51 protein-coding genes, 3 pseudogenes and 1 riboswitch (2 of these 55 cut by a window edge) are annotated in these 56,620 nt (G+C 70.2%); of the genes and pseudogenes, 25 read left to right on the top strand and 29 right to left on the bottom strand.

The window, feature by feature from the left end; translation table 11 throughout:
- On the bottom strand, window positions 1-398 hold the beginning of the coding sequence (locus ACIGQF_RS08665) for an aminotransferase (protein ID WP_399707217.1). The gene continues 733 nt to the left of window position 1, outside the view; 398 of the gene's 1,131 nt are visible here — the first part of the coding sequence; it begins with the start codon at window positions 396-398; its stop codon lies off the left edge, out of view.
- Window positions 395-652: a hypothetical protein gene (locus tag ACIGQF_RS08660; protein WP_399707215.1), complete on the bottom strand. Its 258-nt coding sequence runs from the start codon at window positions 650-652 to the stop codon at window positions 395-397. The genes ACIGQF_RS08665 and ACIGQF_RS08660 overlap by 4 nt, the downstream gene beginning before the upstream one ends.
- Before the next feature lie 259 nt (window positions 653-911).
- Between ACIGQF_RS08660 and ACIGQF_RS08655 the strand changes: the two genes are divergently transcribed.
- From ACIGQF_RS08655 to ACIGQF_RS08640, 4 genes are all read left to right on the top strand, one after another.
- Window positions 912-1,487: a helix-turn-helix domain-containing protein gene (locus ACIGQF_RS08655; RefSeq protein ID WP_399707213.1), complete on the top strand. Its 576-nt coding sequence runs from the start codon at window positions 912-914 to the stop codon at window positions 1,485-1,487.
- Between the two features lie 379 nt (window positions 1,488-1,866).
- On the top strand, window positions 1,867-2,862 hold the full coding sequence (locus ACIGQF_RS08650; protein ID WP_399707211.1) for a LacI family DNA-binding transcriptional regulator: 996 nt from the start codon (window positions 1,867-1,869) through the stop codon (window positions 2,860-2,862).
- Between the two features lie 195 nt (window positions 2,863-3,057).
- Entirely contained in the window at window positions 3,058-4,377 is a 1,320-nt protein-coding gene (gene hisD, locus ACIGQF_RS08645; protein WP_399707209.1) for a histidinol dehydrogenase, read from the top strand.
- Between the two features lie 42 nt (window positions 4,378-4,419).
- Entirely contained in the window at window positions 4,420-5,775 is a 1,356-nt protein-coding gene (locus ACIGQF_RS08640) for an MFS transporter (protein WP_399707207.1), read from the top strand.
- 84 nt (window positions 5,776-5,859) lie between these two features.
- Here ACIGQF_RS08640 and ACIGQF_RS08635 read toward each other — a convergent pair whose 3' ends face one another.
- The 5 genes from ACIGQF_RS08635 to ACIGQF_RS08615 all read right to left on the bottom strand — a co-directional run bounded on the left by ACIGQF_RS08635 (window position 5,860) and on the right by ACIGQF_RS08615 (window position 11,994).
- Entirely contained in the window at window positions 5,860-7,461 is a 1,602-nt protein-coding gene (locus ACIGQF_RS08635; protein WP_399707205.1) for a glycoside hydrolase family 13 protein, read from the bottom strand.
- 103 nt (window positions 7,462-7,564) lie between these two features.
- Window positions 7,565-8,458, bottom strand: coding sequence for a carbohydrate ABC transporter permease (locus ACIGQF_RS08630; protein ID WP_399707203.1), 894 nt, complete (start codon window positions 8,456-8,458; stop codon window positions 7,565-7,567).
- Window positions 8,459-8,470: 12 nt separating this feature from the next.
- Window positions 8,471-9,445, bottom strand: coding sequence for a carbohydrate ABC transporter permease (locus ACIGQF_RS08625; protein WP_399707201.1), 975 nt, complete (start codon window positions 9,443-9,445; stop codon window positions 8,471-8,473).
- Window positions 9,446-9,452: 7 nt separating this feature from the next.
- Entirely contained in the window at window positions 9,453-10,805 is a 1,353-nt protein-coding gene (locus tag ACIGQF_RS08620; protein WP_399707199.1) for an extracellular solute-binding protein, read from the bottom strand.
- Between the two features lie 169 nt (window positions 10,806-10,974).
- The gene (locus ACIGQF_RS08615) at window positions 10,975-11,994 is read right to left on the bottom strand and encodes a LacI family DNA-binding transcriptional regulator (RefSeq protein ID WP_399707198.1); all 1,020 of its coding nucleotides are present in this window, start codon (window positions 11,992-11,994) and stop codon (window positions 10,975-10,977) included.
- 367 nt (window positions 11,995-12,361) lie between these two features.
- On the opposite strand from ACIGQF_RS08615, the gene ACIGQF_RS08610 reads away from it, so the two are divergent.
- The 8 genes from ACIGQF_RS08610 to ACIGQF_RS08575 all read left to right on the top strand — a co-directional run bounded on the left by ACIGQF_RS08610 (window position 12,362) and on the right by ACIGQF_RS08575 (window position 23,030).
- On the top strand, window positions 12,362-16,021 hold the full coding sequence (locus tag ACIGQF_RS08610; RefSeq protein WP_399707196.1) for a discoidin domain-containing protein: 3,660 nt from the start codon (window positions 12,362-12,364) through the stop codon (window positions 16,019-16,021).
- 92 nt (window positions 16,022-16,113) lie between these two features.
- A complete protein-coding gene (locus tag ACIGQF_RS08605; RefSeq protein ID WP_399707194.1) occupies window positions 16,114-16,737 on the top strand; it encodes a hypothetical protein in 624 nt (207 codons plus the stop codon).
- A gap of 106 nt (window positions 16,738-16,843) precedes the next feature.
- Entirely contained in the window at window positions 16,844-17,620 is a 777-nt protein-coding gene (locus ACIGQF_RS08600) for a PIG-L family deacetylase (protein ID WP_399707192.1), read from the top strand.
- 104 nt (window positions 17,621-17,724) lie between these two features.
- Window positions 17,725-19,248, top strand: coding sequence for a GMC family oxidoreductase (locus ACIGQF_RS08595; RefSeq protein WP_399707190.1), 1,524 nt, complete (start codon window positions 17,725-17,727; stop codon window positions 19,246-19,248).
- A 143-nt stretch (window positions 19,249-19,391) separates the two neighbouring features.
- A complete protein-coding gene (locus ACIGQF_RS08590) occupies window positions 19,392-20,321 on the top strand; it encodes an ABC transporter ATP-binding protein (RefSeq protein WP_399707188.1) in 930 nt (309 codons plus the stop codon).
- Window positions 20,318-21,160 carry an ABC transporter permease gene (locus tag ACIGQF_RS08585; protein ID WP_399707186.1) on the top strand — a complete coding sequence of 281 codons (843 nt, stop codon included), beginning with the start codon at window positions 20,318-20,320 and terminating at the stop codon, window positions 21,158-21,160. Before ACIGQF_RS08590 ends, ACIGQF_RS08585 begins: the two co-directional genes overlap by 4 nt.
- A gap of 32 nt (window positions 21,161-21,192) precedes the next feature.
- Window positions 21,193-22,428, top strand: coding sequence for a sensor histidine kinase (locus tag ACIGQF_RS08580; protein ID WP_399707184.1), 1,236 nt, complete (start codon window positions 21,193-21,195; stop codon window positions 22,426-22,428).
- Window positions 22,425-23,030: a DNA-binding response regulator gene (locus ACIGQF_RS08575; RefSeq protein ID WP_399707182.1), complete on the top strand. Its 606-nt coding sequence runs from the start codon at window positions 22,425-22,427 to the stop codon at window positions 23,028-23,030. Before ACIGQF_RS08580 ends, ACIGQF_RS08575 begins: the two co-directional genes overlap by 4 nt.
- Window positions 23,031-23,046: 16 nt before the next feature.
- On the opposite strand, the gene ACIGQF_RS08570 is transcribed toward ACIGQF_RS08575, so the two are convergent.
- Complete coding sequence (locus ACIGQF_RS08570) at window positions 23,047-23,472, bottom strand: pyridoxamine 5'-phosphate oxidase family protein (protein ID WP_399707180.1); 426 nt, start codon at window positions 23,470-23,472, stop codon at window positions 23,047-23,049.
- A gap of 178 nt (window positions 23,473-23,650) precedes the next feature.
- Here ACIGQF_RS08570 and ACIGQF_RS08565 point away from each other — a divergent pair, with 178 nt between their 5' ends.
- On the top strand, window positions 23,651-24,037 hold the full coding sequence (locus tag ACIGQF_RS08565) for an FGGY-family carbohydrate kinase (protein ID WP_399707633.1): 387 nt from the start codon (window positions 23,651-23,653) through the stop codon (window positions 24,035-24,037).
- Window positions 24,038-24,080: 43 nt separating this feature from the next.
- On the opposite strand, the gene ACIGQF_RS08560 is transcribed toward ACIGQF_RS08565, so the two are convergent.
- Entirely contained in the window at window positions 24,081-25,592 is a 1,512-nt protein-coding gene (locus ACIGQF_RS08560; protein ID WP_399707178.1) for a cellulase family glycosylhydrolase, read from the bottom strand.
- A gap of 418 nt (window positions 25,593-26,010) precedes the next feature.
- Between ACIGQF_RS08560 and ACIGQF_RS08555 the strand changes: the two genes are divergently transcribed.
- Window positions 26,011-27,273, top strand: a complete 1,263-nt coding sequence (locus tag ACIGQF_RS08555; RefSeq protein ID WP_399707176.1) for an amidohydrolase family protein — start codon at window positions 26,011-26,013, stop codon at window positions 27,271-27,273.
- Between the two features lie 73 nt (window positions 27,274-27,346).
- Window positions 27,347-28,669: an amidohydrolase gene (locus ACIGQF_RS08550; protein ID WP_399707174.1), complete on the top strand. Its 1,323-nt coding sequence runs from the start codon at window positions 27,347-27,349 to the stop codon at window positions 28,667-28,669.
- A 24-nt stretch (window positions 28,670-28,693) separates the two neighbouring features.
- Here the strand turns inward: ACIGQF_RS08550 and ACIGQF_RS08545 are convergent, their stop codons facing one another.
- The 3 genes from ACIGQF_RS08545 to ACIGQF_RS08535 form a co-directional block, all read right to left on the bottom strand.
- Complete coding sequence (locus ACIGQF_RS08545; protein ID WP_399707172.1) at window positions 28,694-29,752, bottom strand: hypothetical protein; 1,059 nt, start codon at window positions 29,750-29,752, stop codon at window positions 28,694-28,696.
- A 27-nt stretch (window positions 29,753-29,779) separates the two neighbouring features.
- Entirely contained in the window at window positions 29,780-30,331 is a 552-nt protein-coding gene (locus tag ACIGQF_RS08540; RefSeq protein ID WP_399707171.1) for a hypothetical protein, read from the bottom strand.
- Window positions 30,332-30,517: 186 nt separating this feature from the next.
- Window positions 30,518-31,081 (bottom strand): hemerythrin domain-containing protein, encoded by a 564-nt coding sequence (locus tag ACIGQF_RS08535; protein WP_399707169.1) that lies wholly within the window; start codon window positions 31,079-31,081, stop codon window positions 30,518-30,520.
- Between the two features lie 437 nt (window positions 31,082-31,518).
- Between ACIGQF_RS08535 and ACIGQF_RS08530 the strand changes: the two genes are divergently transcribed.
- Together ACIGQF_RS08530 and ACIGQF_RS08525 are read left to right on the top strand one after the other, a co-directional pair.
- Complete coding sequence (locus ACIGQF_RS08530) at window positions 31,519-32,079, top strand: DinB family protein (protein WP_399707168.1); 561 nt, start codon at window positions 31,519-31,521, stop codon at window positions 32,077-32,079.
- Window positions 32,080-32,160: 81 nt separating this feature from the next.
- Window positions 32,161-32,622, top strand: a complete 462-nt coding sequence (locus tag ACIGQF_RS08525) for a GNAT family N-acetyltransferase (RefSeq protein WP_399707631.1) — start codon at window positions 32,161-32,163, stop codon at window positions 32,620-32,622.
- Window positions 32,623-32,728: 106 nt separating this feature from the next.
- On the opposite strand, the gene ACIGQF_RS08520 is transcribed toward ACIGQF_RS08525, so the two are convergent.
- The 3 genes and pseudogenes from ACIGQF_RS08520 to ACIGQF_RS08510 all read right to left on the bottom strand — a co-directional run.
- Entirely contained in the window at window positions 32,729-33,478 is a 750-nt protein-coding gene (locus ACIGQF_RS08520) for an SDR family oxidoreductase (RefSeq protein WP_399707166.1), read from the bottom strand.
- Window positions 33,479-33,484: 6 nt separating this feature from the next.
- Window positions 33,485-33,937, bottom strand: coding sequence for an Rrf2 family transcriptional regulator (locus tag ACIGQF_RS08515; RefSeq protein ID WP_399707164.1), 453 nt, complete (start codon window positions 33,935-33,937; stop codon window positions 33,485-33,487).
- Between the two features lie 140 nt (window positions 33,938-34,077).
- Window positions 34,078-34,254, bottom strand: a pseudogene (locus ACIGQF_RS08510) (GNAT family N-acetyltransferase); the annotation flags it as partial.
- Between ACIGQF_RS08510 and ACIGQF_RS08505 the strand changes: the two are divergent.
- Entirely contained in the window at window positions 34,237-34,584 is a 348-nt protein-coding gene (locus ACIGQF_RS08505; RefSeq protein ID WP_399707629.1) for a GNAT family N-acetyltransferase, read from the top strand. The pseudogene ACIGQF_RS08510 and the gene ACIGQF_RS08505 sit on opposite strands and share 18 nt — an antisense overlap.
- A gap of 103 nt (window positions 34,585-34,687) precedes the next feature.
- Here ACIGQF_RS08505 and ACIGQF_RS08500 read toward each other — a convergent pair whose 3' ends face one another.
- On the bottom strand, window positions 34,688-35,263 hold the full coding sequence (locus tag ACIGQF_RS08500) for a CGNR zinc finger domain-containing protein (protein WP_399707161.1): 576 nt from the start codon (window positions 35,261-35,263) through the stop codon (window positions 34,688-34,690).
- 103 nt (window positions 35,264-35,366) lie between these two features.
- Here ACIGQF_RS08500 and ACIGQF_RS08495 point away from each other — a divergent pair, with 103 nt between their 5' ends.
- The 4 genes from ACIGQF_RS08495 (at window position 35,367) to ACIGQF_RS08480 (ending at window position 39,288) form a co-directional block, all read left to right on the top strand.
- A complete protein-coding gene (locus tag ACIGQF_RS08495; protein WP_399707160.1) occupies window positions 35,367-36,539 on the top strand; it encodes an epoxide hydrolase family protein in 1,173 nt (390 codons plus the stop codon).
- A 128-nt stretch (window positions 36,540-36,667) separates the two neighbouring features.
- A complete protein-coding gene (locus tag ACIGQF_RS08490) occupies window positions 36,668-37,132 on the top strand; it encodes a GNAT family N-acetyltransferase (protein WP_399707158.1) in 465 nt (154 codons plus the stop codon).
- Between the two features lie 118 nt (window positions 37,133-37,250).
- Complete coding sequence (locus tag ACIGQF_RS08485) at window positions 37,251-38,756, top strand: hypothetical protein (protein ID WP_399707156.1); 1,506 nt, start codon at window positions 37,251-37,253, stop codon at window positions 38,754-38,756.
- Between the two features lie 100 nt (window positions 38,757-38,856).
- Entirely contained in the window at window positions 38,857-39,288 is a 432-nt protein-coding gene (locus tag ACIGQF_RS08480) for a GNAT family N-acetyltransferase (RefSeq protein ID WP_399707154.1), read from the top strand.
- 72 nt (window positions 39,289-39,360) lie between these two features.
- Here ACIGQF_RS08480 and ACIGQF_RS08475 read toward each other — a convergent pair whose 3' ends face one another.
- The gene (locus ACIGQF_RS08475) at window positions 39,361-40,299 is read right to left on the bottom strand and encodes an alpha/beta fold hydrolase (protein ID WP_399707153.1); all 939 of its coding nucleotides are present in this window, start codon (window positions 40,297-40,299) and stop codon (window positions 39,361-39,363) included.
- Between the two features lie 239 nt (window positions 40,300-40,538).
- Between ACIGQF_RS08475 and ACIGQF_RS08470 the strand changes: the two are divergent.
- Window positions 40,539-40,712, top strand: a pseudogene (locus tag ACIGQF_RS08470) (ArsR family transcriptional regulator); the annotation flags it as partial.
- A 51-nt stretch (window positions 40,713-40,763) separates the two neighbouring features.
- On the opposite strand, the gene ACIGQF_RS08465 reads toward ACIGQF_RS08470, so the two are convergent.
- The 10 genes from ACIGQF_RS08465 to ACIGQF_RS08420 form a co-directional block, all read right to left on the bottom strand.
- Window positions 40,764-40,919 (bottom strand): agmatine deiminase family protein, encoded by a 156-nt coding sequence (locus ACIGQF_RS08465; protein ID WP_399707627.1) that lies wholly within the window; start codon window positions 40,917-40,919, stop codon window positions 40,764-40,766.
- Between the two features lie 331 nt (window positions 40,920-41,250).
- Window positions 41,251-42,165, bottom strand: a complete 915-nt coding sequence (locus tag ACIGQF_RS08460; protein WP_399707151.1) for a LysR family transcriptional regulator — start codon at window positions 42,163-42,165, stop codon at window positions 41,251-41,253.
- Window positions 42,162-43,349, bottom strand: a complete 1,188-nt coding sequence (locus ACIGQF_RS08455; protein WP_399707149.1) for a glycine C-acetyltransferase — start codon at window positions 43,347-43,349, stop codon at window positions 42,162-42,164. Before ACIGQF_RS08455 ends, ACIGQF_RS08460 begins: the two co-directional genes overlap by 4 nt.
- Before the next feature lie 196 nt (window positions 43,350-43,545).
- Window positions 43,546-44,574: an L-threonine 3-dehydrogenase gene (gene tdh / locus ACIGQF_RS08450; RefSeq protein WP_399707147.1), complete on the bottom strand. Its 1,029-nt coding sequence runs from the start codon at window positions 44,572-44,574 to the stop codon at window positions 43,546-43,548.
- A 120-nt stretch (window positions 44,575-44,694) separates the two neighbouring features.
- On the bottom strand, window positions 44,695-45,819 hold the full coding sequence (locus ACIGQF_RS08445; protein WP_399707146.1) for a hypothetical protein: 1,125 nt from the start codon (window positions 45,817-45,819) through the stop codon (window positions 44,695-44,697).
- A gap of 55 nt (window positions 45,820-45,874) precedes the next feature.
- Window positions 45,875-46,435, bottom strand: a complete 561-nt coding sequence (locus ACIGQF_RS08440; protein WP_399707144.1) for a DinB family protein — start codon at window positions 46,433-46,435, stop codon at window positions 45,875-45,877.
- Window positions 46,436-46,526: 91 nt separating this feature from the next.
- A complete protein-coding gene (locus tag ACIGQF_RS08435; protein WP_399707142.1) occupies window positions 46,527-46,880 on the bottom strand; it encodes a hypothetical protein in 354 nt (117 codons plus the stop codon).
- A 178-nt stretch (window positions 46,881-47,058) separates the two neighbouring features.
- A complete protein-coding gene (gene meaB, locus ACIGQF_RS08430; protein WP_399707141.1) occupies window positions 47,059-48,045 on the bottom strand; it encodes a methylmalonyl Co-A mutase-associated GTPase MeaB in 987 nt (328 codons plus the stop codon).
- A 12-nt stretch (window positions 48,046-48,057) separates the two neighbouring features.
- Complete coding sequence (gene scpA, locus ACIGQF_RS08425; RefSeq protein WP_399707139.1) at window positions 48,058-50,238, bottom strand: methylmalonyl-CoA mutase; 2,181 nt, start codon at window positions 50,236-50,238, stop codon at window positions 48,058-48,060.
- Window positions 50,238-52,046 carry a methylmalonyl-CoA mutase family protein gene (locus ACIGQF_RS08420; RefSeq protein WP_399707137.1) on the bottom strand — a complete coding sequence of 603 codons (1,809 nt, stop codon included), beginning with the start codon at window positions 52,044-52,046 and terminating at the stop codon, window positions 50,238-50,240. Before ACIGQF_RS08420 ends, scpA begins: the two co-directional genes overlap by 1 nt.
- Window positions 52,047-52,219: 173 nt before the next feature.
- Between ACIGQF_RS08420 and ACIGQF_RS08415 the strand changes: the two are divergent.
- Window positions 52,220-52,374 (top strand): annotated as a pseudogene (locus ACIGQF_RS08415) (acyl-CoA dehydrogenase family protein); the annotation flags it as partial.
- Complete coding sequence (locus ACIGQF_RS08410) at window positions 52,371-53,468, top strand: enoyl-CoA hydratase/isomerase family protein (protein WP_399707135.1); 1,098 nt, start codon at window positions 52,371-52,373, stop codon at window positions 53,466-53,468. The pseudogene ACIGQF_RS08415 and the gene ACIGQF_RS08410, both read left to right, overlap by 4 nt.
- Window positions 53,469-53,571: 103 nt before the next feature.
- On the opposite strand, the gene metE is transcribed toward ACIGQF_RS08410, so the two are convergent.
- Both metE and aceB read right to left on the bottom strand, forming a co-directional pair.
- The gene (metE, locus tag ACIGQF_RS08405) at window positions 53,572-55,890 is read right to left on the bottom strand and encodes a 5-methyltetrahydropteroyltriglutamate--homocysteine S-methyltransferase (protein WP_399707133.1); all 2,319 of its coding nucleotides are present in this window, start codon (window positions 55,888-55,890) and stop codon (window positions 53,572-53,574) included.
- Window positions 55,891-56,053: 163 nt separating this feature from the next.
- Window positions 56,054-56,273: riboswitch (cobalamin riboswitch) on the bottom strand.
- A 286-nt stretch (window positions 56,274-56,559) separates the two neighbouring features.
- A protein-coding gene (aceB, locus tag ACIGQF_RS08400; protein WP_399707130.1) for a malate synthase A crosses the window boundary here: on the bottom strand, window positions 56,560-56,620 show its final stretch. 1,538 nt of this gene lie beyond the right edge of the window; 61 of the gene's 1,599 nt are visible here — the last part of the coding sequence; the start codon falls outside the window, past its right edge; the stop codon is at window positions 56,560-56,562.

Here is a 56,620-nt window from a genome sequence, read left to right as displayed (position 1 = left end):
CGCAGCGGCAGGTGGCCGACGCGGGCGCCGTAGCTGTCCGGGATGGAGTAGTGCTGCTGGTAGGTGGGGACCACGGCCACGACGTGATCGCCGGGGCCGACGAGGGTGGCGTGTATGAGCGCGTTGGCGCCGATGGCGCCGTGGGTGATCAGGACGTTGTCCGGGGCCTGGGCCGCGTACAGGTCCGCGACGAGGGCGCGGAGGCGCGGGCTGCCCGGGATCGGTCCGTAGGTGAGCGGGGTGGCTGCCAGTTCGGTCAGCACCTCCTCGCGTCGGCCGGACAGGTCCAGCAGCTCACCGGTGGTGAGGGAGCGGACGCAGGTCTCGGCCAGGTTGTACCGGCAGGTCTCCTCGTACTCGTTCATCCACTGCTCGACCGCGAACTCACGAATCTTCACCGCGACTGCTCCTCCGTCGTGTCGTTGTTGTTCCGGCAGGCGGCCCAGGCGACCGCCGCGTCCTCCATCCCCAGTCCGACGGACCGGAAGTACACCGGGCGGTCGCCACTCGGGCGCGATGCGCGGCCCGCAACGAGGCCGGCGAGGTCACCGCGTACGGAGCCGGAATCCCAGCCGGATGCGGTGGCCCGCACCAGCTCGGTGGCCACCTGCAGGCTCGTGCGGGCGTCCACGGAGATGTCGAGTTCCGGCACCGCGGCGGACGGGATCTCGCGCGCTCCGGGCGCGTTGGTGGAGAGGGAGGTGACGAGACCGTTCCCGGCTCCAGGGTTGGGGGTCCAGAACGTCCTCGGCTGGTGGGGACATCGGTGAGGGGGAGGGCTCCGAAGGCCTCGCGCAGTGCTGTGAGCACGGCCTGCTCGGGGACGTGGGGAGAGGTGATCACACACATGATGGGCAATATATTGCTCACTCGCGGGCCCTGGCAACTTTTTGCGCACTATAATGCTCGCCATGAGGAGTGAGGTCGCCGTCGGCAGCAGTGCCACGCAGGAGTTCGTCACCCGCATCGGCCGGCGTATCCGCGCGCTGCGCAAGCAGCGCGGCTGGAGTGTGCAGCAGCTGGCGGAGGTCAGCGGAGTCAGCCGGCGGATGCTCACCCAGATGGAACTGGGCCAGGCCAACCCGAGCCTCGCCACCGTCGACCGGGTCGCACGGGCTCTGGACGCCGACTTCGCCGCCTTGGCTCTGCCCCTCGACGATGCGGCGAGTGCGGAGGGCGGGGGGACGCTCGTGTGGCAGGCCCCGGGCGGCAGTCAGGCGCTCCTGCTCGGCGCGACCGAGGAACCGCGGGCCGAGCTGTGGCGCTGGACCCTGGCGCCCGGTGGGCGCTATGACGCCGAGCCCGACCGTCGCGGCGCGCAGGAGATCCACCATGTCCTTTCCGGCCGCCTGACCCTCGCCCTCTCGGTCGGCCCCCAGGAGCTGGGTCCCGGGCAGAGTGCCGTCATCCCCACCGATCAGGAGTACGCCTACCGGAACGAGGGTGCCGAACCGGTCGTCTTCGTACGGGTCGTCACGGGCGCCTGACCGCCGACGGTGCGAGCCCCGGCGTGGTGTACGGGACCCTCGCTGCCGCGGAGCGTTCACGCGAATGCCTGGCTGGCCGTGCGCGGAAGCGGGCTGGGCACTGTGCTGGAGGCGCGGGTGCGCGGCCCATATCCCGCCGTTGATGCGTAGCGGCCGGGCACACTCCGCCGGCCCCACCCTTCTGCAGACGCCAGAGGTCGCAGTCGGGTGGGGCCGCAGCCAGTTCCGCGCGAGGATCAACTCATCTGGTAAGGCGCTGTGTTGACGCGTACGCGGAATTTCCGCAGGTGCGGAGCCCGGGCCCGCCGCGTACGGATCCCGGTACCGCCGCAGGGGGGCGGTATGGTGGCTCCGATACCAGCTGGAGGTGAGGGGACCCATGGCACGGCGGCCGACCGTCACGAGCGTGCAGATCGCCCGTGAGGCGGGTGTGGCGCAGTCGACCGTGTCCCGCGTCCTCAACGGCGGAAGTGTGGCCCCCGAGACCCGGCAGCGGGTGCTCGACGTCGTGGCCAAGTACGACTTCCAGCCCAGTCAGGCCGCACGGAGCCTCGTGGGGGCCCGATCGGGTCTCATCGGCGTGGTCATCCGTGACCTGACGAACCCGTTCTATCCCGTGATGGTCAAGGCGATGGAGCGGGTGCTGCACGGGCAGGGGCTGCGCCTGTCGCTGGTGACGGACGTGATGACCGCCGACGAGGGCCTGGCGCTGTTGCGGCGTGAAGGCGTGGACGGTGTTGTCTTCACCTCGGCCGTGCGGGACGAACCGCTGGCGCACCGCATTCGGGGCCACGGCATACCTGTTGTGCTGTGTCACCGCACCCTCGACGGCTTCGAGGCCGACCAGGTGGAGGCCGACAACGTCACCGCCGGCCGGCTGGCCGCCGAGCACCTGCTGGACCTGGGGCATCGCCATATCGGGATGGTGTGCGGCCTGGCCGGGGCGAGCACGGCGGAGCAGCGCGGCCGCGGGTTCCGCGAGAGCGTGCGGGACTGCGGTGAGGTCACCCTGGCCGAACTGGACGGCGCTTACGACTACGGCACCGCCTACGACGCGGTGCGCGCGCTGCTCGCCGGTGCCGAGCCGCCCACCGCGCTGTTCTGCCACAACGACGTCATGGCGTACGCGGCACTGAACGCGGCCGCGGCGGCGGGCGTCGCGGTACCGCGCGAGCTGAGCGTGGTGGGCTGTGACGATGTGCCGCTGTCCTCGTGGGAGCGCATCGATCTGACGACGGTGCGTCAGCCGCTGGAGCGGATCGCGCAGGTCGGCGTGGAGTTGCTGCTGGACCGGCTGGCGAATCCGGACGCGCCGCACCGGCACGAGGTTCTGCCGGTGGAGTTCGTCGGGCGTTCCACCACCGCCCCGGTGTGAGGGCCTGAGGCGCGCCGCACCGTCGTCAGCACGTCCCCTCACCGGGCGCTCTGTGGCTCGGTGCGCAGCCCCGCCTGAGGGGACTCCTTTCCGTTCGCTTCCCGGACACCTCTTGACCGCTCCGCCATCCGTCTCGCATTCTGTGGATACGCATCCATTGGATACGTATCCACACCGCGAGCAAAGGAGCTGGGCGTGTCCCGCACCATCAAGGCCGCCACCACCTCGTCCACTGCGCCGTCGGGCGACGACACCGTCGGGCAGGCCGTACGAGAGCTGATCGCCGACGTCCGGAAGCGCGGTGACGAGGCCGTCCGTGAGCTGTCGGTTCGCTTCGACCGCTGGGAGCCGGAGTCCTTCCGGCTCGGTGAGGAGCAGCTCGCCGAGATCATCGGCACGCTCGACGACCAGGTCATCGAGGACATCAAGACCGTCCAGGCCAACGTCCGCCGGTTCGCCGAGGCACAGCGCGAGTCGATGTCGGAGATCGAGGTCGAGACCTCCCCGGGCGTCTTCCTCGGCCACCGGCACGTGCCGATCCAGTCCGTCGGCGCGTACATCCCCGGCGGCCGGTACCCTCTGACCGCGTCCGCGCACATGACCATCGTGACCGCCAAGGCCGCCGGCGTACCCCGTGTGGTCGCGTGCACCCCGCCGATCCGCGGTGAGATCCCCGCCGCCACCGTCGCCGCGATGTACTTTGCGGGCGCGGACGAGATCTACATCCTGGGTGGCGTTCAGGCGATCGCCGCGATGAGCGTCGGCACCGAGACGATCTCGCCCGTCGACATGCTGGCCGGCCCGGGCAACGCCTACGTGGCCGAGGCCAAGCGCCAGCTGTTCGGCGAGGTCGGCATCGACCTGTTCGCTGGCCCCACCGAGATCCTGATCGTGGCCGACGACACCGCCGATCCGTTCGTCGTCGCCGTCGACCTGCTCTCGCAGGCCGAGCACGGTCCCGACTCGCCCGCCGTGCTGGTGACCACCAGCGAGCGCGTCGCGAGCGAGACCGAGCGGCACATCAACGAGATCCTGCCCGACATGCCGACCGGTGACATCGCAGGCCCGGCCTGGCGGGACCACGGCCAGATCATCCTCGCCGACGACCTCGACGAGGCCTACCGCGTCGCCGACGGCTTCGCCTACGAGCACGTGCAGGTCCTCACCGAGAACCCGCGCGAAGCGCTCGACAAGATGCACGCCTACGGAGCCCTGTTCCTCGGCGAGGGCACCTGCGTCTCCTACGGTGACAAGGTGATCGGCACCAATCACGTGCTGCCGACGCGCGGCGCTGCGCGTTACACCGGCGGTCTGTGGGTGGGTATGTACCTCCGTACCGTCACCTACCAGGAGGTGCGCGACCAGCAGGCGTCGGCCGACCTCGGGGTGTTGTGCGGCCGGGCGGCCCGCGTCGAGCTGTTCGAGGGCCACGCCCGCTCCGGTGACGTCCGGGCCGCCAAGTACGCCGGTGCCCCGCTGTCCTGGACCGGCCACTTCAAAGGCGCCCGCGTCTGACGTCTCCGCCCCGCCGCACTCCCCCTGATCAACGGAGATCCCATGGCCACCGCCGCCCATCTGACGCCGGAGCAGGTCCGCCGTCGCTCACTGCAGTCCGGCACCATCGGCGCGATCGTCGAGTGGTACGAGTACACGGTCTACGGTGTCACCGCCGCGCTGGTGTTCGGGCAGTTGTTCTTCCCGAACCTCTCGCCCGGCATCGGTCAGATCGTCTCGCTCGCCTCGTTCGGCGTGGGTTTCCTGGCCCGTCCGATCGGTGCGTTCGTCGCCGGGCATCTCGGGGACCGGCTGGGACGCAAGTCCACGCTGATCCTCACGTTCTCCATCATGACGGTGGCCACCACGGCGATCGGTGTCATGCCGACCTATGACCAGGTCGGCGTGGCGGCACCGTTGCTGCTGTGTGTACTGCGGCTGGCACAGGGCTTCGCGGTCGGCGGCGAGTGGGGCGGGGCGGCGATCGTCGCCGTGGAGAACGCACCTCGGGCCAGGCGCGGGTACTTCGGTTCCTGGCCGCAGATCGGCGTCTCGGCGGGACTCCTGCTGGGTACGGCGGCGGTGTCGTTCGCGTCGTGGATCTCCGGCGACGCCTTCGGCGAGTGGGGCTGGCGAGTGCCGTTCCTGCTCAGCGCCATCCTCGCGAGCGTCGGATTCTTCATCCGGCTGCGCGCCGCGGAGAGTCCGGCCTTCCTCGCCGAGAAGGCCAAGATGGACGCCGAGCTGGAGCGCCGCAAGGCGCCTGCCGCGGTCGTCTTCCGCGACCACCGCAAGCCGCTGCTGATCACGGTGTTCGGCCGGTTCGCTGAGGCCGGGAACTACTACCTGTTCACCACCTTCATCCTGTCGTACGTCACCACCACACTCGGGGTGCCCAAGGGCTACGGTCTGACGGCCTCGATGATCGGCGCGGCGGTGAACATCGTGATGATCCCGGTCTTCGGGGCGCTGTCCGACCGCTTCGGGCGGGTGCGGACCTTCCTCGTCGGCGGGGCGCTGATCGTGATCACCACCTGGCCGGTCTTCGCGCTGGTCCACACCGGCCAACTGTGGGCGATCGTCGCCGGTGTGGTGCTGTTCCTGGCGCTCGGGCACGCCATGGTCTACGCGCCGCTGCCCGCGCTGTACTGCGAGATGTTCCCCACGGCGGTGCGGTACTCGGGCATCTCGATCGGGTACCAGATGGCCTCGATCCTGCTCGCCAGCTTCACCCCGGCGCTGGCCGGCGCGATGGTTCTGTGGGCCGACGGGAGCCTGTGGATGGTGATCGCTTTCGCCATCGTCACCACGCTCATCGCGATGGTGGCGATCGCCTTCGCCCCCGACCGGCGCGACAGTGAGCTGGACGAGATCGGTGTCGCGCGCGAGAGCGAGGACAACGCGCTGTCCACGGCGTAACAGTGACACCGGGATGAGAGGTACGGGAGTCCGGGCGGGGTGCACGCGCACCCCGCCCGCTCCTGTTTCCCCGCCCGTCTCCCCTCAGTCGCGCAGCCACACCGCGGTGTCCTGCGGCAGCCGGCCCTCGGCGTCCAGCGGGTCGCTGGTGAGGAGGACCTCGCGGTGGTGCGGGAGTGCGGCCGGTTCGGGGGAGAGGTTGACGACGCAGGTCAGGCCGGTGGGGCGGGCGAAGGCGAGGACGCCGTCCGCGGACGGCAGCCAGCGCAGGTCGCCGTCGCCGAAGCCCGTTTCCGTGCGGCGCAGGCGCAGTGCTTGCCGGTAGAGGGAGAGCATCGATCCGGGATCGGCGGCCTGGACGTCGGCGGCGTACGCGGTCCAGCCCGGCGGCTGGGGCAGCCACGGCTCACTCGCAGAGCCGAACCCCGCGTACGGCTCGCCGGCCGCCCACGGTAGTGGCACCCGGCAGCCGTCCCGGCCCGGATCGGTGCCGCCGGAGCGCGCGTGCATGGGGTCCTGGATACGGTCGAGCGGGATGTCCGCCTCGGGAAGGCCCAGCTCCTCGCCCTGGTAGAGGTAGACGGCGCCGGGCAGGGCGAGCGAGAGCAGCGCGGCGGCCCGGGCACGGCGGGTGCCCAGGCGCAGGTCGGTGGGGGTGCCGAAGGCCTTGTCGGCGAAGGCGAAACCGGTGTCGGCGCGGCCGTAGCGGGTGACCGTCCGGGTCACGTCGTGGTTGCACAGCACCCAGGTGGCGGGCGCGCCCACGGGTGCGTGCTCGGCCAGGGTGTTGTCGATGGCGGCGCGCAGGCACGACGCGTCCCAAGGCGCGGCGAGAAAAGTGAAGTTGAAGGCGGTGTGCAGTTCGTCGGGGCGCAGGTAGCGGGCGAAGCGCTCGGAGTCCGGCAGCCAGACCTCGCCGACGAAGATCCCGCCGTAGGCGTCGGCGACCGTGCGCCAGGAGCGGTAGACGTCGTGCAGCTCGTCGCGGTCCAGGTACGGGTGCGGGGTGCGGTCCGGTGCGATGTCGGGCAGCTCGGGGTCCTTGGCGAGCAGCGCCGCCGAGTCGATGCGCACCCCCGCAACGCCCCGCTCGAACCAGAAGCGCAGGACGTCCTCGTGCTCCTGGCGGACGGCGGGGTGCGCCCAGTTGAGGTCGGGCTGCTGGGCGGCGAAGAGGTGCAGGTACCACTCGCCGTCGTCCAGCCGGGTCCACGGCACGCCGCCGAACTCGCTGGTCCAGTTGTTGGGCGGCAGCTCTCCGTGCGTGCCGCGCCCTGGCCGGAAGTGGAAGAGCCGGCGTTCGGGGCTGCCGGGGCCCGCCGCCAGTGCGGCCCGGAACCACGGGTGCTGGTCGGATACGTGGTTGGGCACGATGTCGACGATGGTGCGGATGCCCAGGTCCCGCGCCTCCGCGATCAGCTTCTCGGCCTCGGCGAGGGTGCCGAAGGCCGGGTCGATGGCCCGGTAGTCGGCGACGTCGTACCCGCCGTCGGCCAGTGGTGAGACGTACCACGGCGTGAACCACAGCGCGTCGACGCCCAGTTCGGCGAGGTGGGGCAGCCGGGCCCGTACGCCTGCCAGGTCGCCGGTGCCGTCGCCGTCACCGTCCGCGAAGCTGCGGACGTACACCTGGTAGATGACGGCGGACCGCCACCAGTCGTCGCCGGAACGTCGGCTGCCTTCCATGAGCGGGTTTCCTTTCGGGCAGGGCGCATCCACAAGGATGCGGGGGAGTGGCGGCGAGGGGGTGGATTCCGTACTGCCCGCCGGGCGGAGCCGGGTGCGGGTGTCAGCCCTTGGTGCTGCCGGCGCCGATGCCGGCGATGATGTGCCGCTGGAACACCAGGAACATCACGATCATGGGCAGCGCGGCGATGACCATCGCGCCGATGAGCACGGTCAGCGGTACGTTCTGGGAGAGCTGGACGAGCGCCACGCTGATCGGCTGCTGGCCGGTGTCGGAGAAGACCATCAGAGGCCAGAGGAAGTCCTGCCAGACCGCGACCAGCGCGAAGATGGACACCACGCCGAGCACCGGGCGGGACATGGGCAGCAGGATCGACCACAGCGTGCGCAGCTTCCCCGCGCCGTCGATCTCCGCGGCTTCCAGCACGTCGCGCGGTATCTGGTCGAAGAAGCGCTTGAGCAGGTAGAGATTGAAGGCGTTGGCGACGGCGGGCAGCCAGACCGCCAGCGGGTCGTTCAGCAGGCTGATGTGCAGCAGCGGCAGGTCGGCGACGGTGAGGTACTTCGGTACGACCAGTGCCTGCACCGGCACCATCAAGGTGGCGAGGATGCCGCCCAGGATTACCTTGCCGAACGCGGGGCGGAGCTTGGAGAGGGCGAACGCGGCCGCGGTGCACAGGACGATCTGCAGCAGCCAGGCGCCCGAGGCCTGGACGACGGTGTTCCAGAGGTGCCGGGGGAGCGACATCAGCTCCCAGGCGTCGGTGTAGCCGGTGAGGTGCCAGGACTCGGGGATGAGCGTGGGCGGGGTGCGCACCAGTTGGTCCGGCGACTTCATGGCGCCGGTGACCATCCAGTACACGGGGAAGAGGAAGGCCAGCGCGAAGGCCAGGACCACGCCGGCGAACACGGTCCAGTACAGGATCCTGCCGCGCGGTGCGGCCAGGGTGAGCGGGGAGACGAGGGTGCGCACGGCACGCCGGTCGGCCTGGATCACGGGGTGCCCTCCTTATCGGTCGTCGGTGCGGGTCAACCGCAGGTAGAGGGCGGAGAACGCGCCGAGGAGGAGCAGCAGCATGACGCTGAGCGCGCAGGCGCCGCCGAAGTCGTTGTAGAGGAAGGCGTACTTGTAGATGAGGTAGAGGATGGTGACGGTGGAGTTCTCCGGGCCGCCGCCGGTGATGACGAAGGGCTCCGTGAAGACCTGCATCGTGGCGATGATCTGGAGCAGCATCAGCATGAGGATGACGAAGCGGGTCTGCGGGACGGTGACGTGGCGGACCCGCTGCCACACGCTCGCGCCGTCCAGCTCCGCCGCCTCGTACAGCTCGCCGGGGATGTTCTGCAGAGCGGCCAGGTAGATCAGCACCGTGCCGCCGAGGTTGGCCCAGGTGGCGACGAGCACCAGGGAGACGAGCGCGGTGTCGGCGCCGTTGGACCAGTTCGAGGTGGGCAGGTGCAGAAAGCGCAGCGCCTCGTTGGCCAGGCCGGCGCCGGGGTCGTAGAACCACTTCCACAGCAGGGAGCTGACCACCGGCGGGATCACCACGGGGAGATAGACGACGACTCTGAAGAAGGCGCGGGCGTGCCGGAGTTCGTTGATGACCAGTGCCATGACGAACGGCACGGCGAAGCCGATCAGCAGCGCGAGCACGGTGAACGTGGCGGTGTTGCGCCAGGCCGCGCCGAACTCCGGGTCCTGGAACACCCGGGTGAAGTTGGCGGTGCCCACCCACTCCGGGTCGGCGCCCGGAGTGTACTTCTGGAAGGCGATGACCACCGAGCGGAGCGCCGGGTACCAGGAGAACAGCGCGAAGCAGAGCAGGCCGCCGAGGAGGAAGGCGTACGCGCTGGCCTGGTCGGCGAGCCGGCGGCGGAGCGGGCGCCGGGGGCCGGCGGGGGCTTTCCGCGGTGCGGGCGCGGCGCTCCTTGCGGGTGGCGGGGCGGCAGGAAGCGGGGCTGTGTGGGGAGAGACGGTCGACATGGCGGTGTCAGCCCCGGGCCAGGATGCCGTCGATCTTCGACTGAGCGTCCTTGAGCAGCTGGTCGACGTCGGAGTCCTCCTTGGTGAGGACCGCGGAGACGGCGCCGTCCAGCACGGTGTAGATCTGCTGTGCCTTCGGCGGCTCCAGCTTCATGTCGAGCTTCTGGTTGCCGGCCACGAAGCTCGCGTAGTTCCCGACCGGGACGTTGGCCGACTTCTTCTTCAGCTGCTGGTCCGTGGCGTCGGTGGCGCCGGTGAACAGCCGCGGTTCGGGCAGGCCCACCGGGGAGCCGTCCTTCGCCAGCCGCGCGTAGTTGTTCAGGTATCCGTTGCCGGGGGTGAGGAAGGTCCACTCCAGCCACTTCAGACCGGCCTTGATCTGGGCCGGAGTGGCCTTCTCGTTGAACATGTAGCCGTCGCCGCCGATGAGTGTGCCCTTGCCGCCGGGCATCGGTGCGAAGGCGAGGTCCTTGTAGTCGCCGCCCGCTTCCTTGACGATGCGCGGTACGTTGTCGGGCGCCGCGAGGTACATGCCGAGCTTGCCCGAACCCATCATCTGCAGCGTGTCGTTGATGATGAGCAGCTGCTTGGACCCCATGGAGCGGTCCTTCCAGCGCATCTCCTTGAGGTTCTGCAGCACCGCCCGGCCCTCGGGGCTGTCGACGGCGGCCTTCTTGCCATCGGCGCTGACGACGTTGCCGCCCTGGGAGTAGATCTCGGCGGTGAAGTGCCAGCCGCCCTGGTTCTGCGCGCTGTAGTCGGCGTAGCCGACCGTGCCGCCGCCGAGTCCGGCGATCTTCTTGGCTGCGGTGCGGACCTCCGCCCAGGTGGCCGGCGGCTTGTCCGGGTCCAGGCCGGCCTTCTTGAACAGCGTGCGGTTGTAGAGCAGGCCCATCGAGTAGTTGGTGCGCGGGATGCCGTACACCTTTCCGTCCACGGTGTACGCGTCGCGCAGCGCCTGCTGGATGTCCTGGTAGCCCTTGAGGCCCTTGAGGTAGGGCGTGAGGTCGGCGGCCTGGTTGATGCCGACGACGTGCCGGGTGTCGGTGAAGTAGGTGTAGAAGACGTCTTCCATCTGGCCGCCGGCCAGCTTGGCGTCGAAGGTCTTGGGGTCCTGGCACGGGAACGCGTCGTGGGCGACGACATCGATGTCCGGGTGCTGCTTCTCGAAGGTCTTCACGTCCTCGTCGAAGCGCTTGTGGTCGATCTTCGCGCTCGGCTGCGGCCAGCAGTTCACCGTGATGCGCGTCCGGCCGTCCGTGGCCTCCGCACCACCGGAGCCGCAGGCGGCGACCCCGGTGAGCGCGAGCGCGGTGGCAGTTGCGGCAGTGCAGGCACGACGGAACCCGGAACGTCTCATCGGTGGACCCCTTACGGCAGGAGTGCGGGAAGCGCACAGCAGAGGGCTGTGCGGCGCGCACACTCAACCACCGCCGACGGTCGGCCGCAATATGTCGAGCAGAGTCCGTAAAAAATTGACAGAGGCGGGGTCTGCTTCCGAAGTACCCAGCACGGGCCCGCCGTTGTGGCTATGCGGTGCGCTTCCGCGCGGCCTGACCCGTGGACCCGCGCACGACCAACTCGGGCTCGAACAGCAGCTCCTCCTGCGATACGGCACCGCCCTGGATCTGCGCGCAGAGCAGGTCCACCGCGGCCCGGCCCATCGCCTCGATGGGCTGGCGCACCGTGGTCAGCGGGGGTTCGGTGCAGCTCATGAACGCCGAGTCGTCGTAGCCGACCACGGACACGTCCGCCGGTACGTCGAGCTTGCGGCGCCGGGCAGCGCGCACCGCCCCGAGGGCGAGCGGGTCGCTGGCGCAGACGATGCCGGTGACTCCGCGCTCCAGCAGGCGGTTGGCCGCGGCCTGGCCGCCCTCCAGGGAGAACATCGCCCGTGCCACGTACTCGTCGGGGAGGGACCGCCCGGCCGCGGCGGCCGCCGCCCGCGCCATCGCCAGCTTGCGGCGCGAGGGCATGTGGTCGTCGGGGCCCAGCACAAGCCCGATGCGCTCGTGCCCCAGGGAGTCGAGGTGCCGCCAGGCCTGTTCGACGGCGACCGCGTCGTCGCAGGAGACGCACGGGAAGCCCAGGTCGTCGATGGCCGCGTTGACGAGCACCACCGGGATCTTGCGCTCGGCGAGCTGCTCGTAGTGCTCGTGCGGCGCGTTGGCCTGGGCGTAGAGCCCGCCGGCGAAGACCACGCCGGACACCTGCTGTTGCAGCAGCAGGTCGACGTAGTCCGCCTCGGATACGCCGCCCTTGGTCTGCGTGCACAGCACCGGTGTCAGGCCCTGCTGCGCCAGCGCCCCGCCGATGACCTCGGCGAACGCCGGGAAGATCGGGTTCTGCAGTTCGGGCAGGACCAGCCCGACCAGCCGGGCCCGCTCGCCGCGCAGCTGGGTCGGCCGCTCGTAACCGAGCACATCGAGGGCGGACAGCACCGATTGGCGGGTGGCTTCGGAGACCCCGGGCTTGCCGTTCAGGACCCGGCTGACAGTGGCCTCGCTGACCCCGACCTTCTTGGCAACCTGAGCAAGTCGTCGCGTCATGTCCGCAACGCTATCGCAAGAGATGCAAGCCGTTTGCTCCCCGTACGCAAGGCGATGAAAGCCCGCGCGGCGAGGGGCAGATGAGTTGTGCCGACGTATCGGTCCGTACCAATTCCGCTCTGGCCAGCGGAGTTGGCGTGAACGCTGGTTCAGCACCGCGCCGAACCGCGTGCGCAAGGGAAAGAAAGTCAGTCAGGGACGTAGACCACTCGACAATTGTCTGGGATTCTCCAGCCGCTAAATGCAAGAACTGAGCAGATGATCGCTTGAGGCTTCTGCAAGACCCGGCTCCGTACCTCCGTAGCGGAGCCCCACCAGAGCCGCTCCCTCGCCGCCGGGCGCGTGCGAGGCAGAAGATCGGGGATCCATGTCACGACCACACCTGCCACGACCACACCGGGGCAGACGGCGCGCCGTCGCCCTCCTCGCCACCGGACTGCTGGTGACCGCCCTGCCGTTGCCGGCGGCCACCGCGGCCCCCGCACCGAACGTCGCGAAAGGCACGAAGGCCAAGGCGAGCAGTGCGCAGCAAGGTCACGGCGCCGCGCAGGCCCTCGACGGCGATCCGTCGACGTACTGGCAGAGCGCGAAGAGCAAGCGCCCGCAGTGGGTGCAGGCCGACCTCGGCGCCACCCGACGCCTCGACCAGGTGACCCTGCGGCTGCCCGGCAACGGTTCTGCCCCGGCTCAGGCCTTCACACTGCAGGGCAGCACCAACGGCAAGGACTTCACCGACCTGACCCAAGTACAGCGACACCGGCTCGGCGGCAGTGGCAAGCGCTCCGTCACGTTCACCCTCGGTACCACCGCGACGCGTTACGTCCGCGTCCTGCTGCCCAGCGGGGGCAGACTCGCGGAACTCGAAGTGCGCGGCCCGGCGGGCGGCGACAACCGGCCCCCGTCCGCACCTGGCGGACTCTCCCTGGCCGCTGCCTCGCGCCCCGGCCACACCACCCTCACCTGGCCGCGGGCGACGGACGACAAGAAGGTCACCGCGTACGACGTGTACGCGGACGGCCGGCTGCGCACCAGCCTGCCGGGCACGGTGACCGCGTACACCGACACCGACCCGGCCGGCGCCGCCGTGACGTACACCGTCCGTGCCCGCGACGCCGCCGGCAACCAGTCGCCCGACAGCCGGGCCGTGACCCGCAAGAAGGGCCGCGCCAAGGCCACCGCACCGGCCGCTACCGAGCGCCGGTCGCCGGCACGCAAGGACGGGACCCGCGCCGCCCAGGCCACCAACCTCGCCGTGGGCAAGGAGGTCACCGCCTCCTCCTACACCCAGACCTACGTCGCGAAGAACGCCAACGACGGACAGACGAGCACGTACTGGGAAGGCGCGCCGGGCAGCTACCCGACCACCCTCGGAGTGAAGCTCGGTGCCAACGCCGACGTCAGCTCCGTCGTCGTCAAGCTCAACCCCGACAGCATCTGGTCCACCCGCACCCAGCGCATCGAGGTGCTGGGCCGCGAGCAGAAGGCCAGTGGCTTCACCAGCCTGGTCGCCGCGAAGGACTACACCTTCAACCCGGCCAGCGGCGGCAACAGCATCAACATCCCGGTGACCGCCAGGATCGCCGATGTGCAGCTGAGGTTCACCGCCAACTCCGGTGCCCCGGGCGGCCAGGTGGCGGAGTTCCAGGTCATGGGCGTCCCCGCGCCCAACCCGGACCTGGAGGTCACCCAGCTGACCGCGTCACCGCAGTCCCCGGTCGAGTCGGACGCGATCACCCTCGGCGCCACCGTACGCAACCGCGGGACGCAGGCCTCCACCGCCACCGATGTCGCCTTCCAGCTCGGTGGGGACAAAGCCGGTACCGCCTCCGTCGGCGCGCTGGCCGCGGGCGAGTCGAAGACGGTCACCAAGAACATCGGTACGCGCGCGTCGGGCACCTACCCCCTCAGCGCCTCCGTCGACCCGGCCAACACCGTCATCGAGGAGAACGAGGGGAACAACGACTACACCAGCCCGACCCCGCTCACCGTCAAGCCGGTCGCCAGCTCCGACCTGATCGCCTCCGCGGTGACCTGGTCGCCCAGCGCCCCGTCCGCCGACGACAGCGTGGCCTTCTCCGTCACCCTGAAGAACCAGGGCACCCAGCCCTCGGCGAGTGGCAGCCACGGCATCACCCTGTCGGTCGTCAACGGGGCGGGCACCACGGTCAAGACACTGACCGGCGCCTACAGCGGCACCATCGCGGCGGGCGGCACCACCGAGCCGGTCAAGCTCGGCACCTGGACGGCCGCGAACGGCAAGTACACCGTCAAGGCCACGGTCGCCGACGACGCCAACGAGATCCCGGCCAAGCGGGAGAACAACAGCAGCACCAAGCCACTGTTCGTCGGCCGCGGTGCCTCGATGCCGTACGAGACGTACGAGGCCGAGGACGGTGTGCTCGGCGGCGGAGCCAAGTCCGTCGGCCCCAACCGCAAGGTCGGCGACCTCGCGGGTGAGGCGTCCGGGCGCAAGGCGGTGACCCTGAACAACACCGGTGAGTACGTCGAGTTCACCACCAAGGCCGCCACCAACAGCCTCGTCACCCGCTTCTCCATCCCGGACGCACCGGGCGGCGGCGGGACCGACGCGACGCTGAACGTCTACGTCAACGGCACCTTCCGCAAGGCCATTTCGCTGACCTCCAAGTACGCCTGGTTGTACGGCGCGGAGACCGGGCCCGGCAACGACCCCGGCGCCGGCGGCCCGCGGCACATCTACGACGAGGCGCAGCTCCTGCTGGGCGAGACCGTCCCGGCCGGCGCCAAGATCCGGTTGCAGAAGGACGCGGCCAACACCTCCAAGTACGCGATCGACTTCATCGACCTGGAGCAGGTCACCGCCGCCCCCAACCCCGACCCGGCGGCGTACGTGGCACCGGCCGGCTTCAGCCACCAGGACGTGCAGAACGCCCTGGACAAGGTACGCATGGACACCACCGGCAAGCTGGTCGGCGTCTACCTGCCGCCCGGTGACTATGAGACGTCCAGCAAGTTCCAGGTGTACGGCAAGGCGGTGAAGGTGGTCGGTGCGGGTCCCTGGTTCACCCGCTTCCGTGCCCCCTCCTCGCAATCCAACACCGACATCGGATTCCGTGCCGACGCCACCGCGAAGGGCTCCGTCTTCTCCGGCTTCGCGTACTTCGGCAACTACACTTCGCGCATCGACGGCCCCGGCAAGGTCTTCGACTTCTCCAACGTCTCCGACATCACCATCGACAATATCTGGGCCGAGCACATGGTCTGCCTCTACTGGGGCGCCAACACCGACCGCATGACCATCAAGAACGCCCGCATCCGCAACACCTTCGCGGACGGCGTCAACATGACCAACGGCAGCACCGACAACGTCGTGTCCAACAGCGAGGCCCGGGCCACCGGTGACGACAGCTTCGCGCTCTTCTCGGCCATCGACGCCGGCGGCGCGGACGAGAAGAACAACGTCTACGAGAACCTCACCTCGCTGCTGACCTGGCGGGCCGCGGGCATCGCCGTCTACGGCGGCTACCACAACACCTTCCGCAACATCCGGATCGCCGACACCCTCGTCTACTCGGGCATCACGATCTCCTCGCTGGACTTCGGCTACCCGATGAACGGCTTCGGCACCGACCCCACCAACCTGGAGAACATCACGATCGAACGGTCCGGCGGCCACTTCTGGGGTCAGCAGACCTTCCCCGGCATCTGGCTCTTCTCCGCCTCGAAGGTGTTCCAGGGCATCCGGGTCACCGACGTGGACATCGTCGACCCGACGTACCACGGCATCATGTTCCAGACCAACTACGTGGGAGGCCAGCCGCAGTTCCCGGTCAAGGACACCATCCTGACCGACGTCTCGATCTCCGGGGCTCACAAGAGCGGTGACGAGTTCGACACCAAGTCCGGCGTCGGCATCTGGGCCAACGAAATGCCGGAGCCGGGCCAGGGCCCGGCGGTCGGCGAGGCCGTCTTCCGCAACCTGCGCCTGACGGACAACGTGCAGGACGTGAAGAACACCACCAGCACCTTCAAGATCACCCGAGAGTAGCGCGCCACGGGGCCGCCCCGGCGCGTCACCGCCGGGGCGGCCTGTCCGTCCCATCGTCCTGGTCCAGTCCCATGGCGGCATATCCTGCCGCCATGGGACTGGACCTCACCGTGGTCGTGGCCGACTGGGAAAGGCTGCGCGAGACCCCCGTCGGGAAGCGCATCGAAGCGCTGGAGGACGGAATCTGGCCGCCGGAGCTCGACGACACGTACTACCTGACCTACGGCACCACCAAGGGCTGGGTCCGCCACCCGGGCGAAGACGTGGCCTGGTGCGCCGAGTACCGCTTCTTCTGCACCTCCGGCGCCTACAAGTGGCATTCCCGCGCAGGCGACGCCTGGGCCGACATGCGACCGCTCGCCGACACGTCCCTGCGCGAGCAGATGGACCGCTTCTTGAACGGCCTGATCTGGGACCGGGACCCGGCCGAAGACCCCACGCTGACCGGTGCCGGAGGATTCTTCCCGCCCATCACCGACCACCGGCACCCCCCGACCCTCCTCATCTGCCCGCCGGACGCGGCACCCGCGAAGGCCCGCGCCTGGCAGTGGGCAGCGCCACGCCTGGATGAACTCCGCGGGCCCTTCACGGCGGAATGCGAGGGCTGGGCCGGCCGCCCGGACACCTTCGAGGCCTTCACCGCACTCGTCACCGAATGGGGCGCCGTCATCACCGAGACAGCCCGCCGGGGCTGTGGCCTGGTGGGGCTGCCGTAATGCCCGCGACCGAACCGGTCGCCGAGCCGGCCCGAGCCGTGGTCAGTAGCTGCTCAGTCCCGGGGCGTACCATCGGGCTCCCCGTGCATCGGAAGGTGATGTGTCCATGGCCCTGCCCGAGCCCGTGCCGAGTCTGCTGGCGGTCTTTGGTCATCCGGATGACGAGTCGTTGTCGGCGGGCGGGGTGCTGGCCCGGCATGCTGCTGCGGGGGCGCGTACCGGTGTGGTCACGGCGACCTGGGCCGCGGATACCTGGCGGGCCGCGGAGCTGGCCGAGGCGCTGCGGATTCTCGGTGCGGGTGAGCCGCGGATGCTCGGCTACGCCGACGCGCGTTTTCCGCCGTCGGCCCCGGGATGCCAGCGGTTCTGCGATGCGCCGCTCGACGAGGCCGTGCGGCGGTTGGTGGTGCACATCCGGGAATTCCGCCCGGACATCGTGGTCACGCACGATGCCTACGGCGGGCTGCCCGGCCACCCGGATCATGTGCACACCCATCGAGTGACCGTGCTCGCCACCCAGGCCGCCGGGCTTGAGCAGATGTACCCGGACGCCGGCGCTCCGTGGCAGCCGCGTGCCCTGTACCTGGCCACGCACCCGCACTCGGCCGTGTCCGCGCTGCGCGACGTGATCGGTGGCCGCGAGGTGCTGTACAGCGTCCCGGACGAACAGATCACCGCGACCGTGGACGTCGGCCCCTGGCTGGAACGGAAGGTCGCGGCTGTGCTGGCGCATCGTTCCGAGGTGGAGCGGGGAGCCGCGCCGGGAATGATCGCCGGTCTTCAACCAGAACTGCAGGAGCGGTTGTTGGGGACGGAGTGGTACATCCGCCACACCTCCTTTGCTGGTACCGCGGTGGTGGGCCAGACGGAATTGACCAGCTGAGAGGGTGCGTTGGGGGCTGCCCGGGCGCTTGCCTGCTGGTCGTGTGCTTCCAAGGCTCATACGGTTCTCCCGCAGTGTGAATGATGTTGCGGGAGGAGACCGTCATGGTGGAGCCACGTATTGAGCACGATTTCGTCGTGGTGGGAGCCGGATCGGCCGGCAGTGTGGTCGTCCGGAGGCTGCTGGACGCCGGCCACTCGGTGCACGTACTGGAGGCCGGGCCGGTCGACAGTGACGAGCGGGTGCACAGTCCGCAGGGCTGGCCGCAGCTGCTTCAGTCGCCGCTGGACTGGGCGGTGATGACCGTGCCTCAGAAGCAGGCGAACAACCGGCCGTTGTACTGGCCCCGCGGCAAGGTGCTCGGCGGATCGAGTTCGCTCAACGGCATGATCTACATCCGCGGACACCGCAGCGACTACGACGCCTGGGCCTACGAGGGATGCCCCGGCTGGGACTGGGGCAGCGTGCTGCCCCTGTTCAAGCGGTCCGAGGACCACGTCGACGGCGCGAGCGCGTGGCACGGCAAGGGCGGCCCCCTGCCCGTCAGCAGGATCGCCGAACCGCACCCTGCCGCGGCCGCGTTCGTCGAGGCCGCCGTCGCCCTCGGGCACGAGCGGACGGACGACTTCAACGGCGACACGATGACCGGCGTCGGGTTCAACCACGCGACCATCCGCGACGGCCGCCGCATGAGCGCCTGGCAGAGCTTCGCCGTACCGGTGCGGGACGATCCCCGGCTGACCGTCACCACCGGCGCCCACGTGCATCGCGTGTTGCTGGAGGACGGCCGCGCGATCGGCGTGGAGTACGCCGCCGGGGGAGCCCTGCACCGTGCGTACGCCGCCGCCGAGGTCGTACTCAGCGGCGGAGTCATCGGTTCGGCGCAGACCCTGCTACTGTCCGGCATCGGCCCCGCGGCGCACCTGCGCGAGGTCGGCATCGACGTCGCCGTCGACCTGCCGGGCGTCGGCGAGAACCTGCACGACCACCTTCTCGTCAGCAACGTGTACGAGGCGTCCCGCCCGCTGCCGCCGGGACGGGCGAACCTGCTGGAGAGCCAGCTGTTCACCGCCACCGATCCGCGCCGCCCGGGCCCCGACCTGCAGCCGGTGTTCCTGCACCTGGTCTACCCGGCCGAGTCGTACCCGGTACCGGAACACGGGTACACCATCGCCCCGGGCATCGTCCGGCCGCTGTCCCGCGGTACGCTGCGGCTCGCCTCGGCCGACCCGGAATCCGCCCCGCTGGTCGACCCGAACATCCTCGCCGAGCGGTACGACCTCGAAGCGATGGTCGACGCGGTGGAGCTGTGCCGGGAGATCGGCGGCCAGCGCGCCTTCGACGCCTGGCGCAAGGCGGAGCTGGCCCCGGGGCCGGAGGCCCGCACGCGGGACGACCTGCGGGAGTTCGTGCGGCGGGCGGTCGGCACGTACCACCACCAGGTCGGCACCTGCCGGATGGGCCAGGACTCCCTCGCCGTGGTCGACCCCGAGCTGCGTGTCCGCGGCGTTCAGGGGCTCCGCGTGGCGGACGCCTCGATCATGCCGTCCGTCCCGTCCGGCAACACCAACGCTCCGACCATCATGGTTGGCGAGAAGGCCTCCGACCTGCTCATCGCCGCGACCTGACCGGTGCCCGGTCGACGTGCACCCTGACCCCGTATTCGGGTCCAGTGTCCGCGGGGGCCGGGCGACCGTGCATGACATCTGTCATGCACGGTCGTGACAGACCACACGGGGCGGGGCGCCCGATCGCCGCCAAGGTTGAGGGCATGGACACAGTCATCGAAGCAGCCGGCCTGCGACGGAGCTACCAGGGCTTCGACGCGGTGCGCGGCATCGACGTCTCGGTCGCGCGCGGCGAGCTGTTCGCCCTGCTGGGGACCAATGGCGCCGGGAAGACCTCGACCCTGGAGGTCCTTGAGGGCCAGGCCGCGCCCACCGCGGGAACCGTACGGGTGCTGGGCCGCGACCCGCATGCCGACCGCGCCGCGGTGCGGCCGCGGATCGGGGTGATGCTCCAGGAGGGCGGGTTTCCCACCGAGCTGACCGTCGCGGAGACCCTGCGCATGTGGGCGGGGTGCACCAGTGGCGCCCGTCCGGTGGACGAGGCGCTGGCACTGACCCGCCTGGGCGAGCGGCGCACGGTACGCGTCAAGCAGCTCTCCGGCGGTGAGCGCCGGCGCCTCGACCTCGCGCTGGCGCTGCTGGGCCGGCCCGAGGTGCTCTTCCTCGACGAGCCGACCACCGGCCTGGACGCCCAGTCCCGCCACGACACCTGGAACCTGATCGGCGAACTGAAGCGCCAGGGCACCACCGTGCTGCTGACCACGCACTACCTGGAGGAGGCCGAGCAGCTGGCCGACCGGCTCGCGATCATGCATGCGGGGCGGATCGCCACCACCGGGAGCGTCGCTGACGTAGTGTCACAACGGCCTTCCCGGATCAGCTTCGAGCTGCCGTGGGGCCGCTTCCCGGGCGACCTGCCGCCGCTCGCCACCATCGGCGTCACGGCCCACGACATCTCCGGGCAGCGCATGCGCCTGGAGACCTTCGATCTGCAGCGCACCACCACGGAGCTGTTGTGCTGGGCCCGCGAGCAGGGTGTGGAACTGTACGGCCTCGACGCGCGCTCCGCGTCGCTGGAGGAAGCCTTCATGGAGATCGCCAAGGGCCTGAACGACGAGGAGACGAGCCGATGACCCACACCTCCGGCACCCTGACGCCGCCGACCCCCGCCACGAGCCCGCCCCCGGCCACCACCACACGAGGCCCGCACCGCGGCACCGCGGCCCGGATGGCCGCCCTGGGCCGCGGCGAACTGACACTGCTGCTGCGCAGCAGGGCCTCCCTGGTCACCGCGCTGATCCTGCCCGGCACCCTCGCCTTCTCGATGCGCGGCATGGTCAAGAGCCTCAACCTGGACAACACCGGCCTGTCGATCGCGACCGTGCTGCTGCCCGGCACGCTCGGCATGGCCCTGTTCTTCGCCCTCTACACCAACCTCGTCGGTGTATACGTCACCCGCCGCGAGGGCCTGGTCCTCAAGCGGTTGCGTACCGGCGAGGTCCGTGACGCGGAGATCCTGACCGGTGGCGCGCTGCCCGCCGTTCTGCTGGCCCTGGTGCAGTGTGTTCTGCTCGGCGTCGGACTCACCGTGCTGCTGGACGCGCCCGCACCGGCCGCCTGGCACCTGGCGGCCCTCGGCCTGATCCTCGGTATCGTCCTGCTCGTGGTCGGCGCCGCACTCACCGCCGCCTTCACCCGTACGGCCGAGAGCGCCCAGCTGACGTTCCTGCCGTTCATGCTGGTCAGCATGGCCGGCTCGGGGTTGTTCCTGCCGCGCGACGTGCTGCCCGACATCGCCGCGCAGGTCAGCGCGTGGCTGCCGTTCACTCCGGTGATGGACTTGCTGCGCGGCGGCTGGACAGGAGATCTTGGCGGCATGGACCAGCTCCGACTCATCCTGACCGCCCTGGCCTGGATCGGCGTGGCGGCTCTGGGCGTACGCCGCTTCTTCCGCTGGGAGCCGCGGCGTTGAGTTCCCGGCGCCCCGCGACGACGGGCCCGGCCGTGACCAGCGTGCAGCACTGGGTGGAGCGTTTCGGCGGAGCGAACGGCCCCGCCCGCTACCGCCGCTACGCGCTGGGCTCCATCACCTCCTTCGCCGTCTTCGAGGCCGCGCTGTGGGTGTTCTGGCTCGTCGGGTCGAGGGCCGACGGACCGTCGCTGGCCGTGGTGGCGGTCCTGGCCGCGGCGCACGTGTGGCTCCAGGCCGTGTTGTGCAGGGTGGGCATGCGCCACTACCTCGGACTCGTCCGGCGCCCGTATCCGCTGGTCGGCCTGTACACGGGCGTGACAGTCGTGACGGTCGCCGTGGGGTGCTGGCTGGAGGTGAGCGGCCGGATCGACGGCGGCGACCTGGCGCCGTACGTGCTGTGGCTGCTGATGTTCTACTCCGGGCCGCCCCTGTTGGCGCTCGGCCTGCGCGGCGGGGTGCTCCTGGTGGCGACAGTGGCCGCAGCGACGCTGATCGCGGTGGCCGCGATCGGGGTGCGGGGCGAATCGCTGGCCCTCGCGGTGGGCGCCTCCGCGTTCACGGTGCCCTTCACGGCACTGGCGTACCGGGTCACCGGCTGGAGCGTACATCTGGTGGACGAGCTGGCCGCCGCCCGCGTGACGCAGGCGCGTCTGGCGGTGGCCGAGGAGCGGCTGCGTTTTGGACGCGATCTGCACGACGTACTCGGCCGCAACCTCGCCGTGGTCGCGCTCAAGAGCGAACTGGCGGTGCAGCTCGCCCGGCGCGGCAAGCCCGAGGCCGTCGACCAGATGGTCGAGGTGCAGCGCATCGCCCAGGACTCCCAGCGCGAGATCCGCTCGGTCGTACGCGGCTATCGCATGGTCGACCTGCACACCGAACTCGTCGGCGCGCGCTCCGTCCTCGATGCGGCGGGCATTCCCTGCCGCATCGAGGACGGGCCCGCCGCGCGCCTGCCGGCCGAGATCCAGTCGGCGCTGGGGTGGGTGGTGCGCGAGGCGACCACCAATGTGCTGCGCCACGCACAGGGCGCCACGCGGTGCGAGGTGTCCTTGCGCGAGAGTGCGGACGGCACGATGGTGCTGGTCATCGAGAACGACGGTACGGATGAAGGCGATGCTGCCGGTCAGGGCGGTGGCAGCGGGCTCGCGGGGCTCAGGGAGCGACTGGTGGAACTGAACGGCACACTCACGACGCAGACGCGCTCCGGAGGAGTGTTCCGCCTGACCGTGACCGTCCCCGTGACCGCCCCGTGGGAGGAAGAAGCATGATCAGGGTGTTGCTCGCCGAGGACGAGCACCTCATCCGGGGCGCCCTCGCCTCCCTGCTCGCCCTGGAGGACGACATCGCGGTGGTCGCCGAGGCGGGCTCGGGCGACGAGGCGCTGGCCATGGCCCGGGCCCACCGGCCCGATGTCGCCGTACTGGACCTGCAGATGCCTCGCGGCGACGGCATCACCGTCGCCGACCGGCTGCGGCAGGACCTGCCCGACTGCGCCACGATGATCGTCACCAGCCACGCGGGAGCCAACGCCCTCAAGCGCGCCCTCAGCGCAGGCGTCCGCGGGTTCGTACCGAAGACCGTCTCCGCGCAGCAACTGGCGCAGATCATCCGTACCGTGCACACCGGCGGCCGCTACGTCGACCAGGAGCTGGCCGCCGACGCCATCGCCGCCGGCGATTCGCCCCTGACGCCCCGCGAGGCCGAACTCCTCGCGATGGCCGAGGAGGGTACCCCCGTTGCCGACATCGCCGCCCGCGCCATGCTGTCCGCCGGCACCGTCCGCAACCATCTCTCCGCCGCCGTCACCAAAATCGGCGCCGAGAACCGCCACGTGGCCGCACGCCTCGCCCGCGAACGCGGGTGGCTGTGACGGCTCGCCGACCCTCTCAGGCCGCGCCCATGTCGGCACTGACCCAGCGCTGCGGACGCATACGAATGAGCACCTGCGGCCCCAGCTCCCGCTCCGCGAAATTCACGAACGCCTCGGCCTTCTCCCTGGGCAGGTACCGGGAGGCAAGCGTGAGATGGTCCTCACGGGTGCCGGGATCCACCGCCGTGACGGGCCCTTCGACGGAGACGTACCGGACGGTGGGTTCCACGCGGTCCGCCATCATTGTGAAGCGGCCGGCAACGTCGATGAGCCGGGCCTTGCGCGAATCCCTCCCGGTCAGGATCCAGAGCTCGCCGCCCGGCTCGTAGTGGTACCAGATCGGCACGGTGAGCGGCGCCCGCCCCTCCTCGGCCGCCACGGAAAGTGCACCGACATACGGCTCGGCCAGAAACTGCTCACGCTCTTCACGACTCAACGCCACGGCATCTCCTCAACGGCTCGCCACGTACGAACGACTCTCGACGTATCCACAGAGTCCCGTCAATCCGCCACAAACGGGTGGCGGCACGCCGCGGGCCGCGTAGGGCGACCGGCGCCCGCGCGGCGGGTCTGTCGGTCGAGGAACACCTGAACGCCAAGGCCGCCGAGGTACCGCCCGGCTGCGAGGCCTGCTGACCGCTCTGGGCTGGCTCGCCCCCACCGAAGCCCCCCACCGCAAGGGCACCGCCTGGACACACACCCTGTTCTCCGGCGGCGGATCGAGCTCCGACCTGATGATGCAGATCTTCGCCGACGTGTTCGGCGTCCCGGCCCACCGCGCCGAGGTGAACGACGCGGCCGGCCTCGGCGCCGCGATGTGCGCGGCCGTCGGCACGGGCACCCACGCCACCTTCGACGACGCAAGAGACGCGATGGCGCGCCCCGGAAAGGTCTTCACCCCCGATCCCGCAAACCACGCCCTCTACACCCGCCTGGGCAAGGCGTACCGCCGAATCCAGGACCACACGGACCCGGTCTACCGGGAGACGTGGGACGTCACCGGCTAGCGCCGCTCGATTCCAGCCCCGCTGCCGTCGCCGACCGGCGGAGCTAGCGGCGGGTCACGGTGATCGTGATGGACGTGCCGGGGCGGGTGGAGGGGAGTCGGACTCGGGCGAATCCGTTTGCGATCCGGACCACGGCGTTCGGGGTGTGCTCGACGGAGACCCGGGCGCCGTGCGGGTAGGCGGTGGCCGGCAGGGTGATGTCGGTCCATGCACGGTGCGTCGTCCGGTTGGCGGTGAGGCGGAGGCGGTACGTGCCGGTCGCGGGGGAGTACGACTCGGGGCCCGGGGTGCCCGCGACGGCCCGGGCGTACGGGGCGAACGCCGGCTCCTTGCCCGGTGCCGGGCTGCCGTCGGCGTCGCGCACGCAGTAGCCGCCGCCCCCGGTGGCGTCGCAGTCGTACCACATGGCCCATCCCGAGGCGAAGCTCGGCATCGAGGCGACCTGACGTTGGATCAGTTCCGCGTTGCCGGGCGTGGTGGCCCGGGGCGGGCCCCACTCGCCCACCAGCACGGGCAGCCGGTGCGCGGCCGGGTAGGCGGCGATGGCCGCCTCGTACTTCTCGATGAATCCACCGAACGGATCCCAGTCCTGCCCGGACTCCACCGCCGTGTCGTAGAAGTGCGGGGCGTAACCGATGCGGTCGGCCCCGGGCCGCGGATCGGCGAAGCCGGGCAGGCTGGTCGGGACGCCCTGGCCGACCAGGACGGTCGGCTCGACGAACAGCCACGCCTGGTGGTCGACGGAACGTACGGCCCGGATCAGGCGGCGGTACATCGCCGGGAGCCGGTCCTGTTCGAGGGCGACGGAGGCGGCCAGCTGGTTCGCCGGGTCGGTCGGGTCGCCGGGGACCGGGCCGAAGGGCTCGTTGAACAGGTCGTAGCCCAGCAGCGAGCGGTGGCCGCGCAGCGTCGCGGCGACCCGGGCGTACGCCCTGACCTGCGCGGCACGCAGGTCAGGGTCGTCGTAGAGGTGGGTGAAGGCGGCCTGGACGGCCGGCTGGAAGTAGTCGGAGAACCAGTCGTCGGGGTTGGGCTCGAAGGGCAGACCGTCGGTGCGCGTGGCCCAGGCGGGGATGCCGTTGTGTCCGAATGCCGGGCCGAACACGTCCTGGTGCCAGTCCACGAGCACCAGCACGCCGTGCCGGTCGGCCCAGCCGAGCACGCGGTCGAGGTAGCGGAGGTAGGCGGTGTCGTAACGGCCCCGCGCCGGCTCCACCTTCTCCCACTGGATGTTGAGCCGCAGCAGCGTGAACCCTTCGGCTGCCAGGCGGGCGACGCGCTGCTCCGTGATGGTGTCGGTCTTGCCGAGGTTGAGGCCGCGCAGCGAGAGGGCGCGGCCCTGCCGGTCGGTGAGCCGGGTGCGGCCGTCCGATGTGGTGACCGTGCCGGCGGGCGCGGCGACCGCCGTCGCTCCGGCCTTCCCCGCCGCTGCCTCGGCCGATGGAGGGGCATCGGGGGTCAGGCCCGTGCCGAATGCCGGAGTCTGCGGGGTCAGGGCCGTACCGAAGGCGAGGAGGAAGGCGAGCAGGGGCGGGACGGCGCGGCGCAGACACATGCGGCCTCCGATGCGGGCGGTCGGCGAGTGGCCCGAGGGCTCACCGGGACTCCGCATCCTGGCGCCCGGGGAGGCGGGCGGCAAGAGGGCAACGTCAGGGGGCGAGGAGGCGCTTGGACGTATCCACGACTGCATCCGCAACAGCCTGGTCGAGGAGGAGGACGGGGTGCTCCGAGGTCCTCGCGCCGGTGCCGGCGCCAAGCGCGCAGACCATTTGTATACCGACGATCAATTCACCGCCTGTGTTCCGGATGGCCGTGGGGTGATCTCCGGCCCGCCTGTACTCCAATTTCGCCTCCTACCGGGGCATTCTCGCGTCTCCCGCTGGTCCGAGGCGCTGAATCCCTTGTCGCCCTCCAGCCTCTTGGTATACAAATTCGCTGCCGCCCGAAGATCGCTCGCTCGCCAAGGAGCCCCCATGTGTGTTGCACCCCTGCCGCCTCCGTCCAGCAAGCTCACCCGACGAGGCGTCCTCGCGGGGGCCGCCGTGCTCGCGGGCACCGCGGCGCTCACCACGTCCGCCTCGGCGGCCCCCCGGCGCGGCCGCTCGCGCGGCGGTGACCTCGTACTGCGGGGCGGCACGCTGCTGGACCCGGCGACCGGTGAGGTCACCGAGGACGCCGTCGTCGTCATCGAGGGCGGGGTCGTCCGTGCGGCCGGTACCCGGAAGGCCGTCGAGGTGCCGGAGGGGACGGAGATCCTCGAAGCCGACGGGAAGTGGATCCTGCCGGGCCTGGTCGAGGCGCACATCCACCTCAACACCGCCGCCGAGGCGCGGGACGCGATCCGTGCCGGCGCCACCAGCGCCCGCAGCGGTTCGACCAACTTCTACCAGGACATCGCCGTACGGGAGCTGGCCCGGCAGGTGCCCGCGCAGGCCCCGCGTCTCCAGGCCGCGGGCATCTTCGTCACGCCCGACCTCGGCGACACCGTGCTGGCCGACCCGGACCTCACCGAGCTGGCGCGCCTCAAGGACGGCGTACGGTCGGCCGAGGCCCTGCGCCGGGTCGTCGCGGTGAACCTCAAGCGCGGCGCCGATGTCATCAAGACCCGTGTCAACGAGCGCGCCGGCCTGCCCGAGCAGGACCCGCTGACCCAGGTGTACTCGTACGAGCAGCTCTCCGAGATCGTCACCGCCGCCCGGCGCGGCGGCAAGGGCGTACTGTGCCACAGCTACAGCAAGAAGGGCTGTCACGACGCGGTGACGGCAGGCATCCGCTCGCTGGAGCACGGCGTGTTCGTCGGCGAGCGGACCTTGCACGAAATGCACCGCAGGGGCACGTACTTCACGCCCACCCTCACCGCGATCGCCGGCATGATCGGCTCCTCCGACCCGGTGCTGGACGAGCGCGGCCGGACGTACCTGCCCGTACTGAAGCGGGCCGTGCTGGCCGCACACGAGATGGGCGTACCGCTGGCCGCGGGCACGGACTCCTCGGGCGGCGAGGTCACTCCCATCGGCCGCGAGGTGGAGCTGATGCGCGAAGCGGGCCTGTCCGCTCTCGATGCCCTCCGTACGGCCACGACGAGCGCGGCCCGGCTGCTCGGCCTGCAGGCCACGGCCGGCCGTCTCGCCCCCGGTTTCGCCGGTGACGCGGTCCTCCTCGACGGCGACCCCCTCGCCGATGTGACGGTGCTCAAGCACCCGGCACGCGTCGTCCACGCGGGCGTCACGGTCTGACACGTCCGCGTCCGTAACCCTCGCCTTCCCCTGCACGTCTCCCTCCCGCCCCGGCCCAAGGAGCCCTGCCTTCATGACGTCGATCATCCCTACCTCCGGCCGAGTGTCCCGGCGCAGCATGATCGCCGGAGCGGCCGCACTGGCCGGCACCGCCGCGGTCACCTCCCCCTCAGCGGCCGCGTACGCCGCCCCGGGTGAGCACAGCGACCGGCACGGCCGACCCGTGGTCTTCCGCAACGTACGGCCCTTCGGGTCGGCCAAGGCGGTGGACCTCACGGTCGTCAATGGCAAGATCACGGACCGTCCGGCACCGGCCGGGGCCCAGGTCGTCGACGGTGGCGGCCGGATCGCGCTCCCGTCGCTCGTGAACGCGCACGTCCACCCCGACAAGACGACATGGGGCGGGGCGTGGGTGTCCCGCAAGCCGGCGGACGGAATCGCCGACTACGCCGACCAGGACGCGGAACTGTTCCGCACCCAGAGCCGCCCCGTCGGGGAACGCGCCTACGGACTGATGGCGCGCGCGGTCGCCACCGGTACCCGCGCGATGCGGGCCCACGCCGACGTTGCGCCGGAGTACGACCTGGCCTGCGCGGAAGGTGTGGCAACGGCCCGTGACCGGCTGAAGGGCGCTCTCGACGTACAGATCGTGGCGTTCCCGCAGCACGGCGTCATCCGCAAGCCCGGCACCGCGAAGCTGCTGGAGGAGGCCGCCCGTACGGGCCTGGTGGACATGATCGGTGGCATCGATCCGATCGGCTTTGACGACGCCCTCGACGAACAGCTCGACCTGGTCTTCGGCATCGCCGACCGGCACGGCACCGGCCTGGACATCCACCTGCACGACCGCGGAGAGAACGGCCTCAAGCCGTTGCGCGGCATCATCGACCGCACTCGTGCGCTGTCGTTGCGGGGCAAGGTCACGGTCAGCCATGTCTTCTGCCTGCCGAGCCTGAGCGACCGCGAACTCGGTTCCCTCGCGGGTGACCTGGCCGACCTGGACATCTCGCTGACGACGGTGGCGTACTCGGAGTCGACCGTGCTGCCGATCGCGCGGCTGCGCGAGCACGGCGTCGCGGTCGGCCTCGGCACCGACGGGGTGCGCGACGCGTGGAGCCCGTTCGGCAACGGGGACATGCTCGACCGCGCACACCAGCTCGGCCTGATCACCGACATCCGCCTCGACGAGGAACTCAACGACTGCTACCGGGTGGGCACCGACGGCGGCTCGGACGTCATGCATCTGCCGCACGTGGACCTCAAGCCCGGCTCCCCGGCCGACTTCATCCTCGTACGCGGCGAGTGCCTGCCGCAGATCGTCGTGGACACACCGAAGCGGGACATGGTGGTGCACGGCGGCCGCGTGGTGGCCCGCGACGGCGAACTGACCGACTGATACGCCTGTCGGCCGGGGAGCCACTCAGCGTCCGGTACGCGTCGTCTCCCGCGTCGTCTCCTCGGCCAGCCGGTCGGCGCGGGCGGTGGCGTCCTCGGCGGTACGCCGCGCCGCGCTGGCCACGCGATCGGCCTTGCGCAACCGCTGTTCGGCGGCCTTGCGCGCGGCGCGGGCTTCCTTCCCCTCGCGCTCGGCCTCCTCGATCTGCTCCCGCAGTTCCGTAATCCGCTGCTCGGCCCGCTGCTGCCGGTCCTCTGCGGCCTCCAACGCATCCTGCGCCGCGGTGAGTTCTGCCTCCTGCGCGTGGGCCTCACGCCCGGCGTCCTCCGCGTCCTTCCGGGCGCGCTGGAGTTCTTCCTTCTGCTCACGGCGGGCGCGCGCGGCGCTGAAGTCCACGACTCGGCTGTCGGCGGCTTTGGTACCGGACTTACTCGCGGAACCGCGGCCGGCCTTGGCCGTCGTCTTGCCGTCCGAGCCCCGCCCGGTCTTCACCGGTTTGCCGTCCGAGCCTCGCTCAGTCTTGGCAGCCGCCTTACCGTTCGAACCAGCCGTCGGCTTGCGGGAGGCCCTGCCTGGGGGCTGCTCAGCGGGTTCTGCGATGCCACCGACGGTGGGGAAGCCGGTCGGCGGGGTCAATGCCCGGGTGAGCAGCCCCTCGGACCACTCCCGTGCGGCCTCGGGATCGGCCATCGCCGCGTGCAGGGTTCCCTCGACCTCGCGCCGAGCCGCCTCGCCGAGGCGCTGCCCGGCTCGCGTGGCCAGCTGCCGCGCTTGCCGGGCGAGCGCGGAGACCAGCTCCCGCTGTTGCGCGGACAGCTCACGCAGCTGCTTGCCGTCCAGGTTCTGGTGCGCACGCCGCAGTTCCTCACCGAGCCGCAACAGTGTCTCCACCTCGTCCGGCCGGTCCCGGACGAACAGGTTCGAGGCCCAGGCGGCGAGGGTCGGCCGCCGCAACCGGCGGATGTCGTCGGCCAGCCGGCGGTCACCGGACCGCCGAGCTTCCTGGACCCGCGCATTGCGGACAGCGGTGAACTCCTCCGGCGGCAGCCTGTACAGCTCGTCGGCGACAGCGTCCCACTCCACCGGGTCCTCCTCCGCGTGCCTCCGCCGTCAACTGCTGGGTGGTGCCGCCCCCCGGCCGGCTTCTTGACCGGATCCCTGTCCCAGAAGATCGAGGAGTTGGCGGCGGTGCAAGTCCGCCACGGGAGCGTGCAGGTCCGGGTGGCGCAGCAGGAAGGCGGCCCGCCGGTCGTTGTCATCAGGTTCGGTCAGACGCCGGAACTCGACCGGCGCCCCGTTCAGGTGCCAGGAATCGGCGAGGGAGGTGACCGCGGCCGCGGCCAGTTCCGGAGTGCTGAGCAGGCACACTGCCCAGCTCGCGACCACCTCGTCCACCCAGGTGCGCCAGGCGTCGTCCACGCCGTACGGGCCGGGCGCTTCCGTGCCGGCGAGCCAGTCGAGCCGGGCGGAACCACCCGGTCCGGTGACACTCACCAGCGCGATGTCCATCGGCGTGGGGTACCGCAGCCAGGCCGCTACCGTCACGGCCTGCCGCGCCTGGGCTTCCGCGAGGGCCGAGGTCAAGGGGCCACCGCCCGACGGATACGCGCGTGTCAGCCACTGAGCCGTCGCCGCTATGACCGGAGAGAGATCTGCGAGCACTGCTGAGCCGTCCGAGTGCAGAGGGTGCAGGGGCTTCACACGCTATCTCTCCGGTCATTCCCCAGAAATGACGCGAATCACGGGGACGACGTGGGCTTCCCCACGTGGCCTTGCTCACGCGGCATTCCCCGCGTGGAAAATCATCGCTATCCGAGGACCGTCCACGAGTGCGACGCGTCGTCGAGGTCAGTGGGTTTTCCCGCGCCCGGAGAGGGCGTCGCGGGCCCGGTCGACCAGCCCCGTACCGGGGGCGAGGATCTCGTTGACCGGGGGAGTGGACGGCGTCGCGGGGTGCGGGCGGGTCGGCGCTGTCTTCTTCGCCCGGCGGATCTTGTCGCCCAGCTCGTCGAGCTCTTCCGCGCTCGCCGCCTGCCGCAGCTGCGGGAAGAGATTGCGCTCCTCGTCCTGGATGTGGTTGCGGATCTCGCTCATGAGGAAGCTCATGAGCCGGTCGAATGCCGGTTCGTCGGCCTGACAGCTCTCCAGCTGCTTCATGATGTGCTCGGCCGCCGCATGGTCCTCCAGCTCCTTGTCGGCGACGCGGTCGCCATTCGCGAGGCAGCGGCGCACCATCGGGTAGAGGTGCATTTCCTCGGCGATGGAGTGACGTACCAATTCGATGGTGGCCTGGTCCGCCAGCTCCTTGCGCTGCGGGTCACCGGGTGGCAGTGCCTCGATCCGGGAGAAGAACTCCTCGACCTCCCGGTGGTCGGTGGTCAGCTCATCGATGACGTTTCCGCCGTGTGCCATCTCGTGTCCTCGCTCCTTCGCAGGTGCCCTGACGACGTACGGGTACCAGCCGACTCCGCGCTCATTCTCCGTTCCGCACAGAAATTCCGCGCACGGGCGAGAGCCGTACGGCGTAGTGCGTACGCCCGACCGCCATACGGCGCACGCCCGACCACCGAGCGGATATGCGCCGGCCTACGGAGTGGTGGTGCTCGCGCGGGCGGCCAGCTGGTCACCAAGAGTGCTGCGCCGGCTGGCCCGCCGTATACGCACTGGTCGCCCTACTGGCCGCACTCGCACTGACCCGCCACCTGTTCAGGCCCCGGACAAGCGACACAACGATGCCGAGCGAACGGCCCACACCCACAACAACGCAACTACGACACCATCACACTCGACCCACACTTCGACCGCGCGACACTAGCGAGTTCGGCCCCTCACCACCGAATATGGACCGCATGAGCGATCAACCCGCGCGATGGAGCCAGGCAAGCGTCCACCCCGACATGTGGCTCGACCCCGACGACGACCCTCGCGACAGCGACAGTGTCAGCCCCGACGGTGAGCTTGCGACGCTGCAGGACTTCCTGAAGAACTACCGCATCACCCTGCGGATGAAGTGCGAGGGCCTGACCCCGGAGCAACTGGCCCGGCGGTCGGTCCCGCCGTCGACGATGTCGCTGCTCGGCCTCCTCCGCCACCTTGCGGAGACGGAACGGGACTGGCTCAACTGGATCAGCGACGGTGAACCACTCCCGAAGCTCTACGGCGATCCCGATGGTGATTTCGACGGGGCCGTCGCCGAGCAGGCCGAGGTCGACGCTGCGTACGAAGCGCTGGCGCGCGAGCAGGCCGCGACCGACGCCGCACTGGCCGAGCACCCGGACCTGGGCGTGCGCCTGGGGAAGGACGGCATCGCGGTACGGGAGTTGTTGGTCCACCGGATCGAGGAGTACGCCCGGCACTGCGGCCACGCCGACCTGCTGCGCGAGCGCATCGACGGCAGGGTGGGCCAGTAACCGGCATCCGGGTAGTGAGAAGTTCAGCCGGGCCTCTCACCACTTACGGCTCAGGACTGATCCACTGTGACGGGGGAGCAGATGAACGTGCGGATCAGACCGGCGTTGCCGACGGAAGCCGAGACGCTCAGTGACTTGGCGCTACGGTCCAAGGCGCATTGGGGCTACGACGCCGCGTTTCTGGACGCGTGCAGAGACGAACTCACCGTCGGCGCGAGTGAGGTGGAAAGCCGACGAGCCGCGGTGGCTGACAGAGACGGCCGCATCCTGGGCTTCACGACTCTCGAAAACAAACCGCCCATGGGAACCTTGGGCATGATGTTCGTCGAGCCGCAGGCCATGGGGCAAGGCATCGGCCGCCTACTGTTCGAAAACGTCGTCGCTACCGGCCGGCAGCTGGGCTTCACCCGGCTGACGATCGACGCAGACCCCAATGCCGAACCCTTCTACCGCGCGATGGGTGCCGTACGAACAGGAAGCGCCCCTTCCGGCTCCATCCCCGGCCGAGTGCTGCCACAACTGGCCCTTGCCATCCACCACTGATCTTCATGTCCGATGCGCGGCCACTGGCAACGTGGCGAAGCCTCTGGAGGATGGGTTCTCAGGCCGGTGTCATGTGCTGGGCGGACACGGCGTGAAGCTGCGGCGGTCAGATCTGGTTGAGGCCGCCGTCGATGAAGAGCTCGGTACCGGTGACGAAGCTGCTTTGGTCGCCGGCGAGGAAGAGCGCCGCCGCGGCTGCCTCATCCGGGCGGCCCATGCGGCCCAGGGGAACCTGGCTCGCGAAGAAGTCCCACAGCTTGGCTGCCTCATCCGGATCGGAGGCGAGGCCGGCGTTGCCGGGTGTTTCGATGGGCCCGGGGACGAGGGTGTTGACACGGATCTTGCGATGCTTGAGCTCATTGGCCCAGGTTCGGGAGAACGAACGAATGGCCGCCTTGGAAGCGGCGTAGACGCCGAACGCTTCGCCGCCGGAACCCGCCGCGGTGGAGCCGGTGAGGATCACCGAGGCCCCGTCGTTCAGCAGGGGAAGCGCCTTTTGGACGGTGAAGAGCATGCCCCTCACGTTGGTGCCGAAGATGGTGTCGAAGTGCTCTTCGGTGACCTGCTCCAGCGTGGAGAACTCGCCACCGCCGGCGTTGGCGAAGAGCACATCCACGCGCCGCCCCTGGTCGGCGACGGCAGCGTAAAGCCGGTCGATATCGGCGAGATCGGACACGTCGCCCCGGACGCCGGTGGCGTTCGAACCGATCTCGGACAGTGCAGTGTCGAGTGCTTCCTGCCGTCGCCCAGTAATGAACACATGCGCACCCTCGGCGGCGAACCGCTTGGCGCTGGCCAGTCCGATTCCACTGTTACCACCGGTGACGATGGCGGTCTTTCCGTCTAGTTGCCCCATGGCAGATCAATGCTCCAGTTCTGTGGGATCAGGGCCGGCCAGGACATCCCTGAGCACGTCGGCCAGCGTGATGCACTCCAACTCGGCGCGAACGGCTTCCTCGACGCGCGCGTACGCGAGACGCATCACGGGCCGGATACCGGAACCGATCGGACAGTCGAGGTTGGGTTCAGAGCGGTGCACGGCGAACAGTGGCGCCGGCTCGATCGCGTCGTACACGTCCCGCAGGGTCATGTCCTCCAGCGGCCTGGCGAGTACCCATCCCGCCTCAGCGCCGCGTCGCGAGTGCACCAGCCCGGCATCGCGCATCCGGCCGAGCAGTCGTCGGATCACGACGGGGTTGGTTTTGACGCTGCCCGCGATCCTCTCGGACGTCGCGATTCCACCCTCGCGTCGATGGTGCAGTTCGATCCACGTCAGAGCGTGCGCTGCCACGGTGAGCTGGCTGTTGCCCGCCACGAGATCACCTCCTTCAAGGTAACCATAATAGTTACATCGAATGCCGTCAAAGGGTCACCGCCCCACCCACCAGGGGCTTCACCACGCTGTCGGCCCAACGGCCAAGCCCCTGGGGTAGGCGGGAAAGAGCTCGCTGATGATCAGCGGTGGCCGCGGCCTTGCCGCGGTCCGCCCCCTGGCAAGATCGCATCCACCAGGTCGCGCTGGTACCAGGTACCCGACTTACCGCCGAGGTGGGCCGGGTCGGCGGGGCCGACGGGGACGAACCCGGCTTTGGCCAGCACCTTTTGCGACGCGGCATTCTGGCGGACGGCGGCAATGCCGCTGCCGGCTGGTGGGACCGGATCAGGCAGCACAGCCTTGGCTGGGTGGGTGCCCGCGACAGCGATGGCCTCCTGGTCGGATTCGTGAACGTGGCGTGGGACGGCGGAGTCCACGCGTTCCTGCTCGACACGAAGACGCGAGGCTCCCATCAGCGCCGAGGCATCGGGACCGCAGTCGTGCGGCTGGCGGCGGAGCATGCGCGCGCGGCGGGCTGCGAGTGGCTCCACGTCGATTTCGACCCGGAGCTGCGCCGCTTCTACTTCGACGCCTGCGGCTTCCGTTCCACCGATGCCGGGCTGATCCTGCTGGCCGCAAAGCACTGACAGGAAAACGTCGACCGTGCCCTGCTTCAGGGTGCGGCCGAGGCGTCGGATCTCGACGTGTGTGCAGGGCATGGGGCCCGCTTGGCTGTGCCGAGGGTGACGATCACTCCGCTGATCTGGTCTTTTTGCGCTGGTTGGCATGGAAGCGCGCCTTCTTCTGGCGATTCCCGCACGTGTTCATGTCGCACCATTTGCGGGTGCGGCTTTGACTGGTGTCGAAGAACGCGGCTCGGCAGGTCGGTGATGCGCACAAGGCCAGCTTTCCGTCTCGTTCGCCAGCGATGATGCTGATCGCGTCGGCGGCGATCACACTGAGGGCATCCTCCACGCAGGAAGGTGAGCTGAGCCGCCATCGCCGCTCACCCTCGGGCGTCAGGATCGCCGCGGCCCGACCCTGAGCGCTGCAGCCATTGATCACTTGGACAGCGGACGCGGGGAGAGCGTCCTGGAGCGCGGCCGCTGTCGCGGCGGCGTGAATCGACTCCCTCAGTTCCCAGGCGAGGTCGAGCTGGGCAGTGGTGCAGGAGTCCACGGCGAGGCCGTTCACCGCCAGCCAGTCGACGAGTCGGTGTGGCGTGGGGATGCGCTCCACGGCGTTGCCATGACGCTCCGACAGGGTCCCCGTGAAGCTGGTCGCCAGCACATTGCCGAGGCGGAAGTCAGGGAAGGCAGCACGCATGGAACCACCTTAGCCGGTTGCAGCGTGACTCGGAGAACTGCTAGAACCGTCTTAGCCGGTTCGTGATGGATCGTAGCCGGTTCCACGATGGTCAGGAGTTCTCATGCCCCGTCCACCCAGCGACGTGCAAGCATTTGAAGCCCGCGCAACTGACGCTGACCTCGACGATCTGCGCGCGCGACTGGCCGCGGCGCGACTGCCGGAGGCCGAGACGGTCCATCGCGCCGAGCCCGGCCCTCGCCGATGGGAACAAGGCGTTCCGCTCGCCGACCTCGTCGATGTCGTGAACTACTGGCGCACCGGGTACAACTGGCGGTCGTTCGAAGAGCGCCTCGACCAAATCGGCCAGTTCCGCACGACCATCGATGATCTGGGAATCCACTTTCTGCACCGCCGATCCTCGCGGACAGATGCCACTCCTCTGATCATGACCCACGGCTGGCCGGACAGCATTGCTCGGTTCGTCGACGTAGTGGACGAGCTGGCAGATCCGGCAGAGGCAGACGCGCCGGCGTTCCACGTCGTGGTCCCGTCGCTGCCAGGCTTTGGTTACAGCGACAAGCCGGCCACCACCGGGTGGGGAACCGAAAAGATCGCGGCTGCCTGGGTGGAACTGATGGCAAGGCTCGGCTACAGCAAGTTCGCAGCCCACGGCGGCGACTGGGGAGGCAATATCACCACGGTCCTCGGCGGCAGGTTCCCGGAGCACGTTCTGGGCATCCACACGACGTTCGCGGAGGCACCGCCCGGGTTGACGACGGAGGGGCTGACGGCGGTCGAGCGCGAGTGGGCCGAGGACACCCAGGATTTCTGGCGGCACCGTGCGGCGTACGCGAAGCAGCAGGCGACCCGGCCGCAGACCATCGGCTACTCGCTCGTCGACTCACCGGTGGGGCTTCTTGCCTGGATCCTCGACAAGTTCGCCGAGTGGTCGGACACCGAAGACAGCCCGTTCGAGACGATTTCCAGGGACCGCATTCTTGATGACGTCACCCTGTACTGGCTGACGCGGACCGGCGCATCGTCGGCCCGCATCTACTACGAAAGCCACAACTCGCTGGACCCCGAACTCCGGGTCGACGTCCCGTCGGCGATCACTGCCTACCCCCGCGACGTCGAGAAGTGTCCGCGCCCCTGGGCGCAGGAGCGGTACCGGCAGATCGTCCGATGGCGGGAGCCCGAAAGCGGGGGACATTTCCCGTCGCTGGAGGTTCCCGAGTCTTTCGTCAAAGACCTGCAGGAGGGCCTCGCTGCAGTGCTGACCGCCAACCGGTAATCGCGACTGGGTGCCGGGTAGCGGCACTCGATCACCGCTTGGTCGGGCTCAAGACGCGGACCGACGAGTAGCGCACACCGTCGAAAAGTATGTGCCCTACTGGTCGCCGACGCCTCTAGGATTGCGGAATGGCCGCCTCGCTCCGCCTGGAGAAGATCACGCCCGACAACTTCGAAGCCGCGACAGCCCTGAAGGTCCGTCCCGATCAGAGCCACTTGGTCGCCCCGGTCGTCAAGTCCCTTGCCGAGGCGTACGTACATCCAGGGGTCGCCTGGCCCCGGCTCATCCTCGACGGCGATCGGATCGTCGGCTTCCTGATGGCATTCTTCGACATTGACTTCACCGGCGAAGGCACGGACCTCCGCTCGGGCCTGTGGCGTCTCAACATCGCGGCCGATGAGCAAGGCCGTGGCTACGGCCGTTTCGCGGTCCAGGCGGTGGCCGGCGAGATTCGCCGACGCGGCGGCCGCCGCCTGACGGTCTCCTGGCACCCCGGGGACGACGGGCCCGAAGGCTTCTACCTCGGCCCGGGATTCCGGCTGACGGGAGAAATGAGCGGGGACGAGCGCGTCGGCGAACTGGAACTCTCTTGATCGGCACCCCGGCAACAGGAGGGGGTTCGCGGAGCGAAGCAGCGGAAGGGTAGTACGCAGTACGCATAACCGCTGACGGCATCTCCCCTACGCAGCGCAGGAGTTCTACCATGAGCCCGTGTCTCTCGGGGGAAGAATACGGAATGCAGCGTTCATTCTCGTAGTACTCGCCTTGCTCGGACTGTGGCTGGCTGCCGCGTTCGTCGATGTTCATGCGCAGGCGCGGCACTCGCTGGCGGTGGCCATAGCCCTCGGGACGGGTCTTTTCCGTCTGTTGTTCCCGCCGGCCCTGCGGCAGCCCGAGGTGCGAGCCGAGACCGACGTGGTGCGGCGTTCGGCGTTCGTCGTGTTTGTCGGGCGGGTTGTGGTCCTGGCGGTCTGGTTCGCTCAGGTTTTCATGGTCGGGTACGGCGCGTACTTCGTCGCCCGCGGCTTTCAGGAGCAGCAGCCCGGCTTCCAGGCCCGGGTCGCTCTCATCGCCCTTGTCGGACAGGTGCTCGCGCTGGTGTCGCAGTGCGGCAGGAGCATGGCCGGCCTCCGCCCCGACTGGGGATTCTCGCGCAGTGTCCTCAGCATTCTTCGCTTCTTGCTGAACCGGGCCTTCCTGATCTGCCTCGCCGGGTACGCGAGCGTCCTGCCAGGTCTCGTCGAGAAGGCTCTGACCTGGCTGCCGGATCATGTGTACGGCTTCTGGACGGGCCTGCTTCCGGGCTGGCTCGCCGTGCCGATGACCGTCGTCGTATGTGCCGCCTGGTTCTTCGCCGTCCTTGTCGCCGAAAGCGTCCTGCAGCGGCTCCTGGCCGCCGCGCTGGGCCAGGGGAACTCGCTCGGCGAATGGCTCGGCAGCCATGCCCCGATTACCTACCGCCGCAACGACACGTCCGTCACGTTCGACTTCAACTACTGGCTGATCCGGATCTATTACTTCAACAGCTTCCAGGCCCGGGCCTGGCTGGTGCGCGTGCTGCTGGAAGTGCATTCCAGCAGCAATTACCCGAAATACGGCCGTGGCCCCACCACGAAGCAGCGGCGTGCATGGCAGGCCCACCAGCGGCCGCTCACTGACGAAGAGAGGCAGAGCCTGCACGACCGGATCGTCACCGCGATGGTGGCGGAAGCCCCGCCCGAATGGGAATCGCTGGTCCTGGAGTACCGGGCCGTGGTGGGGCATCAGGAGATTCAGCTGGCCGTGGACCCGTCCGGCGACCCGTTCGGATGGTATGGGCCGGAGGCGGAAATGAACGGAGACGAAGAGGGCGGAGACTACGGGGGAGGCGGAGGTGAGGACGGAGAGGGCACGAGCACCACCCGGCAGCTTCCCGATTTCCCGGAGCGCGACGCGCTGTGGCGATTGCGTGAGGCGAGTTATTCGGTGGACCGCGGTGCGGAGTACGTGCAGATCCTGGCCGTGACGAAGGACGAAGCGGCGGAGCGAGGGCGCAACGGCGAAACGCGGCCGTGGGAGGTTGAGACCTGGTCCTGGGGCGGGGAACACCGGCCTGCCTGGAGGACGCCCCCGACCGCCCGCCAGTACCGTCGGGACCTCCGTCGTTTCCCGGTTGCGCGCGGCCGGCGCCCCTTCTGGCTGCGGAACGAGGTGAAGCGGATCGGCTGGGCGGAGTGAGGCGGACAGGACTGCCGGGAACCGGCCCCTGACCGTCGTGCTCCCGCCGCCTTGCGCGGCCCGCCCGCTCTCTGCCCACGCCGTGGTTCACACTGGCGGAATGACCAACGATGAGCCCGTCCTGCGAACCGGCGATTCCGACAAAGAGCTTGAAGAGCTGCTCGGGGACCGGCTGTCCGAGTTCAACAACGCTGCCACAGGGGTGGATGAGGAGACGGACTTCAGCGTTCGGGTCACGGGCGCGGACGGCGAAATCATCGGCGGGCTCACCGGCTGGACCTGGGGCGACCTGGGCGGCATCGAACTGCTGTGGGTACATGAGGACCACCGCCACGCCGGTTGGGGCACCCGGCTGCTCCAGGCAGCCGAGGCCGAGGCCCGTCGGCGCGGCTGCGCGCGCATGACCGTGTCCTCGTACTCCTTCCAGGCCCCGGACTTCTACGCGCGCCACGGCTATCGCGAGACCGGCCGCCTACCGGGCGTCCCGGGCGGCCACGAGGATGTCTACTTCCTCAAGGAACTGTCCGACTAGTGCGGCGGCCGGACCTCGTGGTCTGAGTTTCGAGCGGCCTTGGCCGGCGCGGCCGGGCAGGTTCGACGGGTGTCAGTCGCCGTCGGCGATGAAGTCTGCTATCGCGGCAGCGACAGCTTCGGGCTGCTCGTCGGGGATGAAGTGGCCGGCGTCGGGCACGACGATCCCGGTGGTGTTGTCGGCCCATGGGCTGATGGCGGCGGCCATGTCCGGAACGGAGCCGTGGCTGCTGGAGATTCCGAGGACGGGCATGGTCAGGTGCCGCTGCTTGAGCGCCTCGCGATTCTTGCGCGCCGACTCCGCGGCGTCTCGGTAGTACGCGAGGGAAGCGCGCAGGCCGCCGTCGACGGCGATGGCCGCCGCGTAATGGTCGACCTCGGCATCGTCGAAGGCATCGGAAGACAGGGCCTTCACCTTCAGGAACCAGCCGACGTACTCGCGTTCGCGGCCGGCAAGCAGCGTCTCGGGCAGCTCGGGCACGATGTGGAAAGCGAAATGCCAGGTTTTCCACGCTCGATCCGGGTCGGTGGGAATCGCCTCCGGGAGCGTGATACCGGGAATTCCGGCGTCGAGCAGAGTGACCCCGCGCAGGTGGCTCTCGAAGTTGAGGGCGAGGGAGAAAGCGACCCAGGCGCCGATGTCGTGGGCGACCAGGGAGTAGGTCGACACTCCGAGAGCCTGCACGGCGGTGTGGACGTGCGCGGCGACCGTGTGCGTGTCGTAGCCGCGCTCCGGACGCTCGGAGTGGCCCTGCCCCGGCAGGTCGATCGCGATGACGTGGAACCGTCGGGCGAGGCCGGGCATCACCTTTCGCCAGGCCCACCAGGTTTGCGGGAATCCGGCGAGCAGGACGACGGCCGGGCCGCTCGGCCGTCCGCCTTCGACGGCATGCAGGCGGACGCCGTCCGCTTCGACCCAGCGGTGAGTGAATCCGGCCAGCTGCTGCAGGGGCAGGTCGGGGACGGGGTTGCTTTCGGAGACATGCGGAGTGCTGGTTGCCGGGCCGGTCACGGGGATCCTCCATCGGCGTCAGGCATGCGGTTGGGGCGGTGTGGCTGACGGCGCCGGCTGGGACCACGTGGTGCGTTTCTCGCACTGTCGCGCAGTGCGCGCGGCATGCCTGGCCATGACCACGCTTGCAGGTTAACGCATCTTGGATCGATCAGTCCAGGATGGAATGGTGCGCAACACCGCCCGAAGCATCGACGCATCGGCAAGGAAGTGCCGCGTGGCAGACAAGAAGCAGTTCGATCGCCGCCCTGACGCCTGAAGAGATGAACCGGGTCGCCGATGCGATCCGACGGGCGCTCGCGCCCTGCCAAGACCGCGAGCAACGCCCCCTGGTCCGGCCCGACGGTGCTCGACCGGTGGCACTCATCACCCGGCTGTTACCCCTGCTGCCGCACACGGAAGACGGTACGGACGTAACGAGACCAGGGGTAACGCAAGCGGGCGTCACCCGATGTCACCAGGCATCAGGTGGTCCGCCGGATGGGGATTTGTTGTGTGGCGCGGTGGATGTTGCCGCCGCCGAGGAGGAGTTCGCGGGTGGGGATTCCGACGACGGTGTGGTGCGGAAAGATCCGGGCGAGGCGCGCGAGGGCTTCGTCGTCGCGCTCGGGGTCGAGCAGGGGAGCGAAGAGGTGGTCGGCGGTGGGGTAGAAATTGGCCTACGAAGCCGCGAGCCTGGGAAGTTGGGGGATTTTCGTGCGCGGAGTGCGATTGTGACCGTCCACGCCTCGTAGCTCGTCCTCGGTCGCGTGGAGCGGGCCGGGCAGGGGCGAGGAGCGTCACGGCGGTGACCAAGGCGGTTCCCTCGCCGCTCAACTGCCCGGAGGCGAGGCAGGAGCAGGAGCCGGGGCCGAAGCCGGGGACAAGGACGGGGACGACGACTGACAGCCCGGCTGCTCATCAGGACGCGCACCGCAGCACGTATTCCCAGCAGGCCGCAGCGCGCGTCTCTCAGCAGGTGGAGAGGCCGTCCGCCGCGCCGGCCAGGGCTTCCAGTACGGGGCGGAACAGTGGGTGTGCCTCGGCGCCCCGGCGTACCGCGGCGAAGACGCGGCGGGTGGCCGCGGGGCCGGTCACCGGCCGGGACACGGCACCCTTCAGCTCGATCCCGCGCAGTGCGGACCGGGGTACGAGCGCCACGCCGGCCCCGGCGCCCACCAGCGCCGCCACCGCCCGGAAGTCGTCCGAGGAGTGTGTCAGCGCGAGCGGGAACCCGGCGTGCTCGCAGGCGAGGAGCATCACCTCGTGGCAGGGGTTGCCGGGGTAGGGGCCGATCCACTCGTCGTCGGCGAGTGCGGCGAGCGGTACGTCCGGGTGCTGCGCGAGCGGGTGCGAAGCGGGCAGTACGGCGTCGAAGGGCTCGGCGTAGAGCGCGACGCGGGACAGGCGCTGGTCGTCCTCGCGGGGCGCGCCGCGGTATTCGACCGCGAGTGCGACGTCGGCCTCGCCGTCGAGCAGCATCGGCAGGGCTTCGTCGCCCTCGGCGTCCCGTACCCGCAGCCGGATTCCGGGGTGGTCGGTGCGGAGCCGGGCGATGGCCGGGGCCAGGACCTCCGCGATGCCGGTGGCGAAGGCCGCCACCGTCACTTCCCCGGCCGTACCGCCCGCGTAGGCGGCCAGCTCCGACTCGGCCTGTTCGAGCTGGTTGAGGACGGCGTTGGCGTGGGTGAGCAGGATTTCCCCGGCCGCCGTCAGCCGTACCCCCTTGCCGCTGCGGGTGAGCAGCGTATGGCCGCTCTCCTGCTCCAGGGCGGCGAGCTGCTGGGAGACGGCCGAGGGGGTGAGGTAGAGGGCCGCGGCCGTTGCGGTCACCGTACGGTGGTCCGCCGCGGCCCGGAGGATTCTCAGTCTGCGCGGGTCGATCACCGGTCCATCGTCGCCCAGGCGTCGGCGAAGGCCGCCACCGCCCGCTCGATGTCTTCGGTCGAGTGCGCGGCGGAGAGCTGGACGCGGATGCGCGCCTGGTCCATCGGGACGACGGGGTACGAGAAGCCGATGACGTACACGCCGCGCTCCAGCAGCAGCTCGGCCATGCGGGCTGCCCGGGACGCGTCGCCGATCATGACGGGTGCGATGGGGTGGTCGCCGGGCAGGATCTCGAAGCCCGCCTCGGTCATCTTCGTACGGAAGAGCTGGGTGTTGGCGGCCAGTTTCTCGCGCAGGTCACCCGCCGATTCCAGCAGGTCGAGGACCTTCAGCGAGGCGGCGGCGATGACCGGGGCGAGGGAGTTGGAGAACAGGTACGGCCGCGAGCGCTGACGCAGCAGGGCGACGATCTCGGCGCGCGCGGCGACGTAGCCGCCCGAGGCGCCGCCGAGTGCCTTGCCGAGGGTGCCGGTGATGATGTCCACCCGGTCGGTGACTCCGTGCAGTGCCGGGGTGCCGGCGCCGCCGGGGCCGGTGAAGCCGACGGCGTGGGAGTCGTCGACCATGACCATGGCGTCGTAGCGGTCGGCGAGGTCGCAGATCTCCTGCAGCGGGGCGACGTAGCCGTCCATGGAGAACACACCGTCGGTGACGATGAGGCGGCGGCGGGCGTCCGACGCCTCCTTCAGCCTGGCCTCCAGCTCGGCCATGTCGCGGTTGGCGTAGCGGTAGCGGCGGGCCTTGGAGAGCCGGATGCCGTCGATGATGGAGGCGTGGTTGAGGGCGTCGGAGATGACGGCGTCCTCGGCGCCCAGCAGGGTCTCGAAGACGCCGCCGTTCGCGTCGAAGCAGGAGGAGTAGAGGATCGTGTCCTCCTGGCCGAGGAATGCCGAGAGCCGGGCCTCCAGCTCCTTGTGCACGTCCTGAGTGCCGCAGATGAAGCGTACGGAGGCCATGCCGTAGCCCCAGCGGTCCAGCGCGTCCTTGGCGGCGGCGACCACCTCGGGGTGGTCGGCGAGGCCGAGGTAATTGTTGGCACAGAAGTTCAGCACGTCGCCGGTGGATCCGCTGACGGCGACGGAGGCCGACTGCGGGGTACCGATGACGCGTTCGGGCTTTTCCAGGCCCGCGTCACGGATGTCGTCGAGGGTGGCGCGCAGGTCGTCACGGACGGACGCGTACATGAGGGGTTCTCCTTCGGAGTCGGGTGGGGGCCACCGCCTGACAGCCGCGCGAGGCATGTTCGTTGGGTGGCGTGGCCGCAACCTGGAGGGCTGGGAGGGGGCGCAACTTGGCGGTGCTGGGACGGCGTGACCGCCAGCCAGAAGGCTGGGGCGGGGCGTGACCGCTACCCGGCCGGCGCGGCCGGGCCCGGGCCGCTCAGGCGGTCCAGTCGAGGATGATCTTCCCGCTGCGTGCGGTGGCGGCCTCGTCGAAGGCGGCCTCGAAGTCCTGGTAGGCGTAGGAGCCGGTGATCACGGGAGTGAGGTCGAGGCCACCTTCGAGCAGTACGGTCATGGCGTACCAGGTCTCGTACATCTCGCGGCCGTAGATGCCCTTGACGGTGATCATCGAGGTGACGATCTTCGACCAGTCGACGGGGAACTCCTCGGCGGGCAGACCCAGCATCGCGATGCGGCCGCCATGCGTCATGTTGGCGACCATCTCCCGCAGCGCTTCGGGGCGGCCGGACATCTCCAGGCCGATGTCGAAGCCCTCCCGCAGCCCGAGCCGCCGCTGGGCCTCGGAGAGGTCGGTCCTGCCGACGTTGAGGGCGAGTGTCGCGCCCACCTTGCGGGCCAGCTCCAGGCGCGGCTCGCTGACGTCGGTGATCACGACGTTGCGGGCGCCGGCGTGCCGGGCGACGGCGGCGGCCATGATGCCGATCGGGCCCGCGCCGGTGATCAGTACGTCCTCGCCGACCAGCGGGAAGGAAAGCGCGGTGTGCACGGCGTTGCCGAACGGGTCGAAGATGGCGGCGACATCGAGATCGACCTTCGTGCGGTGCACCCACACATTGGACGCGGGCAGTGCGACGTACTCGGCGAACGCGCCGTCCCGCCCCACCCCGAGGCCGAGGGTCGAGCGGCACAGGTGGCGGCGCCCGGCCAGACAGTTGCGGCACCTGCCGCAGACCAGATGACCCTCGCCGCTGACCAGGTCGCCGACCGCGATGTCGGTGACGTCCGCACCCACGGCCGCCACTTCGCCCACGAACTCGTGACCGATCACCAGGGGCGTCGACACGGCCTGCTGGGCCCAGCCGTCCCAGGAACGGATGTGCAGATCCGTACCGCAGATCCCGGTGCGCAGCACCTTGATCAGTACGTCACCGGGACCGGTCTCGGGCTCGGGAACGTCCGTGAGCCACAGGCCGGGTTCGGCGTGTTGTTTGACGAGTGCCTTCATGGCACGACTCCAGGCATCGAGGAGGGCGGGAGGTACGGCTGATCAGCGGCGGCACTCAATCTGCCGCCTGATGCGACCGTCGTCCATCGAGAATTTCTGAACCCGCCCAACAGATCACCTTCAGGCGCCTGCGAGCCTTTCGGTACGGGGGGCCTGGAGGCGCTCCCAGACCGGCTCCTCATCGCCATCGGGGTCTTCACTGCCGTCGCCTTCGCGCAGCACCCAGTCGGTCGGGGAGCCGTCGCGGCCGACCGCTGTGGAGTCGGTGAGCCAGTACGTCGTATCCGGGTCCCATCCAGCGAGCACGGTGGCACTGGGCTCTCCGGTGGTGCCGGACAGCCCCAGGTCCAGTGCCCGTCCCGCCGTGGCCAGATACCCCAGCACCGTGAGGTGCACCGCGTCGAAGTCGTCGGCGACCGCCGCCCAGTCGGGGATGTACCACTCGGCCGCCCGGCCCGTGGCCCGCCACCAGTCGTGCCGTCGCGAGCGGCGCACCGGAAGGGGGTACCTCTCGACCAGCTCCGTCCACGCCTGTGGCCCGGTGACCTCGTAGATCCGGCTGTCGTCCGAGGTGCGTACGGGCCACACCCGTGCCCGCGTCCAGCCGCCCCCGTCCTCGACAGCCATGAGCTGCACGGCGCCCAGCCGGGGCAGCGCACGCGAGGTCACAGTGATCCCGGCATCCGAAGGAAGCGACCACCAGCAGCCGCTGTAGGCGGCCGTCGGATCCTCGGGAAGCGACTGCGCCCGCCGCTCGTCCTTGACCGCCGCCGCCTTCCACTTCCGCAACGCCTGGGCCGCGCCGCGGATGGGCGGCGGGCGGTCCTTGTCGCGGCCCTCTTCCCTCCACTGCACGTATGCCTGGTCATGCAGTGCGACGGCCTCCGACCACCAGTCGGCCCACGGTGCATCACCGATCGCCTGCGCGAGCGGTCGCAGCGCCTCGGCGATGTCCGGGGCGGCGAGCAGACAGTCCTCCTCGTCCGGCTCCTGCCAGTACATCGCCGCGTCCGTGCTGTCGCCCAACGCGTTCATCAGCCCGGACGCGCCCGCCTCCGCGACCACCCCGGCGGGGTCAAGCTCGCCCAACAGCCGGACCAGCACTCCGCGCTTCTCCCGGTCGGCAGGGTCATGAGCCGCGTGGAAGAGGGCCTCCCAGACCTCGCCGTGCCGCTGTGCGAGTGCCATGCACAGCCGGCGGCCCCGAGGCCCGAGAAGCAACGCGTCAGTGTGAGAGTCGGACATTCCCGCAGCCTAGGCGCCCGCCGGCAGCCTCGCCTGCCCATTACCGCGCCGGTCGTCACCCCATGCTCTTGGCGCCGTCCATGGTCTCGCGGATGATGTCGGCGTGGCCGGCGTGCTGAGCGGTCTCGGCGATGATGTGCATCAGCACCCGGCGGGCCGACCACCGCGCACTGGGCTCGAACCACGGGGCCTTCGGGAGCGGCCACGCCACGCCCAAGTCGGGCAGAGTGACCACGAGATCGTCGGTGCGGCGAGCCACTTCCGCGTACTCGGCCAGTACGCCGGCCAGCGTCTCACCGGGCAGCAATCGGAATCCCTCGTCGCGACGGGCCCGGTCGGCCTCGGTCATCGCCGTGAAGTCCGGCATCGCCGAAGGGCCCTTGAGGATGAAGTCCGCCCAGTTCCGCTCGACCTCGGTGACATGCTTGATCAGGCCGCCCAGACACAACGCGCTGGCGGTCGTCCGCCTCCCGGCCTGCTCGTCGGTGAGGTCACGGGTGGTGAACCGCAGGAAGTGCCGCTGCTTGGCCAGTGCCTCCAGCCATTCGGCGCGCTCGCCGGCCACGGCCGGTTCCTCGGCCAGGCCGTGGGCGTTGGGTTCGTTGGCGGTCGTCATGGTCTCTCCCTTTTTGCTTGCCTGCTCCTGCTGCGTCAGCGAGACCAGGCTAGGAACCGATGCGGTCAGGATCTGTCCTGAACCTTGAAGTTCACCTCAAGGCCCGGGAGCCGATCGTCAGCTCCGCCTCGTCACCTGCCGGGGTGAGTTCCCGGATCAGCCAGCTGCGCCCTTGGATATGCGTGCCTGCGCCGGTGGTGTACGCCGGGACGACGAGTACGGGCCCCGACGGACCATCGGCCCGGTGATCGATACGCAGCTCCGCGTCGACGGCCACCGCGTCGGAGAAACGCAGGTCCACGTCGATGGACCAGGGGCGGGCGATGAACGCCTGCGGGTCGGGAAGCCCCTGGAGGCGACAGCGGGCGCCCGGAAACAGGTGCGTGTGACCGCACAAGGCCGGGAAGGTGTCGGCTTCGTCCGGCTCGGTGACGGGCTGGGGCATGGAGGGACTCCGGGATGCACGGCAACGGGCGACCCCTCTCAGTCTGGCGCGCCGGCCGCCCGAGCAGCGGCAAGCCATGCCACCGCTGCACCCACGGTCATCCGTTCGGAGCCAGGGAGAGGGGAGCCGGGCTGATCGCTGTGCAGGTCCGGGACTCAGTGACCACCCCTCAGCCCCCTCAGCCCTCCCTCTCTCCAAACGCCCCCAAGATTCGTTCGGCCGCCAGTGTGGCTGTCAGTTCGCCTTCGCGGACTTGGTGTTCCAGCTCGGGGGCGAGGGTTCGTACGGCGGGGTGGGTGTGGAGGCGGGTGAGGAGTTCGTCGCGGACCATCGTCCAGGTCCAGTCGATCTGCTGGTCGCGGCGGCGGGTGGCCAGGCGGCCGGTGGAGTCCAGGAGTGTGCGGTGTTGTTCCAGGCGGTCCCAGACGGTGTCGAGGCCGGTTGATTCGCGGGCGCTGCAACTGAGCACGGGCGGGGTCCAGGCCGCGTCCTTGCCGTGCATCAGGCGGAGCGCGCCCGCCAGTTCCCGCGCGGCGGTGCGGGCGTCGCGTTCGTGGGGGCCGTCCGCCTTGTTGACGGCGATGACGTCGGCCAGCTCCAGGACGCCCTTCTTGATGCCCTGGAGCTGGTCGCCGGTGCGGGCGAGGGTGAGGAGGAGGAAGGAGTCGACCATGTTGGCGACGGCCGTTTCGGACTGGCCGACGCCGACCGTTTCGACCAGCACCACGTCGTAGCCGGCCGCTTCCATCACCACGATGGATTCGCGGGTCGCCTTGGCGACACCGCCGAGCGTGCCGGCGGTGGGGGAGGGGCGGACGTAGGCCGCCGGATCGACGGCCAGGCGTTCCATCCGGGTCTTGTCACCGAGGATCGAGCCGCCGGTCCGGCTGGAGGACGGGTCGACGGCGAGGACGGCCACCCGGTGTCCGAGGCCGGTCAGCATCGTGCCGAAGGCGTCGATGAACGTCGACTTGCCGACGCCCGGTACGCCGCTGATGCCGATCCGCCGGGCCTGCCCGCTGTGCGGCAGGAGTTCGGTCAGCAACTCCTGGGCAAGAGCGCGGTGTTGGGGGCGGGTGGATTCGACCAGGGTGATGGCGCGGGCGACGATCGCCCGCTTGCCGTCGAGGACGCCCTTGACGTACGTGTCGAGATCGATGGCCATGGACTCACCGGCTCACAGGTCGCCGTGGCCGAGGGCGGCCGCGAGCCGCGTCACCAGGTCGTACGCCGCGTCGGGAATCACCGTGCCGGGCGGGAACACCGCCGCCGCTCCCATCTCCAGCAGCGTCGACACGTCCTGCGGGGGGATCACCCCGCCGACGACGATCATGATGTCGTCGCGGCCCTCCTCGGCGAGCGCTTCGCGGAGCGCGGGGACGAGGGTGAGGTGGCCGGCGGCCAGGGAGGACACCCCGACGATGTGCACGTCCGCCTCGACGGCCTGGCGGGCCACCTCGGCCGGGGTCTGGAACAGCGGGCCGACGTCCACGTCGAAGCCGAGGTCGGCGAAGGCCGTGGCGATGACCTTCTGGCCGCGGTCGTGGCCGTCCTGGCCCATCTTGGCCACCAGGATGCGCGGCCGGCGGCCCTCGTCGTCGGCGAAGGTGTCGACCAGGGCCCGGGTGCGCTCCACGTTCGGGGACTCGCCTGCTTCGTTGCGGTACACACCGGAGATCGTACGGATCTGGCCCGCGTGCCGCCCGTACACCTTCTCCAGGGCGTCACTGATCTCGCCGACCGTCGCCTTCGCGCGCGCCGCGTTCACCGCCAGTTCCAGCAGGTTGCCCTCGCCGCCGGCGGCCCGGGTGAGCGCGTCGAGCGCGTCCTGGCAGGCCCGCTCGTCGCGCTCCGCGCGCAGCCGCCGCAGCTTCTCGATCTGCTGGGTGCGCACCGAGGAGTTGTCGACCTTGAGGACCTCGATCTCCTCGTCGCTGTCGACGCGGTACTTGTTCACACCGATCACCGGCTGGCGGCCGGAGTCGATGCGGGCCTGGGTACGGGCCGCGGCCTCCTCGACGCGCAGCTTGGGGATGCCCGCGTCGATGGCCTGCGCCATGCCGCCCGCCTGCTCGACCTCCTGGATGTGCTGCCAGGCGCGGCGCGCCAGGTCGTACGTCAGCTTCTCGACGTACGCACTGCCGCCCCACGGGTCGATCACGCGCGTCGTACCGGACTCCTGCTGGATCAGCAGCTGGGTGTTGCGGGCGATGCGGGCCGAGAAGTCGGTGGGCAGCGCGAGCGCCTCGTCGAGCGCGTTGGTGTGCAGCGACTGGGTGTGGCCCTGGGTGGCGGCCATGGCCTCCACGCAGGTGCGGGTGACGTTGTTGAAGACGTCCTGGGCGGTGAGCGACCAGCCGGAGGTCTGGGAGTGGGTGCGGAGGGAGAGGGACTTGGTGTTCTTCGGGTCGAACTGCTTGACCAGCTTGGCCCACAGCAGGCGGGCCGCGCGCAGCTTGGCGATCTCCATGAAGAAGTTCATGCCGATCGCCCAGAAGAAGGAGAGCCGGGGTGCGAAGGCGTCCACGTCCAGGCCCGCGTCCCGGCCGGCCCGGATGTACTCCACGCCGTCGGCGAGGGTGTAGGCCAGCTCCAGGTCGGCCGTCGCGCCGGCCTCCTGGATGTGGTAGCCGGAGATCGAGATGGAGTTGTAGCGGGGCATCCGCTGCGAGGTGTACGCGAAGATGTCGGAGATGATCCGCATCGAGGGCTTGGGCGGATAGATGTAGGTGTTGCGGACCATGAACTCCTTGAGGATGTCGTTCTGAATGGTCCCCGCCAGCTTCTCCGGCGGTACGCCCTGCTCCTCGGCGGCGACGATGTACAGCGCGAGGACCGGCAGGACCGCGCCGTTCATCGTCATCGACACGGTCATCCTGTCCAACGGGATGCCGTCGAAGAGCTGGCGCATGTCGTAGATGGAGTCGATGGCCACGCCCGCCATGCCGACGTCACCGGTCACCCGCGGGTGGTCGCTGTCGTACCCGCGGTGCGTGGGCAGGTCGAAGGCGACCGACAGGCCCTTCTGACCGGCCGCCAGGTTCCGCCGGTAGAAGGCGTTGGACTCCTCGGCCGTGGAGAAACCCGCGTACTGGCGGATGGTCCAGGGCTGGTTGACGTACATCGTCGGGTACGGGCCGCGCAGGTACGGGGCGGTGCCGGGGAAGGTGGCCAGGAAGTCCAGGCCCTCCAGGTCCTGCCCGGTGTACAGCGGCTTCACCGGGATGCCTTCCGGCGTTTCCCAGAGCCGGTCGTCGCCGTCGGCGGCCTTCTTGAAGGCCGCGCGCCACTCGTCGGTGGCCGCGCTCCCGGCGGTGGGAGTACCCAGCTCGATCGCGGAGAAGTCGGGGATGGACATCAGGACACTCCCATGCGGTCGAGCGTGGCGGAGAGCACGGCAACGGCGTCGCCGCCGGCGGACACGTAGGTGTCGATGCCCGCGTACGTGCCGGGGCGGCCGGCGAGGAACACATGGCGTGCGCCCGCTTCACGGAGCGTCTGCGCGGTGGCCTCGGCCTGCTTCTCATACAGCGTGTCACTGGAGCACAGGCACACTTCCCGGGCTCCGCTCTCCCCGAAGGTGCCTTCGGTGACGGGTTCGATGCCGCCCGCCTGGAAGAGGTTGGCGGCGAAGGTCAGCCGTGCGGTGTGCGCTGCGGCCGGGCCGAGCGCGGCGAGGAAGACGCGGGGCCGTGTGCCGGTGGCGGCGAGGTGGGCGTCGGAGCGGGCCCGCAGCGCCTCGTACGCCTCGTCCCGCCGCACCCGGGGCAGGCCCCCGGCCGGCGGCTCGGGCGCGGGGTCGCGGACGACCGGCTTCTCCGCCAGGTGCGGGAACTCGCTGACTCCGGTGAGGGGTTCGCGTCGCGTGGCGAGCTTGGCGGACCGCTGTGACCAGGTCGCGGCCAGCCGCTCGCCGACCATGCCGGAGCGCAGCGCCGCAGCCTGCCCGCCGGACCGCTCGATCTCCTGGAAGAAGTCCCAGGCCGCGTGCGCGAGCTCGTCCGTGAGCCGCTCCACGTACCAGGAGCCGCCCGCCGGGTCGATCACCCGGGCGAGGTGCGACTCCTCGATGAGGATGGTGGAGGTGTTGCGGGCGATACGGCGCGCGAACGCGTCCGGCAGCCCGAGCGCGTGATCGAAGGGCAGTACGGTCACGGCGTCGGCGCCCGCCACTCCGGCGGCCAGGGTGGCGACCGTGGCGCGCAGCATGTTCACCCAGGGGTCGCGGCGCGTCATCATCACCGGCGAGGTGACCACGTGCTGGAGCTGCGCGCCCGCCTGCGGCGCCCCGCAGGCCTCTGCGACGCGGGCCCACAGCCGGCGCGCCGCGCGCAGCTTGGCGACGGTCAGGAACTGGTCGGCGGTCGCGGCGTACCGGAACTCCAGCTGCGCGCAGGCCTCTTGCGTGCTCATTCCGGCGTCGGTCAGCTCGCGCAGGTACGCGACGCCCGTCGCCAGGGAGCAGCCCAGTTCCTGCGCCGCGGATCCGCCTGCCTCGTGGTACGGCAGGGCGTCCACGGTCAGTGCCCGTATCCCGGGGTACCGCGCGGCGCACGACCGGGCCAGTTCGGTCACGGGAGCGATGTCGTACGAGCGTCCGGTGCGGGCCTCGTGGCCCAGCGGGTCACCGCCCAGGTTGCCGCGAGCGGCCTCGGCGGTGACACCACGCTCCTCGTACAGCCGCAGCAGCTCCCGCGCGGCCGGTGCGGCCTCGTCGCCCGCGTCCAGGACGACCGGCGCCAGGTCGAGGTACACGCCGTCGAGGGCGCGGCCCAGCGAGGCAATGGGAATGCCGGACCCTCCGACGGCCAGCCACAGGGAGGTGACGCCGTTCTCCAGGTCGGCCAGGACGGCGTCACCGTCCGCGACCGTGTGGCGCTGGCGTACGTCCCAGCCGCCGGCCGTATTGCCCTCCGGCCGGCCGCCGCGCACGAAGGGTGCGAAGCCGGGCAGGCCGGAGTCGGGCGCGTGGTCGCGCGCGGTGTAGAGGGGGCGGGTGCGAAGCCCGTCCTCCAGCGCGGTGGACAGGGCATACTCGGCCTCGGCGCCAGAGACTTCCTTGCCCGACTTGCGCAGCACACCCGCTACCAGGTGCTGCCACTGCTCATGTGTCGCGTCAGGGAACTCGGCCGCCAGGGAAAGCCCGTCGTCAGGCAGGACCGTCATGCTCGGATGTTAGGCCACGTTAACAATGGAGCGGCAGAGGGCAAGGCTGTGACCTTGTTCTCTTCCACCGGGTGGCATGAACCGCCGCCCTGCCGGGGTAGGGGACCGGGCCCCCGTCGAGAAGCGGCGGACGGACCGGCGGGGGATGGGATTACCAGGGTGCCCAACCATGTGCGGGTCGGATGCCGCAGCTGCACGACGGTTACGGGTACAACAGCGTCGGCATCGAGAAGATCGTCCGCGACCTGCGGGTCACCACATCCTGGAAGGAACCAACGAGATCATGCGCGTCATTGTGGCCCGCGGCCTGACGGAGGCGTCCGGATGACCGACGCGACCGGCACCACTGGCACCATCGGCACCGAAGAACCCGTCCTGCTGCACACCGCAGGCCGGGCCGCCCACCTCACCCTCAACCGCCCCAAGGCCCTCAACGCACTGACCCACACCATGGTCCGCCGCATCGACCGGGCGCTCACCGCCTGGGAGGACGATCCGACCGTCGAGACGGTGGTGGTCACCGGCGCGGGGGAACGGGGCCTGTGCGCGGGCGGCGACATCCGCGCGATCCACGACGACGCACGCAACGGCGACGGCAGCGCCTCCGCCGCGTTCTGGCGCGACGAGTACCGCCTCAACGCCCGCATCGCCCGCTACTCCAAGCCGTACGTCGCCGTCATGGACGGCATCGTCATGGGCGGCGGCGTCGGCATCTCCGCGCACGGCAGCATCCGCCTCGTCACCGAACGGTCCCGGATCGCCATGCCCGAGACCGGCATCGGCTTCGTACCGGACGTCGGCGGCACCTACCTGCTCGCCCGGGTCCCCGGCGAACTGGGCACCCACCTCGCCCTGACGGGCACACAGGCCGGTGCCGCAGACGCCCTGCTGTGCGGACTCGCCGACCACTACGTACCGTCCGCCGCACTCGGACAGCTCGTCGACGATCTGTCCCGCCTGCCCGTACGGGAGGCACTGAGCCGCCACGTGCAGGCCCCGCCACCGGGGGAACTGGCCGAGCGGCGGGAATGGATCGACACCTGTTACGCCGCCGACACGGTCGAGGAGATCGTCGGACGGCTGCTCGACCACGGCGACCCGGCCGCGAAGGAAGCCGCCGTAACCCTCATCGCCAGGTCGCCCACCGCCCTGAAGGTCACTCTCGCGGCACTGCGCAGGGCCCGCCGGCTCGGCCCGCTGGAGCGGGTCCTCGACCAGGAGTACCGGGTCTCCTGCGCGGCACTGACCACCCCCGACCTGGTGGCGGGCATCCGTGCCCAGGTCATCGACAAGGACCGGAATCCGCGCTGGTCACCGGCCACCCTCGCCGAGGTCACCGACGCCGACGTCGAGCGTTTCTTCGCGCCTCTCGGCGCGCGCGAACTCGGACTCGCCGCAGGGTCGGACACCACGACGGGATGACTTGGTGATCCGGTGAGCAGGACTGTCGCGTACCGTCGCGTTCATCGGAGTCGGCCATGAGGGCCGGAACACCCTGCGGTGTCCCGGCCCCAGAGCCGTCCGGTCAGCGCGCGGGCAGCTCGCCGCGGACCGTGCGGGCCGCGGCGACCAGGTTCTCCAGGGAGGCTCGGGTCTCGGCCCAGCCGCGGGTCTTCAGACCGCAGTCGGGGTTGACCCACAGCCGCTCGGCGGGGATCGCCTCCAGGCCGGTGCGGAGCAGCTCCGCCGCCTCCTCGGCGCTGGGCACGCGCGGGGAGTGGATGTCGTACACGCCGGGCCCGGCCTCCCGCGGGTAGCCGTGGGAGGCCAGTTCGCGTGCGACCTGCATGTGGGAGCGGGCGGCCTCCAGGCTGATGACATCGGCGTCGAGGTCGTCGATGGCCTGGACGATGTCGCCGAACTCCGCGTAGCACATGTGCGTATGGATCTGCGTGTCCGGGCGCACACCACTGGTGGTGAGCCGGAACGCCTCGGTCGCCCACGCCAGGTAGGCGGGGCGGTCAGCGGCGCGCAGCGGCAGGGTCTCGCGCAGCGCCGGCTCGTCCACCTGGATGACGGAGGTGCCCGCCGCCTCCAGATCGGTCACCTCGTCGCGCAGCGCGAGCGCGACCTGGCGGGCGGTGTCGGCGAGGGACTGGTCGTCGCGGACGAAGGACCAGGCGAGCATGGTGACCGGGCCGGTGAGCATGCCCTTGACCGGGCGGTCGGTCAGGGACCGGGCGTACTCCGTCCAGCGCACCGTCATGGGCTCGGGACGGGAGATGTCACCGGCCAGGACCGGCGGCCGGACATAGCGGGTGCCGTAGGACTGGACCCAGCCGTGCTGCGTCGCGAGGTAGCCGGTGAGCTGCTCGGCGAAGTACTGCACCATGTCGTTGCGCTCGGCCTCGCCGTGCACCAGGACATCCAGGCCGGCCTTCTCCTGGAAGGAGATCACCTCCTGGATCTCCGCCTTGATGCGCTCCTCGTAGCCGGCCGTGTCGATCCGGCCCGCACGCAGGTCGGCGCGGGCGGTGCGCACCTCGCCGGTCTGCGGGAAGGAGCCGATGGTGGTGGTCGGCAGCAGGGGCAGGCCGAGGTGGGCGCGCTGCGCCGCGGCCCGTCGGTCGTACGGCTGGGAGCGCCGGCCGTCGGCCTCCGTGACGGCCGCGGTACGGGCGCGTACGGCCGGGTCGCGGGTGATGGGGGAGCCGGCGCGGGAGGCCAGGTCGGCGCGGTTGGCGGCGAGTTCGGCCGCGATCGTGTCCGTGCCCTGTGCGAGGCCCTTGGCGAGGGTGGCGATCTCGGTGATCTTCTGGCGGGCGAAGGCGAGCCAGCGCAGGATCTGCGGTGCGATGTCGCGCTCGGGGGCCGTGTCGAGGGGGACATGCAGCAGGGAGCAGGAGGCCGACACGTCGACGCGGTCGGCGAGGCCGAGGAGCGTGCCGAGCGTGGCGAGCGAGGTCTCCAGGTCGTTGACCCAGATGTTGCGGCCGTTGACCACACCGGCGACCAGCCGCTTGCCGGGCAGCCCGCCGACGGCGGCGAGGGCGTCCAGGTTGGCGGCGGCCGCCTCGGTGAAGTCCAGGGCGAGGCCCTCGACGGGTGTCTTCGCGAGCACCGGCAGGGCGTTGCCGAGGCGGTCGAAGTAGGTGGCGGCCAGCAGCTTCGGGCGGTCGGTGAGGGCGCCGAGGTCCCGGTAGGCACGCTCTGCGGCGTTCAGTTCGGCCGGGGTGCGGTCCTGTACGAGGGCGGGCTCGTCCAGCTGGACCCACTCGGCGCCGGCGGCACGCAGGTCGGCGAGGACCTCGGCGTAGACGGGGAGCAGCCGGTCCAGCAGGGTCAGCGGGTCGAAGTCGGCGGCGACGCCGGGCGCCGGCTTGGCGAGAAGCAGGTAGGTGACCGGGCCGACCAGGACCGGACGGGCCGTCAGCCCCAGGGCGACGGCCTCCTTCAGCTCGCCGACCTGCTTGGCGGAGTCGGCGGAGAACACCGTGTCCGGGCCCAGCTCGGGGACCAGGTAGTGGTAGTTGGTGTCGAACCACTTGGTCATCTCCAGCGGTGCGACGTCCCGCGTACCACGCGCCATCGCGAAGTAGCCGTCGAGGCGGTCCGCTGCGACGGCGTCGCGGTGGCGGTCGGGCACCGCACCCACCATGACGGTGGTGTCCAGCACGTGGTCGTAGTACGAGAAGTCGCCGGTCGGAACCTCGTCGATGCCGGCGTCGGCCAGCTGCTGCCAGTTGGTGCGGCGCAGTCCGGCGGCGGTGGTACGGAGGGCATCAGCGGTGACGCGGCCCTTCCAGTATCCCTCGATCGCCTTCTTCAGTTCCCGGTTCCGGCCCTGGCGCGGGTAGCCGTACACGGTGGCCCGTGCTGCCGCGGCTGCGGACTTCGCTGTCACGGAGATCTCCTTCGCGAGATGAATCCCTGAGATCCCGGCAACGGGACGAGAACGCGAAGGGGTGACCCACCGGGCGGTACGGCCTCGCGCGGCAATGCGCGGCTTCCGCCTGGTAAGAAACGCCGACCCGCCCTCGAGGTCACCGGGATGCCGCGCACGAGTCGTCCGTACGCGGGCAGATGGCAGGTCTTCGGACTCATGGGCGCGTCCTCACCGAGGAGGACACCTACTGGCCGTCGCTTCCCGGGCCCACTCGGGCCCAGTGCGTATGACGGCGGTCGTTCCCACACACCGCTGCGGGGCAGTCCCGGATTCCCACCGGGTTCCCTCTTGCGACGCATCCCGCCTGGCGGACGGGGCGAACCAGCTGCACCGGACACCCTACGGGCCGCCCCCGCCCCGTGGCGGATCACGTCCGTCATTCGGTTGGTGAGCTGAGACACACGGTCACGGTGCTGGACACGGGCAGCGGGCGGGAAGCGCCGCACGCGCACTTCCCGCCCGTTCCCTGCGAGCACGCGCCGGTTCCCTCGGCCGGCGGTGCGTTCCGGGCCCCTCAGCCCGGTGGTCCGGGCACCCTCCGTCCGGCCGTGCCGGGATCCCACTCCCGGCCGTACATGTGGAGCCCCCGGCCGGACTTGCGGCCCGGCAGCCGCCGGACGTCCCCGCTCATGGCTGCTCCACCCGGCGCACGAGGTGGGCGGCATAGGCGTCCGGAGTGAAGAAGAGC

The organism is Streptomyces sp. NPDC053560 (assembly GCF_044544605.1).
Classification (GTDB): domain Bacteria; phylum Actinomycetota; class Actinomycetes; order Streptomycetales; family Streptomycetaceae; genus Streptomyces.
This window is presented reverse-complemented; position numbering and strand designations above follow the sequence as displayed.

Excerpts from the sequence above, each read along its gene's own strand:
- ACIGQF_RS08655 (WP_399707213.1), top strand. The coding sequence starts at position 912 with ATGAGGAGTGAGGTCGCCGTCGGCAGCAGTGCCACGCAGGAGTTCGTC.
- ACIGQF_RS08650 (WP_399707211.1), top strand. The coding sequence starts at position 1,867 with ATGGCACGGCGGCCGACCGTCACGAGCGTGCAGATCGCCCGTGAGGCG.
- ACIGQF_RS08640 (WP_399707207.1), top strand. The coding sequence starts at position 4,420 with ATGGCCACCGCCGCCCATCTGACGCCGGAGCAGGTCCGCCGTCGCTCA.
- ACIGQF_RS08635 (WP_399707205.1), bottom strand. The coding sequence starts at position 7,461 with ATGGAAGGCAGCCGACGTTCCGGCGACGACTGGTGGCGGTCCGCCGTC.
- ACIGQF_RS08625 (WP_399707201.1), bottom strand. The coding sequence starts at position 9,445 with ATGTCGACCGTCTCTCCCCACACAGCCCCGCTTCCTGCCGCCCCGCCA.
- ACIGQF_RS08620 (WP_399707199.1), bottom strand. The coding sequence starts at position 10,805 with ATGAGACGTTCCGGGTTCCGTCGTGCCTGCACTGCCGCAACTGCCACC.
- ACIGQF_RS08615 (WP_399707198.1), bottom strand. The coding sequence starts at position 11,994 with ATGACGCGACGACTTGCTCAGGTTGCCAAGAAGGTCGGGGTCAGCGAG.
- ACIGQF_RS08610 (WP_399707196.1), top strand. The coding sequence starts at position 12,362 with ATGTCACGACCACACCTGCCACGACCACACCGGGGCAGACGGCGCGCC.
- ACIGQF_RS08605 (WP_399707194.1), top strand. The coding sequence starts at position 16,114 with ATGGGACTGGACCTCACCGTGGTCGTGGCCGACTGGGAAAGGCTGCGC.
- ACIGQF_RS08600 (WP_399707192.1), top strand. The coding sequence starts at position 16,844 with ATGGCCCTGCCCGAGCCCGTGCCGAGTCTGCTGGCGGTCTTTGGTCAT.
- ACIGQF_RS08595 (WP_399707190.1), top strand. The coding sequence starts at position 17,725 with ATGGTGGAGCCACGTATTGAGCACGATTTCGTCGTGGTGGGAGCCGGA.
- ACIGQF_RS08590 (WP_399707188.1), top strand. The coding sequence starts at position 19,392 with ATGGACACAGTCATCGAAGCAGCCGGCCTGCGACGGAGCTACCAGGGC.
- ACIGQF_RS08585 (WP_399707186.1), top strand. The coding sequence starts at position 20,318 with ATGACCCACACCTCCGGCACCCTGACGCCGCCGACCCCCGCCACGAGC.
- ACIGQF_RS08575 (WP_399707182.1), top strand. The coding sequence starts at position 22,425 with ATGATCAGGGTGTTGCTCGCCGAGGACGAGCACCTCATCCGGGGCGCC.
- ACIGQF_RS08560 (WP_399707178.1), bottom strand. The coding sequence starts at position 25,592 with ATGTGTCTGCGCCGCGCCGTCCCGCCCCTGCTCGCCTTCCTCCTCGCC.
- ACIGQF_RS08555 (WP_399707176.1), top strand. The coding sequence starts at position 26,011 with ATGTGTGTTGCACCCCTGCCGCCTCCGTCCAGCAAGCTCACCCGACGA.
- ACIGQF_RS08550 (WP_399707174.1), top strand. The coding sequence starts at position 27,347 with ATGACGTCGATCATCCCTACCTCCGGCCGAGTGTCCCGGCGCAGCATG.
- ACIGQF_RS08535 (WP_399707169.1), bottom strand. The coding sequence starts at position 31,081 with ATGGCACACGGCGGAAACGTCATCGATGAGCTGACCACCGACCACCGG.
- ACIGQF_RS08530 (WP_399707168.1), top strand. The coding sequence starts at position 31,519 with ATGAGCGATCAACCCGCGCGATGGAGCCAGGCAAGCGTCCACCCCGAC.
- ACIGQF_RS08525 (WP_399707631.1), top strand. The coding sequence starts at position 32,161 with ATGAACGTGCGGATCAGACCGGCGTTGCCGACGGAAGCCGAGACGCTC.
- ACIGQF_RS08520 (WP_399707166.1), bottom strand. The coding sequence starts at position 33,478 with ATGGGGCAACTAGACGGAAAGACCGCCATCGTCACCGGTGGTAACAGT.
- ACIGQF_RS08500 (WP_399707161.1), bottom strand. The coding sequence starts at position 35,263 with ATGCGTGCTGCCTTCCCTGACTTCCGCCTCGGCAATGTGCTGGCGACC.
- ACIGQF_RS08495 (WP_399707160.1), top strand. The coding sequence starts at position 35,367 with ATGCCCCGTCCACCCAGCGACGTGCAAGCATTTGAAGCCCGCGCAACT.
- ACIGQF_RS08490 (WP_399707158.1), top strand. The coding sequence starts at position 36,668 with ATGGCCGCCTCGCTCCGCCTGGAGAAGATCACGCCCGACAACTTCGAA.
- ACIGQF_RS08480 (WP_399707154.1), top strand. The coding sequence starts at position 38,857 with ATGACCAACGATGAGCCCGTCCTGCGAACCGGCGATTCCGACAAAGAG.
- ACIGQF_RS08455 (WP_399707149.1), bottom strand. The coding sequence starts at position 43,349 with ATGTACGCGTCCGTCCGTGACGACCTGCGCGCCACCCTCGACGACATC.
- tdh (WP_399707147.1), bottom strand. The coding sequence starts at position 44,574 with ATGAAGGCACTCGTCAAACAACACGCCGAACCCGGCCTGTGGCTCACG.
- ACIGQF_RS08445 (WP_399707146.1), bottom strand. The coding sequence starts at position 45,819 with ATGTCCGACTCTCACACTGACGCGTTGCTTCTCGGGCCTCGGGGCCGC.
- ACIGQF_RS08440 (WP_399707144.1), bottom strand. The coding sequence starts at position 46,435 with ATGACGACCGCCAACGAACCCAACGCCCACGGCCTGGCCGAGGAACCG.
- ACIGQF_RS08435 (WP_399707142.1), bottom strand. The coding sequence starts at position 46,880 with ATGCCCCAGCCCGTCACCGAGCCGGACGAAGCCGACACCTTCCCGGCC.
- meaB (WP_399707141.1), bottom strand. The coding sequence starts at position 48,045 with ATGGCCATCGATCTCGACACGTACGTCAAGGGCGTCCTCGACGGCAAG.
- scpA (WP_399707139.1), bottom strand. The coding sequence starts at position 50,238 with ATGTCCATCCCCGACTTCTCCGCGATCGAGCTGGGTACTCCCACCGCC.
- ACIGQF_RS08420 (WP_399707137.1), bottom strand. The coding sequence starts at position 52,046 with ATGACGGTCCTGCCTGACGACGGGCTTTCCCTGGCGGCCGAGTTCCCT.
- ACIGQF_RS08410 (WP_399707135.1), top strand. The coding sequence starts at position 52,371 with ATGACCGACGCGACCGGCACCACTGGCACCATCGGCACCGAAGAACCC.